At 63.0% G+C, this 57,671-nt stretch carries 49 protein-coding genes and 1 pseudogene (1 of these 50 running past the window's edge); 34 read left to right on the top strand and 16 right to left on the bottom strand.

The window, feature by feature from the left end:
• The 9 genes from ABS769_RS02970 to glnE form a co-directional block, all read left to right on the top strand.
• On the top strand, positions 1-2,040 hold the 3' portion of the coding sequence (locus ABS769_RS02970; protein ID WP_317060763.1) for a hypothetical protein. The gene continues 138 nt to the left of window position 1, outside the view; the window shows 2,040 of its 2,178 coding nt (coding positions 139-2,178); its start codon lies beyond the left edge, outside the window; it ends in the stop codon at positions 2,038-2,040.
• Positions 2,041-2,246: 206 nt separating this feature from the next.
• Complete coding sequence (locus ABS769_RS02965) at positions 2,247-4,652, top strand: hypothetical protein (protein WP_317060762.1); 2,406 nt, start codon at positions 2,247-2,249, stop codon at positions 4,650-4,652.
• 431 nt (positions 4,653-5,083) lie between these two features.
• Positions 5,084-5,593, top strand: coding sequence for a sigma-70 family RNA polymerase sigma factor (locus ABS769_RS02960; protein WP_043909174.1), 510 nt, complete (start codon positions 5,084-5,086; stop codon positions 5,591-5,593).
• Positions 5,594-5,602: 9 nt separating this feature from the next.
• Positions 5,603-6,652 carry a FecR domain-containing protein gene (locus ABS769_RS02955; RefSeq protein WP_317060761.1) on the top strand — a complete coding sequence of 350 codons (1,050 nt, stop codon included), beginning with the start codon at positions 5,603-5,605 and terminating at the stop codon, positions 6,650-6,652.
• Positions 6,653-6,769: 117 nt separating this feature from the next.
• Positions 6,770-9,298 (top strand): TonB-dependent siderophore receptor, encoded by a 2,529-nt coding sequence (locus ABS769_RS02950; RefSeq protein ID WP_317060760.1) that lies wholly within the window; start codon positions 6,770-6,772, stop codon positions 9,296-9,298.
• A 40-nt stretch (positions 9,299-9,338) separates the two neighbouring features.
• On the top strand, positions 9,339-10,961 hold the full coding sequence (locus tag ABS769_RS02945) for a PepSY-associated TM helix domain-containing protein (protein ID WP_317060759.1): 1,623 nt from the start codon (positions 9,339-9,341) through the stop codon (positions 10,959-10,961).
• The gene (locus ABS769_RS02940; protein ID WP_317060758.1) at positions 10,958-11,281 is read left to right on the top strand and encodes a hypothetical protein; all 324 of its coding nucleotides are present in this window, start codon (positions 10,958-10,960) and stop codon (positions 11,279-11,281) included. The genes ABS769_RS02945 and ABS769_RS02940 overlap by 4 nt, the downstream gene beginning before the upstream one ends.
• Positions 11,269-11,619, top strand: coding sequence for a DUF3325 domain-containing protein (locus ABS769_RS02935; protein ID WP_317060757.1), 351 nt, complete (start codon positions 11,269-11,271; stop codon positions 11,617-11,619). The genes ABS769_RS02940 and ABS769_RS02935 overlap by 13 nt, the downstream gene beginning before the upstream one ends.
• A gap of 594 nt (positions 11,620-12,213) precedes the next feature.
• Entirely contained in the window at positions 12,214-15,030 is a 2,817-nt protein-coding gene (gene glnE / locus ABS769_RS02930; protein WP_430544197.1) for a bifunctional [glutamate--ammonia ligase]-adenylyl-L-tyrosine phosphorylase/[glutamate--ammonia-ligase] adenylyltransferase, read from the top strand.
• Between the two features lie 83 nt (positions 15,031-15,113).
• On the opposite strand, the gene xopAG is transcribed toward glnE, so the two are convergent.
• The 5 genes from xopAG to ABS769_RS02905 all read right to left on the bottom strand — a co-directional run bounded on the left by xopAG (position 15,114) and on the right by ABS769_RS02905 (position 20,355).
• Positions 15,114-16,652 carry a XopAG/AvrGf1 family type III secretion system effector gene (gene xopAG / locus ABS769_RS02925; RefSeq protein WP_317063325.1) on the bottom strand — a complete coding sequence of 513 codons (1,539 nt, stop codon included), beginning with the start codon at positions 16,650-16,652 and terminating at the stop codon, positions 15,114-15,116.
• 563 nt (positions 16,653-17,215) lie between these two features.
• Positions 17,216-17,773 (bottom strand): VUT family protein, encoded by a 558-nt coding sequence (locus ABS769_RS02920; RefSeq protein WP_317062954.1) that lies wholly within the window; start codon positions 17,771-17,773, stop codon positions 17,216-17,218.
• 221 nt (positions 17,774-17,994) lie between these two features.
• Entirely contained in the window at positions 17,995-18,498 is a 504-nt protein-coding gene (locus ABS769_RS02915) for a hypothetical protein (RefSeq protein ID WP_317062953.1), read from the bottom strand.
• Positions 18,495-19,352, bottom strand: a complete 858-nt coding sequence (locus ABS769_RS02910) for a DUF2145 domain-containing protein (protein ID WP_430544188.1) — start codon at positions 19,350-19,352, stop codon at positions 18,495-18,497. The genes ABS769_RS02915 and ABS769_RS02910 overlap by 4 nt, the downstream gene beginning before the upstream one ends.
• A 55-nt stretch (positions 19,353-19,407) precedes the next feature.
• Positions 19,408-20,355: a mitochondrial fission ELM1 family protein gene (locus ABS769_RS02905; RefSeq protein ID WP_317062958.1), complete on the bottom strand. Its 948-nt coding sequence runs from the start codon at positions 20,353-20,355 to the stop codon at positions 19,408-19,410.
• 136 nt (positions 20,356-20,491) lie between these two features.
• Here ABS769_RS02905 and ABS769_RS02900 point away from each other — a divergent pair, with 136 nt between their 5' ends.
• Positions 20,492-21,082 carry a malonic semialdehyde reductase gene (locus ABS769_RS02900; RefSeq protein WP_350498070.1) on the top strand — a complete coding sequence of 197 codons (591 nt, stop codon included), beginning with the start codon at positions 20,492-20,494 and terminating at the stop codon, positions 21,080-21,082.
• Positions 21,083-21,174: 92 nt separating this feature from the next.
• Complete coding sequence (locus tag ABS769_RS02895) at positions 21,175-21,906, top strand: YceI family protein (protein ID WP_023902659.1); 732 nt, start codon at positions 21,175-21,177, stop codon at positions 21,904-21,906.
• Between the two features lie 577 nt (positions 21,907-22,483).
• On the opposite strand, the gene ABS769_RS02890 is transcribed toward ABS769_RS02895, so the two are convergent.
• Together ABS769_RS02890 and ABS769_RS02885 are read right to left on the bottom strand one after the other, a co-directional pair.
• Positions 22,484-23,272: a siderophore-interacting protein gene (locus ABS769_RS02890; protein ID WP_317062951.1), complete on the bottom strand. Its 789-nt coding sequence runs from the start codon at positions 23,270-23,272 to the stop codon at positions 22,484-22,486.
• 389 nt (positions 23,273-23,661) lie between these two features.
• Positions 23,662-24,207 (bottom strand): PadR family transcriptional regulator, encoded by a 546-nt coding sequence (locus tag ABS769_RS02885; protein WP_430544187.1) that lies wholly within the window; start codon positions 24,205-24,207, stop codon positions 23,662-23,664.
• Between the two features lie 366 nt (positions 24,208-24,573).
• On the opposite strand from ABS769_RS02885, the gene mdcA reads away from it, so the two are divergent.
• The 9 genes from mdcA (at position 24,574) to ABS769_RS02840 (ending at position 33,188) form a co-directional block, all read left to right on the top strand.
• A complete protein-coding gene (gene mdcA, locus ABS769_RS02880; protein WP_317062950.1) occupies positions 24,574-26,220 on the top strand; it encodes a malonate decarboxylase subunit alpha in 1,647 nt (548 codons plus the stop codon).
• Between the two features lie 9 nt (positions 26,221-26,229).
• Positions 26,230-26,547, top strand: coding sequence for a malonate decarboxylase acyl carrier protein (gene mdcC, locus ABS769_RS02875; protein ID WP_317062949.1), 318 nt, complete (start codon positions 26,230-26,232; stop codon positions 26,545-26,547).
• Positions 26,548-26,781: 234 nt separating this feature from the next.
• Positions 26,782-27,684, top strand: coding sequence for a biotin-independent malonate decarboxylase subunit beta (locus tag ABS769_RS02870; RefSeq protein WP_317062957.1), 903 nt, complete (start codon positions 26,782-26,784; stop codon positions 27,682-27,684).
• Positions 27,675-28,379, top strand: coding sequence for a biotin-independent malonate decarboxylase subunit gamma (mdcE, locus tag ABS769_RS02865; protein WP_317062948.1), 705 nt, complete (start codon positions 27,675-27,677; stop codon positions 28,377-28,379). The genes ABS769_RS02870 and mdcE overlap by 10 nt, the downstream gene beginning before the upstream one ends.
• Before the next feature lie 2 nt (positions 28,380-28,381).
• Entirely contained in the window at positions 28,382-29,026 is a 645-nt protein-coding gene (gene mdcG, locus ABS769_RS02860; RefSeq protein ID WP_317062947.1) for a malonate decarboxylase holo-[acyl-carrier-protein] synthase, read from the top strand.
• Positions 29,027-29,133: 107 nt separating this feature from the next.
• Positions 29,134-29,958, top strand: a complete 825-nt coding sequence (gene mdcB / locus ABS769_RS02855) for a triphosphoribosyl-dephospho-CoA synthase MdcB (RefSeq protein ID WP_317062956.1) — start codon at positions 29,134-29,136, stop codon at positions 29,956-29,958.
• A complete protein-coding gene (gene mdcH, locus ABS769_RS02850) occupies positions 29,955-30,875 on the top strand; it encodes a malonate decarboxylase subunit epsilon (protein ID WP_317062946.1) in 921 nt (306 codons plus the stop codon). The genes mdcB and mdcH overlap by 4 nt, the downstream gene beginning before the upstream one ends.
• Before the next feature lie 158 nt (positions 30,876-31,033).
• A complete protein-coding gene (locus ABS769_RS02845) occupies positions 31,034-32,389 on the top strand; it encodes an SLC13 family permease (protein WP_317062945.1) in 1,356 nt (451 codons plus the stop codon).
• A 79-nt stretch (positions 32,390-32,468) separates the two neighbouring features.
• Complete coding sequence (locus ABS769_RS02840; protein WP_317062944.1) at positions 32,469-33,188, top strand: GntR family transcriptional regulator; 720 nt, start codon at positions 32,469-32,471, stop codon at positions 33,186-33,188.
• A gap of 188 nt (positions 33,189-33,376) precedes the next feature.
• On the opposite strand, the gene ABS769_RS02835 is transcribed toward ABS769_RS02840, so the two are convergent.
• The 4 genes from ABS769_RS02835 to ABS769_RS02820 all read right to left on the bottom strand — a co-directional run bounded on the left by ABS769_RS02835 (position 33,377) and on the right by ABS769_RS02820 (position 36,890).
• Positions 33,377-34,000, bottom strand: a complete 624-nt coding sequence (locus tag ABS769_RS02835; protein WP_317062943.1) for an HAD-IA family hydrolase — start codon at positions 33,998-34,000, stop codon at positions 33,377-33,379.
• A gap of 93 nt (positions 34,001-34,093) precedes the next feature.
• Positions 34,094-34,513 (bottom strand): STAS domain-containing protein, encoded by a 420-nt coding sequence (locus tag ABS769_RS02830; RefSeq protein WP_317062942.1) that lies wholly within the window; start codon positions 34,511-34,513, stop codon positions 34,094-34,096.
• Positions 34,510-34,941, bottom strand: a complete 432-nt coding sequence (locus ABS769_RS02825; RefSeq protein ID WP_023905273.1) for an ATP-binding protein — start codon at positions 34,939-34,941, stop codon at positions 34,510-34,512. The genes ABS769_RS02830 and ABS769_RS02825 overlap by 4 nt, the downstream gene beginning before the upstream one ends.
• Positions 34,938-36,890, bottom strand: a complete 1,953-nt coding sequence (locus ABS769_RS02820) for a SpoIIE family protein phosphatase (RefSeq protein ID WP_317062955.1) — start codon at positions 36,888-36,890, stop codon at positions 34,938-34,940. Before ABS769_RS02820 ends, ABS769_RS02825 begins: the two co-directional genes overlap by 4 nt.
• 283 nt (positions 36,891-37,173) lie before the next feature.
• On the opposite strand from ABS769_RS02820, the gene ABS769_RS02815 reads away from it, so the two are divergent.
• Both ABS769_RS02815 and ABS769_RS02810 read left to right on the top strand, forming a co-directional pair.
• Positions 37,174-37,773 carry a hypothetical protein gene (locus ABS769_RS02815; RefSeq protein WP_317062941.1) on the top strand — a complete coding sequence of 200 codons (600 nt, stop codon included), beginning with the start codon at positions 37,174-37,176 and terminating at the stop codon, positions 37,771-37,773.
• A complete protein-coding gene (locus ABS769_RS02810) occupies positions 37,770-39,092 on the top strand; it encodes an XVIPCD domain-containing protein (protein WP_350498069.1) in 1,323 nt (440 codons plus the stop codon). The genes ABS769_RS02815 and ABS769_RS02810 overlap by 4 nt, the downstream gene beginning before the upstream one ends.
• Before the next feature lie 139 nt (positions 39,093-39,231).
• Here ABS769_RS02810 and ABS769_RS02805 read toward each other — a convergent pair whose 3' ends face one another.
• Complete coding sequence (locus tag ABS769_RS02805; RefSeq protein ID WP_350498068.1) at positions 39,232-39,363, bottom strand: hypothetical protein; 132 nt, start codon at positions 39,361-39,363, stop codon at positions 39,232-39,234.
• 350 nt (positions 39,364-39,713) lie between these two features.
• Between ABS769_RS02805 and ABS769_RS02800 the strand changes: the two genes are divergently transcribed.
• The 3 genes from ABS769_RS02800 (at position 39,714) to ABS769_RS02790 (ending at position 46,888) form a co-directional block, all read left to right on the top strand.
• A complete protein-coding gene (locus ABS769_RS02800) occupies positions 39,714-40,715 on the top strand; it encodes an arabinogalactan endo-1,4-beta-galactosidase (RefSeq protein ID WP_350498067.1) in 1,002 nt (333 codons plus the stop codon).
• Positions 40,716-41,079: 364 nt separating this feature from the next.
• The gene (gene aceE, locus ABS769_RS02795) at positions 41,080-43,767 is read left to right on the top strand and encodes a pyruvate dehydrogenase (acetyl-transferring), homodimeric type (protein WP_350498066.1); all 2,688 of its coding nucleotides are present in this window, start codon (positions 41,080-41,082) and stop codon (positions 43,765-43,767) included.
• A 637-nt stretch (positions 43,768-44,404) separates the two neighbouring features.
• Entirely contained in the window at positions 44,405-46,888 is a 2,484-nt protein-coding gene (locus ABS769_RS02790) for an N-6 DNA methylase (protein WP_350498065.1), read from the top strand.
• Positions 46,889-47,174: 286 nt separating this feature from the next.
• On the opposite strand, the gene ABS769_RS02785 is transcribed toward ABS769_RS02790, so the two are convergent.
• The 4 genes from ABS769_RS02785 to ABS769_RS02770 all read right to left on the bottom strand — a co-directional run bounded on the left by ABS769_RS02785 (position 47,175) and on the right by ABS769_RS02770 (position 51,248).
• Positions 47,175-47,528, bottom strand: coding sequence for a transposase (locus tag ABS769_RS02785; protein WP_350498064.1), 354 nt, complete (start codon positions 47,526-47,528; stop codon positions 47,175-47,177).
• A gap of 737 nt (positions 47,529-48,265) precedes the next feature.
• On the bottom strand, positions 48,266-48,571 hold the full coding sequence (locus tag ABS769_RS02780) for a hypothetical protein (protein WP_228423423.1): 306 nt from the start codon (positions 48,569-48,571) through the stop codon (positions 48,266-48,268).
• Between the two features lie 240 nt (positions 48,572-48,811).
• Positions 48,812-49,999, bottom strand: coding sequence for an XVIPCD domain-containing protein (locus tag ABS769_RS02775; RefSeq protein WP_350498063.1), 1,188 nt, complete (start codon positions 49,997-49,999; stop codon positions 48,812-48,814).
• A gap of 550 nt (positions 50,000-50,549) precedes the next feature.
• Positions 50,550-51,248: a hypothetical protein gene (locus ABS769_RS02770; RefSeq protein ID WP_350498062.1), complete on the bottom strand. Its 699-nt coding sequence runs from the start codon at positions 51,246-51,248 to the stop codon at positions 50,550-50,552.
• 458 nt (positions 51,249-51,706) lie between these two features.
• On the opposite strand from ABS769_RS02770, the gene ABS769_RS02765 reads away from it, so the two are divergent.
• The 9 genes and pseudogenes from ABS769_RS02765 to ABS769_RS02725 all read left to right on the top strand — a co-directional run.
• Positions 51,707-51,979: an XAC0095 family protein gene (locus tag ABS769_RS02765; RefSeq protein ID WP_115007129.1), complete on the top strand. Its 273-nt coding sequence runs from the start codon at positions 51,707-51,709 to the stop codon at positions 51,977-51,979.
• Complete coding sequence (locus tag ABS769_RS02760) at positions 51,976-52,392, top strand: SymE family type I addiction module toxin (protein ID WP_350498061.1); 417 nt, start codon at positions 51,976-51,978, stop codon at positions 52,390-52,392. The genes ABS769_RS02765 and ABS769_RS02760 overlap by 4 nt, the downstream gene beginning before the upstream one ends.
• Positions 52,393-52,478: 86 nt before the next feature.
• The gene (locus tag ABS769_RS02755; RefSeq protein ID WP_317063228.1) at positions 52,479-53,117 is read left to right on the top strand and encodes a hypothetical protein; all 639 of its coding nucleotides are present in this window, start codon (positions 52,479-52,481) and stop codon (positions 53,115-53,117) included.
• A gap of 14 nt (positions 53,118-53,131) precedes the next feature.
• Positions 53,132-54,607 (top strand): XVIPCD domain-containing protein, encoded by a 1,476-nt coding sequence (locus tag ABS769_RS02750; protein WP_317063225.1) that lies wholly within the window; start codon positions 53,132-53,134, stop codon positions 54,605-54,607.
• Between the two features lie 108 nt (positions 54,608-54,715).
• Positions 54,716-55,006, top strand: coding sequence for a SymE family type I addiction module toxin (locus ABS769_RS02745; protein WP_317063226.1), 291 nt, complete (start codon positions 54,716-54,718; stop codon positions 55,004-55,006).
• Positions 55,007-55,092: 86 nt separating this feature from the next.
• Positions 55,093-55,710, top strand: coding sequence for a hypothetical protein (locus tag ABS769_RS02740; RefSeq protein ID WP_317063227.1), 618 nt, complete (start codon positions 55,093-55,095; stop codon positions 55,708-55,710).
• 195 nt (positions 55,711-55,905) lie between these two features.
• Positions 55,906-56,454, top strand: coding sequence for a hypothetical protein (locus ABS769_RS02735; protein WP_317063229.1), 549 nt, complete (start codon positions 55,906-55,908; stop codon positions 56,452-56,454).
• A 543-nt stretch (positions 56,455-56,997) separates the two neighbouring features.
• Entirely contained in the window at positions 56,998-57,336 is a 339-nt protein-coding gene (locus tag ABS769_RS02730) for a hypothetical protein (RefSeq protein ID WP_317063465.1), read from the top strand.
• A gap of 176 nt (positions 57,337-57,512) precedes the next feature.
• Positions 57,513-57,671, top strand: a pseudogene (locus ABS769_RS02725) (IS5/IS1182 family transposase); the annotation flags it as partial.

Here is a 57,671-nt window from a genome sequence, read left to right as displayed (position 1 = left end):
AATCGGCAACCGCATAAATTCACCATGCAGACCGGCCCGGCACTCACCGTGTTTCCGGGCCAGGTGATGGCCTGGAACGTGCGCATGCACGGGCAGGCCAACCGCACCGTGTACGTGTTGCATGCCGATCGCGCCAACGCGCGCGTCGCCTTGCTGCCGCTGTTCCGGCGCGAGGTGCGCTTGCCTTGGTTGCACGCCACCGGCCTGAGCGCGGAAGTTGAAACCTCCGATACACCCATTCCGCCACCACCACGTGGCGATCAGGGTTGGACGCTGCGCTTCGATGCGATCACCAGCAACAGCATCCGCAGTGCGCGTTTGGGCAAGTTGCTGATTGCCGGGCAAGGCCACGCCACTGTCGGCTTTCTCAAGCAGCTCAAAGGCGGGCCGTCGGAGCTGTTTGCTTCCGAGGCGAGTTTTACCGATGCGGTGGTCAGCTATGACGGGGTGCAGGTGTTCAATGGCGCGCAGCTGGACACGCAATTCCAGTTTCCACGCCATTACCGCGATGAGGCACCGGGCCTGCGCAAGCTCGGCATCACCCACGCGCGCCTGCAGCTGAAGGCCAGCACGGTGGCGTTGAAGATCGACACCGGCGCGCCGCACGTGGACATCCGCAGCGGGCCGTCGGCGGCGCGGGTGGAGGCAGACATCACGCTGGATCACGGCGCATTGCAGCCGGGCAGCCATGCGGTCTGGCGGCTACCGTTGCTGGCGGGCGTTGGCGCGACCGACCGCGGCATGCTGGCATTGCAACTGGATGTGGCGCGCGATATCCGCGTGCAGGCGCGGCTGCCGCGCGATGAAAAGACCGGCAGCGAGCTGCATGCCGACCTGCGCCTTGCCGGCCGCGGCATTCCTTTCCAGGATCCGGCGCAGGTGTTGCCGCGTTTGTCCGGGCAGGTACGTGGGCGCTGGAAGTTCGAATCCCTGAACTGGATTGCCGAGTTGTTCGTGCGCAAGCCGTGGTTCCAGCTCGAAGGCGGTGGCCTGGTCGAGGCCGATCTGCGTCTTGCGCAAGGCCGGCTCGCCAGTGGCAGCAGCCTGGAGATTCCGCGGGTGGAAGCCGTGGCGCAGGTGTTCGATACACGCCTGGCCGGTGTCGCCACCGCACACGGACGCATCGATGATGCCGCCACGCCGCAGGCGCATCTGGAGGTCAGCATTCCCACGTTCAAGGCCGCGCCGTGTGATGCGCCCAAACAGATCCTGCTGGATGGTCGCGATCTGCAACTGGCCATGCATGGCGACGCCGAACTGGCGCGCCTGCGCGACACGCTCAAGGCGCAGCTGCGTTTCAGCGATGCGCGCGTGCCCGATCTCACCGTCTATAACCGCTATCTGCCGGGCAACAACGTGCGCCTGCTCGGCGGTAGTGGCAGCCTGACCGGCGATGTAGCGCTCAATGCCTCCGGCGAGGTCGGTAGCGGTCACGCGCATCTGCGCGGGCAGGGCGCACACCTTGCACTGGCCGGCGTGCAGATGCGCGGCGATGCCGAGTTGCAGGCGCAGCTGCAGCGCGCCGATTTCAAAAACAAGTTCTTCGACCTCAGCGGCACGCGCGTGCGCTTGCGCAATATGCGCGTAGGCGACGACAGCACGGAAGCCAACTGGTGGGGGGAAATGCAGGTCGGCGCCGGCACCATCCAGGCCAGTGCGCCGTTCCAGGTGGATGCCGAAGCGGCGATTCGCATGCGCGATGTTGCGCCGCTGCTGTCGGTATTTGCGCAACGCGCCGATTACCCGCGTTGGGTCTTGGGCTTGCTGGATTCGGGCGAACTCGATGCCACCGGCCGGGTGCGTTGGCGCAAGCAGCAGGTGCTGATCGACGACCTGCATGCGGAGAACGCGCGCCTGTCGCTGCGTGCGCGCTTGGCCTTGAACGAGGAGCAGCGGCGCGGCGATCTGTATCTGCGCTGGGGCGTGCTGGGCGCCGGGATCGAACTCGATGGCAAGCAACGCCAGTGGCATCTGGCCGGCGCACGCGAGTGGTACGACGCACAACCGGGGCTGTTGCCGGCGGTGTCGAAGGCGAAGTAAGCGGTGCGTTGTTTCAGGCCTCGCGTCATGCGGCCAGCTTCGCCGTCGTCGCATGAGGCAGTGCGCGCACTGCCGCGCGTGTAGCACATCGAATGCGCACCGGCAGCCTGCTGGTGCCAGCCGCGATCGGCCGCTGCGCGCCGCACTCACGGCCTGCTTGGCACACTGCGCCACGCCGCGTGCGCGGTCTTCAGGAGCCTGCCGTCATGACGATGCCTGTTCGCGCCCGCTGGCGTGGGTTGCCCCGCGCGGTGCGTTGGCCTGTGCTGGCGCTGGTTGCGCTGTATGCAAGCTATTTGCTGTTGGGCAATCTGTTGCTCAACACACCGCTTGGGTCGGCAGCGCTCAACCGCAAGCCGGACAAATTCAGCATGCACTGGGGCCCTGCAGTGACCTGGTGGCCGGGGCGTCTGGTGCTGTGGAATGTGGACCTGCAAGGCCGCTCGACACGTAATAGCTGGAACGTCAGCGCGCAGCGCATGAGCGGGCAGGTGCGGTTGTTGCCGTTGTTGCATCGGCAGTTGCTGGTGCCGGAGTTGCATGCATCCGGCGTGCGCGGTGGGATGCAGGCGGCTGCGCCGACGCCCGGTGCTGCAGCGACGCAAGCGCCGGCGACAGCGCCGAGCACGCAGGTTGCCGCTGCCCCGATGACTGGCGCAGTCGGCACGCCAACGCCAGCGCAAGACAAGACATCTACATCAACGACCAACGCAAAGGTCTCAGCCGGCACGCAGCCGCCCACGCAGATGACTGGCGCGCGCACCAGCACGTCGCAATCCGCCCAGGTCTCTGAACCCCCGGCCAGCACCCTGCCGACTGCTCCGGCCTGGACCCTGCAGTTCGACCGCATCGTCGCCGATCAAGTGCAGGCCTTGACGCTGCGCCAGCTGCACATCGAAGGCGATGGCCAACTGCAGCTGGGCGTGTTCAAACAATTGCGCGGCGGTCCGATGGAGCTGTTTCCCTCGCGTGCGACCTTCGACAATGCGCGGATGCGCTGGGATAACAGCGAAGTGCTGCGCAACGGACAGCTGCGCATCGAAGCCAGCATCGCGCGCCATGCGCCGGACCAGGCGCGCGGGTTGGCACTGCTGCAACTCACCAACGCGCTGGTGGCGGTACATGGCGACACTGCCGCACTGGATGTGACGCGCAATGCGCAGGGCCGCCACACGGTCGCCACGCGCGCCGGCAAAGGCCGCGCAGATGGCGAGTTGCGCTGGACGCGTGGCGCGCTGCAGCCCGGCAGCCAGCTGCAATGGCGCGCGCCGTTGCGCGACAGCGCGCGCGCGCCGGCTGCCTTGCTTGGCGAACTGACAGCGCAACTGCAGGTCGATCAGGACATGCGCTTGCAAGTGCGCATGCCCGAGCCGGCCGATGCCGGGCTGACGCTGGATGCGGATCTGCGCGTACAAGGCCGGCAGCTGCCGCTGCAATCCATGCGCAGCCTGTTGCCGCGTACCTCCGGGCATGCGCGGGTGCACTGGCAACTGGCATCGCTGAGCTGGATTCCGGCGCTGTTTCCGGATGTGGACTGGCTGACGCTGGAGGGCGACGGCCTGGTGGATGCCGATCTGCGGATCGATCGCGGCCAGCTTGGTGCCGGCAGTCGTCTGCAGGTACCGCACGTGCGTGCGCATGTCGGCGTGATGGGGCATGCGATCGATGGGCAGGCCAGTGCCGATCTGCGTGTGGACGCCGATGCCAACGGGCAGTTGCTGCCTGCCCTTGTATTGCAGATGCAGCAGTTTTCGATTGCGCACAGCGATGCGCCCACGCGCCCGTTCGTGCAGGGCCGCGATCTGCGTCTGGATCTGCAAACGCGTGCCGATGCACGCAATCTGGCGACGTTGCGCGATGCTACACGCGCGCATCTTGTGTTCGCCAACGCGCGCGTACCGGATCTGCGCGCTTACAACCGTTATTTGCCGCAGCAACAACTGCGTTTCGATGGCGGCAACGGTGTGCTCAGTGGCGATCTGCAGATCGAACCCGGTGGGCGTATCGGCAAGGGCGGGCTGCGCATCGGTGCGCGTGCGGCGCGGCTGCAGTTTGCCGGCCTCGCACTGCGTGGCGATGTGGATGCAGATCTGCGTCTGCAGCGCGGCGATCTGCGTGCAGAAAATTTCCGCCTCGATGCCAGCACCATCCAGTTGCGCAATATCGGATTCACCGGCCCGGATGGACAACGTCGCGATGGGTGGTGGGCGCGCATCGTGCTCGAAGACACGCGCATGCAATGGCGCAAGCCGATCGGTGTGGATGGGCGCGTGCGCATCCAGGTGCGCGATCTGGCATTCCTGATGTCGCTGTACGCGCGCGATCGCTCGATTCCGAATTGGATGCTCCGGTTGGTGGATGCGGGGCAGGCGCAAGTGACCGGTCGCGTGCATTGGCAGGACGACACCGTCATCGTCGATCGGTTGCAGGCACGCAACGAACGCTTTCAGGTGGATGCACGGCTGCGTTTGCAGGGCACCCAACGCAGCGGCAGCTTGCTTGCCCGCTGGGGGATGTTGAGCGCGGCGGTTGGCTTGCGCGGCGACACGCCGGAATGGCATCTGCTGCGCGCACCGCAGTGGTATCAGGCCCAGCCCGATCTGCTGCGCTGAGGGCGCTGCGCGGCAAGACGGTGTGAAGGAAAAGCGCCAGTTCTGTACTGCCAAGTATTGTTTTGCAGTGCAGCGTGCAAGTGGCGTTCGGGGCGCGCACTATGATCCTGCATCCCGACGTGGGGGAGGGAGCAAAGCCCGCTGGCAGTTCGCTGCAAGCGGGCTTTTTTATTGCCTGAGGTTTGCCGAGTCAAGTCACCGCGATCTGCGCTCAGCGGGAAAAACGCCTGAAGTCAGCCGGCTGGCCCAGGCCAGCCCTGCCTCGTAACGTGCCTCGCAATGGGCAGCATCGGCCGGCAACCGGAAGCCAGTGAGATAGGCCGGCCCGGAGCGCGCGCCTGCACGCGCCGCCGGCATCCGATAGAATGAGATCAATTCTCATTTATCGCCGGACGCCTCGCGGTCCGGGCTCAGCCGTTCAGGAGGTCATCGTGTCGGTCACGCAAGGCGCGCTTCATCAACAGGTGGAGCGCCTGTACACCGACCATCACGGCTGGTTGCAGGGCTGGCTGCGGCGCAAGCTGGGCGATGCGTTCGTGGCCGCCGACCTGGCGCAGGACACCTTCATCAGCGTGATCAATGCCGGTGCGGCCGCCGAGATCCGCGAGCCACGGCCGTTCCTGGCCACCATCGCGCGCCGGTTGATGGCGCACCGGCAGCGCCGCAAGCTGCTGGAAACCAGTTACCTGGAAATGCTGGCGGCGCTGCCGGAAGAAGTGGCGCCGTCGCCGGAGCTGCAACTGCTGGCGCTGGAAGCGGTGCAGCAGCTGGACCAGGCGCTGGACGGCTTGCCGCCCAAGGTGAAAGAGGCCTTTTTGCTGGCCCATCTGCAGGAGCTGAGCTACGCGCAGATCGCGCAGCGGCTGGGAGTGTCCAGCAGCTCGGTCAAGCAGTACCTCACGCGTGCCAACCGGCATTGCCTGTTCGCGCTGTCGGCGTGAGTCGCACAGATGGGTGATGCCGCGTCCCGCAGCGCGCAGTCCCTTGGCGCCCAGCGGCTACTGCTGGCCGGCGGGCAACCGATCAGTGCGCAGGTCGCCGATGCGGCAGCCGAGTGGCTGACGCTGCTGATGTCCGGCAGCGCCAGCCACGCGCAGCTGCAGCAATGGCAGCAGTGGCGCGATGCGCATCCGGATCATGCGCGGGCGTGGGCGCATATCGAATCGGTGACCGGGCGGCTGAAGACGCTGACGCCGCAGGCGGCGTATCGCAGTCTGTCGCCGTATGCCGGTAACAACGGCCAGGCATCGCCGGGGCGGCGCAAGGCATTGAACCTGTTGCTGTGGGGCGGGGTGGCCGGGGCCACCGGCCTGCTGGTCTCGCGCACCGAACCCTGGCAGCGCGTCACCGCCGATTACGCCACCGCAACGGGGCAGCGCCGCGACCTGCAGCTGCAGGACGGCAGCCGCATCACGCTCAATACGCGCAGCGCGATCGATGTGCGTTTCGATGCGCACCAACGGCTGCTGCAGTTGCGTGCTGGCGAAATCATGGTGACCACCGCGCATGCGCTGGGCGCCGGTCACGATGCGCGACCCTTCGTGGTGCGCACCGCCCAAGGCGATATCCGTGCGCTGGGCACGCGCTTTTGCGTGCGCCAGGACGAGGGCGATACGCAGGTGAGCGTGCTGGAAAGCGCGGTGGAGGTGCGCCCGCTTGCGGTCGCGCAGGCCGGCGGGCGCGTACATGCGGGAGAGCAGTGTCGTTTTACCGCCGAGGCGCTCGGCGCCATCGCCCCAGTCGATGCGCAGGTGGCGGCCTGGGTGCGCGGCCAGTTGATCGCCGACGAATTGCGGCTGGATGCCTTCATCGCCGAACTAAGCCGGTATCGCCCCGGGCTGCTGCGTTGCGATCCGGCGGTCGGCGCGCTGCGCGTTTCCGGCGTCTTTCCGCTGGACGACACCGAGCGCATCCTGGCGATGCTGCCCAGCGTGCTGCCGGTGCGGGTGAGCCGGCGCAGCCGGTATTGGGTGACGGTGCAGGCGGCTGGGCAGGGCTGAGGCGCTGCCAAGCCGCGCCTCGACAAAAAAGTTTGCTGCCGGCCTGCCCGATCGCCGCAGTTGCGGCACCTCCACAATGACGGTGTCAGTGCGACACCAACATCTTGTGGAAACAGCATGTCGATCACTGCCCGCCGCGGCCAACGTTTTTCTTCTTCGTTTCAGCGCATCGCCTCGGTGCAGGCAATACAGCGGCCCATCAGCACGGCGATCGCGCTTGCGCTGTGCAGTCTGGCGCTGTGTGCGGGCATGCCCGATGCAATGGCCCAGAACGCAACGGCCACGCAGGATGCGCGGCAGAGTTATCGCATTCCCGCCGGCCCGCTGGCACCGGCGCTGCGCAACCTGGCCGGTTCGGCCAACCTGTTGCTGAGCTTCACCGCCGCGCAGACCGACGGCAAGACCACCGCCGGGCTGGATGGCAGCTACACCGCACCGGCGGCGTTGGCGGCGTTATTGGCCGGTAGCGGCTTGCAGGCGGTGCCGTTGGAGACCGGCGGCTATGTGTTGCGCGCCGCGCCGCGGGTGAGCGCGACCAGGAGCGAGGTGGATGCGTGGTTGCTGCCGACCGTCAAGGTGACCGCGCAGGCCAACCGCAGTGCGGCCACCAGCGGCACCGGCAGCTATACCGCGCGTGCGGTGAGCATCGGCCGCGGCGAGCAATCGCTCAAGGACATCCCGCAGTCGATCAGCGTGGTCACCCGCCAGTTGATGGACGAACAGAACATCACCTCGGTCTACGACGCGCTGGCCAGCACCACCGGCATCACCATCGTGCAGAGCCCGCAGGGCGGCAAGTACATCTATTCGCGCGGGTTCGACATCACCACGGTGCAGTACGACGGCGTGCCGCTCAATCGCGGCATGTACGGCCGGGCCAGCAATTACAGCGCCAACATGGGCATCTACGATCGCGCCGAAGTGCTGCGCGGTGCGGCCGGCCTGCTGCAGGGCGCGGGCAATCCCGGCGGTGCGGTGAACCTGGTGCGCAAGCGCCCGCTGGATGTGCCGGGCGTGAGCGTGATGGTGCAGGGTGGCACGTGGGATCGCTACGGCGCGCTGATCGATGGCAGCGTCAACCTCACCGCCGATGGCGCGTTACGCGCGCGCGGGGTGATCGACTATCAGGATCAGGGCTCGTTCGTGGATGGCGTCACGCGCCGCACGCCCACCTACTACGGCACGCTCGATTACGCGTTCTCGCCGCAGACCCAGCTCAGCCTGGGTGTGAGCTACGAACAGGTCGAAGGCCGGCCGTTCTTCGGCGGCCTGCCCAGCTTCACCGATGGTCGCGATATCGGCCTGCCACGCGAGACCAATCTGGGCGCGCAGTGGAACCGGCAGTCCTCGTCCAACCGCGGGCTGTATCTGGACCTCGACCATCGCTTCAATGCCGACTGGGTGTTCAAGCTCAGTGCGGTGCAGGTGCGCGAGCTGCACAATCTGAAATACGCCAGCTCCAGCCGTGCGATCAATCCGGCCAATGGCACCGGCGCCCTGTTGGCGGCACGCACCATCTCCGATACGGATGCGTTCGGCTTCGATGCCAATGTGATCGGGCATTTCAACGCACTGGGCCGCCGGCATGAGCTGGTACTGGGTAGTAACTTCGCCGAGAACACGGTCGACACCGTCTACGGCACCAAGAACAACTTCCAGACCTTCAACGTGTTCGATCTGCAACGCAATGTGCGGGCGATCAGCGATGACGAAATTTTTGCCAATGCGCGCGAGGCCCGGCACGGCACCTCGCGCGAGTTCGGCCTGTACGGCGCGTTGCGCTGGCAGCTGAGCGACCCGTTGAGAGCCATCGTCGGCACCCGCGTGAGCTGGCACGACACCCAGTGGAACACCACCACCACCGGGCTGTCGCCGTCGCAATCGATCGAACACACCCGCGAGACCGGGCAGGTCACGCCATATGCCGGCCTGTTGTACGCGCTGAGCCCGAACTGGTCGGCCTATGCCAGCTATGCGGACATCTTTCAGCCGCAGAACGCGCAGACCGAAGCCGGCGACATGCTCAAGCCGATGACCGGGGCCAACTACGAGCTGGGCATCAAGGGCGAGTGGCTGGATGGGCGCATCAACACCGCCTTTGCGCTGTTTCAGATCGAGCAGAAGAACCGCGCGCAGGCCGACTTGACCACCAGCCCCACCTGCCGCAACAACGACTTCTGTTACATCGACAGCGGCAAAGTGCGCAGCCGCGGCTTCGATGCCGAAGTGAGCGGTGAAGTGCTGCGCGACTGGAATGTGTTTGCCGGTTACACCTTCAACCGTACGACCTATCTGCAGGATGTCACCAGCCAGGGACAGGCCTTCAACAGCTATACGCCCAAGCATTTGCTACGTGTGTGGACGACGTATCGGTTGCCGGGTGTGTTGCAGGATGTGACCGTTGGCGGCGGTGTCAGTGCGCAGAGTGCGGCGTATCGGCAGATCGGCACCGCCATCGCGCCGATCGAAGGACGTGCGGTGTGGAATGCCTTGGCGCGCTATCAGGTCAACCGGCAGTGGTCGCTGGCGGTCAACCTCAACAACGTGTTCGACAAGCAGTACTACAACACGCTATCCAGCTTCGTTAACGGCCGCTATTACGGCGAACCACGCAATGTGATGGTGACCCTGCGCGGCGCGCTGTAATGCAGGCATCGGCAATGAGATGGTGCGTGGCGATGGCCGCATGAAGGAGGGGTTCCGCCAAAGCATGGCGTGGCTGCATACCTGGTGCGGCCTCACCTGCGGCTGGTTGCTGTGCGCGATTTTCTTGACCGGCACGCTCAGCGTGTTTCGCGACCCGATCACCCGCTGGATGCAGGCCACGCCTGCCTTGCCGAGTGCGAGCACGCACGCGGCGTTGCCGGAACAAGCGCTGGTACCGCGTGCATTGGCACAGCTGCGTCAGCTAGCGCCGCAGGCACGCCTGTGGCGGATCACCTTGCCTGCGCATCCAGGTGAGGCGCTGACGCTGTTCTGGCGTACGCCGGATGGCCAGGGCCAGGCTTCACTGGATCCCGGTAGCGGCGAAGTCTTGCCGTCGCTGTGGGGCCGGCAGACCGAAGGCGGCCGACATTTCATGAGCTTCCACTACACCTTGCACGGCGGCATTCCCGGCTATTGGCTGGTGGGCTGGGTATCGATGTGCGGGCTGATCGCGCTGGTGTCCGGGGTGATCGTGCACAAGCGGATCTTCCTGGATTTTTTCACCTTTCGCCCCGGCAAGGGCCAGCGCTCGTGGCTGGACGCGCACAACGCCACGGCGGTACTGACGCTGCCGTTTCTGCTGATGATCGTCTACACCGGGCTGGCGTATTTCTACACCAGCTACATGCCCGCGCCCTTGCAGGCGGTATATGGCAGCGATGAGGACGCGTACACGCGGTATGCCGATGATCTGTCGCTGGCGTCGCCTGGTGCAGGTGCCGACGACACTGCGCTGAACAGCGTGCCTGCCTATCTGCCGGAATTGGTGCAGCGCGCTGCGGTACTCAACGGGGCGCCTGCGCAAACGCTGGTGATCGAGCGCCCGGATCAAACCGGCAGCAAGCTGCGCGTGATTGCGCCCGTGGCCGACACCGGCAGCTCGCGGCGTCTGCTCAATCCAGCCAATAGCGTGGTGTTCGATGCGAATAGCGGCGCGGTGCTGGAGCAGCATGCAGACGCCTCACGTACCGACGTGCACGCGCAGGATGTGGAAGAGGTCATCAAGACCTTGCATGTGGCCGGTTTTGGTGGCTGGACCAGCAAGTGGCTGTATTTCATCTGCGGCCTGGCCGGCACCTTGATGATGGCGACCGGCACGCTGCTGTTTTCGATCAAGCGGCGTCGGCGCAGCGAGCAGGAGTTCGGTGCGGCTACTGTCGGCATCTATCGGGTGGTGGAAGCGCTCAATGTCGCCGCGCTTGCCGGAACCGCATTGGCGAGCATTGCGTATTTCTATGCAAATCGCTTGGTGCCGGCTGCGAATGCCGAGCGCGTGCAGATCGAAATCCATGCATTCCTATGGGTGTGGATGGCCACGCTGCTGCATGCGCTGCTGCGCCCGCCAGCACGTGCATGGGTGGAGCAATTAGTGGTCACCGCGCTTCTGTGTCTTGGTTTGCCGCTGCTCAATGCGCTGACGACTGGGCAACACGTTGGCGTGTATCTGGCTGCCGGCGATCTGCAGCGCGCCGGGGTCGAGCTGGTCTCGCTTGCGTTTGCTGTGGCGTTTGCGTACGCGTCGTATCGCGCGCATCGCAGTGCCATGCGGCCTGCGCCGGTGCGTGCCAAACGGGACGCCACTGCCGCCATGGATGCGTTGTGAATCGTGCTTCCAGCCCTGCATCGGTAACGCGTGATCGCTGGTCGGTCGCCGGTCGCATGCTGGCCGCCAGTGTCGGTGGCTATGCATTGACCTCCCTCGGCTGCAGCGTGCTGGCGCAGCTGCTGACCCGGTTCGCCGGCGTCTTGCCTGCGTTGGCGGTACTGAGCACGACGTTACTCAGCTTCGTCATCTACACCGTCGTGGTGTTATGGATGTTCCGCGCGCGCAGTGCGTTGCGCATGTGGTTGTGGCTTGGCATCTGCCTGGGAGTGCTGGCTGGCGCGAGCTGGCTACTGCGGAGCACGCCATGGGTGGGCTGATGACTGCGCTGCTGGGCACGGCGCTGTGCCATGCCGGGATGCTGGCGTTGGCCTTGGCGATGCATCGCCATTACGAGCAGCTGACCGGTCGCCGCACTGCACCAGTCACGCAGCGATGGCTGTTGCGCTCGATCGGTACCTGCCTGTTGTTTGCTGCGCTTGTGCTGTGCGTACTCGGTTGGGGCGGCACGGTGGGAACGATGTTGTGGTTGGGGTTTCTCAGCGTGGGCGCGCTGTGGGCGGCGCTGGGCCTGGCGTACGCGCCGCGCTGGAGCGGGCGGCTGGCGTTGCTGCTTGGCTGCGTGGCATGTGTGGTGATTGGCTGGCGCGCGCAGTAGGTGGTGCGGCGTTGGTTGACCAGTGAAGTGAGGTCGGCAATGGCAGTGACGTTGCTCGGATCGAAACGCGCCGAGCCGACCGCACCTCATCGCATGGGAGTTTAGATGCAGTCAAAAGCCTGGTCGGTCGAGGGCGCGATGCCCTCACCGCTCGCGGGACACGCCGTGAATCCGTCCCTGGAGGCTCAGTGGCGGCATCCATGCCGCCACATGGTCCCGCAAGCGGCGAGGACACCGCACCAGAGAGTGAGTCGGTTGCTTTGTTGAAAGCCTGCCCATTGCTTCGCCTGCATTGAGATGCTGTTCGGACGCGCCGTTATCTAAACAGCGCACGTCATGCACTGCTTGCAACCATGCCCTCCGACGCTCTCCACTGGTCCTTGCCCGCCCACCGTCGCGGGACCTTACGCGGCATGGATGCCGCGTAAGAGCCTACATGGACGTACTTGCGGCGTGTCCCGCGATGGTGGGCGGGCAAGGGCCCTGCACAGAAGCCACAGACCACATGTGTTGTAGTTGTGTTGGCCGCTCTAAACACAGCCGGATCAACCGCAGACACGTGCCGCCATCGCGCCGGGATGCCAGAATCCATGCATGTCGCCGCCCATCGTCTCCGTGTCTCCTGCGCTCACCGCTCTGATCGAGCGGGCCGTAGCGCGCGTCCGTCATGCTCTGCCTGCCGACCAGTCCTGGCCGGGCGATGACGTCGACCAGCGGCTCGAAAAAGTCGCGCTCGCCAGCGAGTTTGCACTCGATACCCTGGCGCGCCAGCCGGCGTTGCTGCAGCACCTGGCGCAGCCCGATCCGCCGCCGTTGCCACTGCCGCTGCTCGATCCCGCACAGCCCCAGGCCTGGCCGGCGCAGTTGCGGCGCTACCGCAGCGCGGAATCCACACGGCTGGTGTGGCGCGATGTGCTTGAGCTGGACAGCGTGGACGACACCCTGGCCGGCGCAACCCGCCTGGCCGAAACCTGCTTGCAATGCGGGCTGCAGGCACTGGAGCAGCAATTCCGCGACCGCCACGGCCAGGTGCTTGCCGAAGACGGCAGCGTGCAGCGGCTGGTGGTGTTCGGGTTGGGCAAGCTCGGTGGTGGTGAACTGAATTTTTCCTCGGATGTGGACCTGGTTTACGCATATCCGCAGAGCGGCCAATCAGATGGCGCGCGCCCGCTGGCGGCCGAAGAATATTTTGCACGTCTGGGCCAGCAGCTGGCCAAGCTGCTCGACGAAACCACTGCCGATGGTTTCAGCCATCGCGTGGATCTACGTCTGCGCCCGTTCGGCACGGCCGGGCGGGTGGCCTTGTCGTTCACCGGCATGGACCACTACTTTCAGCGCGAAGGCCGCGATTGGGAGCGTTATGCCTGGCTCAAGGCGCGTGCGGTGGCCGGCGATATCGATGCTGGCGAAGCCTGGCTGGAAACGCTGCGGCCCTTCGTCTACCGGCGCTATCTGGATTTCACCGCACTGGATGGCTTGCGTGACATGAAGGCGGCGATCACCGCCGAAGTGGCGCGGCACGATCGCCTGGACGACATCAAGCGCGGGCCGGGCGGCATCCGCGAGATCGAGTTCCTGGCGCAGTCGCTTCAGCTGATTCGCGGCGGGCGCGAACCGACCCTGCGCGAGCACCGCCTGCTGCCTGCATTGCGGGCGCTGGTCGCCGCAGGTCAGATGGATGCCGACAACGGCGATGCCTTGATCGAGGCGTATCGCTTTCTACGCCGGCTCGAAAATCGTCTGCAGATGTTGCGCGATGCACAGACGCACGCCTTGCCGCAGGCAGCGCTGGATCGCGAACGCATTGCGTTGGGCCTGGGCTATGCGGATTGGTCGGCATTGCTGCAGGCACTGGCCCCGCAACGTGCGTGCGTGGCCGCCGAATTTGCCGAGCTACTGGCACCGCGCGTCCATGCCACCGCGCCCGATGCGCTGGCCGATTATTGGCGTGCGTTACCGCAAGGCGATGCCGCGCCGTTGGCAGGCATCGGCTTGCACGATCCAGCCGGCGCGCATCAGGTGCTGGCCGATTTTGCGCAGTCCTCCGGCGTGCGTGCGCTCTCCGATACTGCAGGCGCACGGCTCGACCGCGTGATGCCGGCGCTGCTGCATGCGGCCACCCGCGCCAGCCAGCCCGATGCCGCCGTGCGGCGCATGCTCGGCCTGTTGCAGGCCACCTTGCGCCGCACCAGCTATCTGGCGCTGCTGGACGAACAACCCAGCGCGCTCGCCCGCCTGGTCGATGTGCTCTCGCGCAGTGCCTTGCTGGCCGAGCGCCTGGCGGCGCATCCGTTGTTGCTGGACGAACTGCTCGACACCCGCATCAGCGGTCCGTTGCCCGACCGCGCCGCATTGCGCGCTGCATGCGTCGACACCTTGCAGATCGACGATACCGAAGCGGCCTTGCGCGAACTCAACGAGCGCCGGCTTGCGTTGAGCTTCCGCATTGCACTGGCCACGCTCGATGGTCGCCAGCAACCCGTGGACAGTACCCAGCAACTGGCCTGGCTTGCCGAGTCGGTGGTACAGACGGTGTTGCAACTGGCGCGCCGCGAATTGGTCGCCGCGCATGGGCAGGTGCCGGGCGGCGCGTTCGCCATCATCGGCTATGGCAGTCTGGGCGGTCTGGAGCTGGGCTTCGGCTCGGATCTGGATCTGGTGTTTCTCTACGATCACCCACGCGAGGTGGAAGCCTCCGATGGCAAGCGGCCGCTGGAAGCCGGACGCTGGTTTGCGCGGCTTGCGCAGAAGGTGATGACACTGCTGGGCGCCGAAACCGGCGCCGGCCGTCTCTACGACATCGATGTGCGGCTGCGCCCGGACGGCGGCAAGGGCGCGTTGGTGTCCTCGCTCGCCAGCTATCGCGACTATCAGCGCGATCGTGCCTGGACCTGGGAGCATCAGGCGCTGGTGCGCGCGCGTGCGGTGGCCGGCGATGCTGCGCTTTGCGAAGCGTTCGCGCAGGTGCGTCGCGAGACGCTGACACGCGTGCGCGACCCCGCACTGCTGCACGAGGACGTACGCAAGATGCGTGCGCGCATGCGCAGCGAACTGGATCGCAGCGATGCCGGGCGACTGGATCTCAAGCAAGGCGCAGGCGGCCTGGTCGATCTGGAATTCCTGCTGCAGGCCGGCGTGCTCGGCCAGGCCGCCCAGCATCCGGCGTTGCTGTTGGCCTGCGCCACGCCCGCATTGATCGACGCGCTGGTGCAGGTGCAGTGGCTACCGGCCGAGAGTGCAGCGCCGCTGCATCACGCCCACGCCACGTTGGTGGAGGCGGGCCTGAGTTGCACGTTGGACCGTCGGCCACGTTTGGTGGTCTCCACGCCTCCGATTTGGGATGCTTGCCAAATTGTTGCAGCGATTGCAGATGCGCAGCAGTTGCGATTTCCGCCAGGAAAAGGCGCCTAAAGACGTCGGCGGAGCCAGCCGTTTCTCTGCAGCGCGGCACGCCCGGCAGTCCTTGTGCGCTACGCATCAGCACTCGCTCGGGTCTAGGCATTTCTGGTCATGGACCTTCCTGCATAGAACGCCTGTGCTGCATCCTTACAGACATTCTCGTAAAACACGTCGGCATCCTCGGTAGTGTAGCCTGCTCCGACGAAGCATCCGCGCGCGATTTCATGCAACGTATGCCTGATGCTGCTCGCATCGTCGTATACAGCATTGAGGCATGCTACCACTACCCCTACATCCTGTTTGGAAAGACGGGGCTCACCACTCATCAAGCGTGCGTGGTTGATGCATGCAACGGCATTTGCGCTGGTGAACGAATCGCCCAACCCGGAACAGTCTTCGAAGCCATTGCCTTGCGCGTTGAGCTTGAAGTGCACGATCGGCAGGCCTTCCATATTCTTCTGCTTCGCCATCTCCATAAAGTCTACAAGAGCTTCGGGTCGATCCTGCAGACGCCTGGACTGGAACTTCGTTTCCAACTGTTGCAATAACGGCCCGGCGAGACTGGTGTTTCTTTTCAATACGCTGATAGACGGATCTTCGAACATCAGGGTCGCATCGATCCTATCTGTTTGCTCCTGCGATAGCAGCCCGTTGGCGATCAGCGTTTTCATGATGACCTTTTCCGGGTGGCCCCAATGCTCCTCGGCGGCATACACCTGACGGAAATTTAGGATCGCTTGGCCGGCAGCGTGTTGTGCCTGCTTGCCAAGTTTGTCGTCGCCCTCCAGTGCACGTTCAAGCAATTCCATGCACTGTTTAAGCGACAACGCTCTGTCGCTCTGGGAATCCTGCTTGAAATGCTGCATGCCGCGATTGATGAAGGGCTGGGTGATTGATCGTGAGGTATATCCGCTTGCACCGGTCTGAGCATTGGGTACGCCGGTCAGAGAGTACTTGTTCTTGGTTTCGTAGAGCGGGCTTCTACTCAGGTCCGGATTGGCCGGGACATGCGTAGCGTACTGGGCAATGCACTCGTCCCTGACGCGCTCGCCCTTGAGGCAGGCAAGGTTGGTGAGCAGCGATTGCCGTGCGTGCTGACTGTCGAAGAGGTGTCCAATATGAACCTTGGTCGCCGCACGGTAGTCGCTCATGGTGGCGAACTGGTTGGACCCGCACGTTTTGATCGGTACGAAGGGACGGCTGTGCGATGCGCGTTCTTCTTCGGTAGCGCTGTGATACCGCGCGTGATAGCTCTCCGCTTTCACGCATGCTTGGTCAAGCCGATCATTGCTGCTAAATCCGGCCTTGCCGTCGCGGAGCGAGGTCGTTGAAAGAAAGAAGTTGTCTGCCACATAGCCTGCGCCAGCGATGCCAAGAGCGTACTTGGCAGCTCGTGTTGCCCACTGTCCACCATGGTCTCTGCCATTCTTTGGTGTGCCGTCCTGCGTATTGGGTGGACGTTGGCTTTGCTGTTTTTGCTTGTTCTTTCGAGTTGGCAACGCTCCCAGTAAGCCTGCTGTCGTTTCTGCACAGGGAGTGGCTGACGCCGACGCGGGCGTGGATAACCCGGAGGAGGTGCCAGGGGTCAGTAGCCGCTGAACTGTGGCCAACGGCAGTGAGGTTTTTGTTCGCATGAGGGGTCTCCTAGAGTGCAGGACGGAAATCAGCGATGCCGGTTGAGTCGATGCTGGGCGGGCCTATGACCGAACGTAATGAACAGAGCGTGCGGGGTAGAGAATTGAGGGGCTTAGCACACGTTTGCGGGTGCCGTCTGGTGGTTTCATCCATCATCGGTCCAGCTCTGTGATTGAAGATGCGGACCGCCCAAACAATTCGGTGTACGCAATCTCTCGTTCCGCCACGTGATAATGAATACGCCCTGCCGCGGTGGAGTCACCTGGATTTGCCTGTACGTAGGATGTCGCTGACCAAACGCGATATGCCGGTGTTCTCGATGGTGCGTGCAACAGTGTGGGCGCATCAACCGTAGTCGACACGTAAACCAAGCGTTTTTGCTCCCAGTTGACTCACGAGACGACTGTGCCGCAGATCTGCGCACGTTTTCATTTCGACTGCGAAGATGTGATGTGATAAGCGAGCAGCCACGTTGTGGCTCGTATTAGGAGCGTGTGCGATCGATGCACTGGCGTTGGATGCAGGCGTACCCGTATCATGTCGATCCAGGTTTGTGCTGCAGTCACCCGCTCGCGCGCGGAGCACTCCGCCACAGCAGTGCGCGGAACGGGCCGAGCAGAAACACGCCCATGCCCAGCTTCACCGCCAGATCGCCGGCCGCCCAGCTGATCCACGGCAGGCCGGCGCCGGCAAAGGCGATGCTCCAGAAGATCGCCGTATCCAGCGTAGCGCTGCAGGTGGTGGCCACGATCGGCGCGCGCCACCAATTGCCATTGCGCAGACGATCGAACACGCTGATATCCAGCAACTGCGCAGCGATAAACGCGCTGCACGACGCGATTGCGATCCGTGGCGTCGCCAGCCAGGTCGACAACACCACTGCGAGCGCAAAGCCGCACCAGGCCACCTTGCGCGCTGCGCGTGGGCCGAAGCGGCGATTGATCAGGTTGCTCACCAGAAACGCCAGCGGATACGAAAACGCGCCCCAGGTCAGCCAATCGTTGATGGGGTACTGCACCAGAATATTGGACAGCAGCACCACCGCGCCCATGGCCAGCATCGCCCACGTCAAGGCACGTGCGGTGAGCGGAGCGAACAGCGTGGGGGATGTGGTGGACATGGCGGGCGGCAGTGAGCGATCAGCGCGAATTATCCGCGCGTTGGCGCATGCGGGCCAGTGCGCGCGGGGCCGCCAGTGTCTGCACCAGTACCACGGCGTGGCTGTTCGGCAGACAGTGGCCGACACGCGCGCGCGCACCGCGCGTAACACCGTGTCCGGAGACGTGAGACGTCAGCGACGCCCCATCGCAGCCGAGAGCTGTTGTACGCAGCGTTCCAGCATCACCAGATCTTGCTGCTGTTCTGTGCGGCCGCTTCTGCGGTCGGCACGAATGCCAACGCGTGGCCCTGTGGCGACTGCACGGTCCAGCCTGCGCCGGCCGGGCTCGGTTGGAAGGTCACCGTCTCGCCAACGTGGAAGCCGGCAGTCGGGTCGTCCTGACGCGCCGGCCAGCGCAGCAGGGCGGTGTTGTCGGCTTGCGCTGGATCCTGCAACTGCACTTCGCAGCCGCCATCGGTGGTTTTCTCCACCGACTTCACCCGCATCGGCGGCAATGGCCCGGCGGAGGCTTTGTTCGATGCATCGCCGAGCGCTTCCGAGCCCCTGCCCACACTGTGGCCGACAGCGATCGACACGAACACAGGTGCAGACACCACCAGGATCGCCGACATCATCGAGGCATCGCCGCGCGTGATCGTGGTCAAGCCTGCGTGGGCCCGCATCGGTTGACCAAACGCGATGGCCAGCAACAGGCCAAGGCCGGCAGATCGAAGAGGGATGTTCATGGAGACGCTCCGTGCGTGGTGACGCTGTGTGGAATGGAATGATCCTGCTGCAGCATGTGGTTTTGCTGCAGGAAATCGAACACCGACTCGACCGTGATCACCGAATAATTGCCGGAGATACGCTCGCTGGCAGGATGGTCGGTGACCGCGGCATTGGCGACGAAGAAACGTGCGCCGATGCGCTTGCTCAGATCGAGATGCAGGCGCGTGGGCTGGTAGCCGTTACGCTTGAGCCAGGCTTGCGCGCTGCGCCGATCCTGCACCGGCGCCGGTGTCGCAGAAGGTGCATCGGTCGCCGCCAGCGCCGCTGCCAGCACTTCGAGCACCCATTGATTGGAGTTCTGATACTCGGTGGAAAACGGATAGGCAATCATGCTGTAACGCGCTTCGTGCAGCGTGTGCGCCAGCGGGGCCGGATCCTGCAACAGCGTGTGTAGCTGCTGCTGCAATGCAGGCGCCAGCACGCCGACGCGCAGATCCGCGTTGAGTGCGCTTTCGCCGATGAAGTTGCTCAGACCTTCGCGATACAGCTCGGAGCTGTCCGATTTGCAGTGATTGAGCAGGTGCTTCACCCGCCAGGTGCCGTCGTCCTCGCGCAACGCGAAGGCCAGATGGCTGTGTTTCAAGCCGTAGCGGCTCAGATCCTGGCCGCCGCGTGCCAGCAGCACCACTTGCGCACCATCCACTGCATCCAGCGCCTGTTGGGTGGACTTGGCCATGTCGAACATCGCCGCCAGCGTGGCCGGTGTCGGGTAATGCGGTGCGCACACCGGCGCGGCAACGGCGGGTAGAGCGACACTCAAGCACATCAGCAACAGCGTTGTTGCAGGCCAGGTGCGTTGTTTGTCTTCCATTTGCATGCGGGTACATCGTCCTTGTGTCTGCCCCGTGTCACTCACGGCCGCGCCATCATACGTGCAGGCGCTCACGTACCAGGATGGCAATGCGTTGGGTTTCGCGCAATGGTTCAAGGTGCGGCTGCGCTGCGAACACAGCGCTTGCCTCGCATAGACGTCCGTGCGCTTGCAGTGCCCGAACATATGTCTCAACCCGCCCTTGTGCCTGATCGGCAAATGCTGCGGCCACCGGTACGCGCGTGGCGCAGGCTTCGGAGAGCAGGTTGACCGAGTCGGCGCTGGCCACGATCGCATCGGCCCAGCCCAGCAGGCCGGCGTATGGATTTGGCCCATCGCGCGTGTCGCACCACAGCAGGCCTGGCAGATCTGCGCACAGCTTGCGCAGCGTCGCCATTGCCTGCGGCGGAGTGCGTCGCGACGTGGTCACCAACAGGCTGCCGCCGACCGCGTGCAGCTGCTCGCGTAACTGCGCGCACAGCGCCGCCAAGGCCGTGGTCGTCCACGGCACGTGTGCGGTGGGGCCGCCGATCAACAGCGCCACGCGCGGGCCGGGCAGGGTGCCGAGCGTGGGGAACGCGGCGCGCCCGGCGGCCAGCCAGGCGTCGTCCACCGGGTGCAGGCTGCCGAGCAGGGTGATCACGTTCGCGCCACGCAGCGCGTCGTGCTCGGGCACGATCAGCAGATCCCAATGGCGCCGGTCCAGGCGCGGGTCCAGGACTTGCACCACCCGGCTACCGCGCGCGCGCAACAGCCGGGTGGCCAGCGCGGCCTGGCGTCCGCAGCCGATCGCCAGCGCCGGTGGCTGCTGCAATTGCCGGGCGAATCCGGGTCCGAACGCGGCCTGGGCGCCTGGTAAAAGGCGCGGCGCAACCCAGCGCCAGGGCGCGCGGGCCTGCAGATGCAGCGCGGTGACCCGCTCTGGCTGCAGCGCACGCGCCAGCGCCTCGGCCTGGCGTGCATTGCCGGCGCGGCCATCGCTGACCGCCCAGGTCAGCGCCATCGTTTCGAATCCGACATAGATTTGTTTCAGATTGAGCGTGTGTTGCAGCAATCGCGTCACTCTACACTGCGGGTCTTCACACCTGGGCCGGTGCCGCACTCTACTGTCGCCCATTCCTTTGCCTTCCGGAGTCTCCATGTCCGACCTGCTCGACGCTGCCGTGCTGGATCAGCTGTTCCGTACAGCCCGCACGCAAAACGCCTTTCTCGACACGCCCGTCAGCGAAGACCAGCTGCGCCAGCTCTACGACTTGGTGAAGTGGGGCCCGACTGCCGCCAACGGCTCGCCGGCACGTTTCGTGTTCGTGACCAGCCCGGAAGGCAAGCAGAAGCTCAAGCCGGCACTGTCCGAGGCCAACGCCGCCAAGACGCTGGGCGCGCCGGTCACGGTGATCGTCGGTTATGACGAGCAATTCCACGAAAAGCTGCCCTACCTGTTCCCGCATGCCGATGCCAAGAGCTGGTTTGAGGGCTCGCGCGATATGCGCGTGTCCGGTGCGTTCCGTAACAGCTCGCTGCAGGGCGCCTATCTGATCCTGGCCGCACGTGCGCTGGGCCTGGATGCCGGCCCGATGTCCGGCTTCGACAATGCCAAGGTAGATGCGGCGTTCTTTGCCGGCACGCCGATCAAATCCAATTTCCTGATCAATCTCGGCTACGGTGACCTGGCCGCGTTGTACCCGCGGCTGCCGCGCCTGAGTTTTGACGAAGCCGCACGCATCGAATAAGCGTGCGTCCCCCTTTCCTGCAGTCCTCGTCCGTCTGCGTTCTGTTCCATCCGCGTTGATCCAATGCGGTCCCTCATCTCAAAGGAGTTTCAATGAAGACCACCCACAAACTGCTGCTGCCGCTCGCCCTGACCCTGGCCATCGCCGCCTGCTCCAAGCCGGCCGACAACGCCGCCGCACCGGCCGCCGAAACCCCGGCTGCCACCGCACCGGCCGATGCCGCTGCTGCCCCGGCACCTGCTGCCGCCGAGTCGACCGCCTCGACCGCGCCGGCCGTGACAGTGGCCTCGGGCACCTACACGCTGGACCCGAGCCACACCGACGTGCTCGCGCAGTGGAGCCACTTCGGCTTCTCCAACCCCACCGCGCATTTCGGCAATGTCGACGGCACCCTGGTGTACGACGCGGCCGACGTGACCAAGTCCACCGTGCAGGTCACCCTGCCGCTGTCCGGCTTGAACAGCTTCACCGCCAAGTTCGACGAACACCTCAAGAGCGGTGACTTCTTCGACGCGGCCAAGTTCCCGACCGCCACCTTCAAGAGCACCAAGGTCGAAGCGGCCGGCCCCAACAAGCTGACCGTCACCGGCGATCTGACCATCAAGGATCAGACCAAGCCGGTCGTGCTGGACGTCACCCTCAACGGTGCCGGCGAGCACCCGATGAAGAAGGTGCCGGCCGCTGGTTTCGACGCCACCACCACCATCAAGCGCACCGACTTCGGCGTGGGCCAGTACGCCCCGAACGTCAGCGACGAAGTGAAGATCCGCATCACCACCGAAGCCCTGCAGGCCAAGGCCGGTGACGCTGCTGCTGCGAAGTAATTCGCTACAAAGGTAATGCATCGGTGTGCGTGATCGCACCGATGTGTGGAACGCAGAAGCCGGCCGATTGGCGTCATGCGGTTCACTAAAGAAAAAACGGCGCCTCTCCATCTTGGTGGGAAGCGCCGTTTTTTTTGGGCGTTGCGGTCGAGGGTGCGGTGCCCTCACCGCTCGCGGGACACGCCGCAAGTACGTCCATGTAGGCTCGGTGGCGGCATCCATGCCGCCACACGGTCCCGCAAGCGGTGAGGACACCGCACCAGAGAGTTGGTCGGTTGTTTGATGAAAGCCTACCTGTTGACCGCGTTGCGTTTTGCGTTGCGAAGCTGATCGGCCGCAGCGTTGTCCAAGTAACACACCATGCCTTGCTTGCAACCATGCACACCGACCATCTGGACTGGTCATTGCCTGCCCACCGTCGCGGGACCTTACGCGGCATGGATGCCGCGTAAGAGCCTACACGGACCTACTTGCGGCGTGTCCCGCGATGGTGGGCGGGCAAGGGCCCTGAGGCAAATCCACAGATCAACAGCCGTCTGCCCGGCAAACGCTGCACCCAGAGCCGCCATGCTGTCCGTTAGTGCGGAGCTGATTCAGCCTTCCAATATCCCTTCGCGCGCACCGACTCCTTGTCCACTCCGTGGTGCTCTTCGAGAAACTTGCGCATGGCGCGGGCACGCATGGATTCGGTGCCGATCCAGTAGAAGGTATCGCCGTCGTGCGGCTCGTAATCGCGCAGGCTGTCTTCCAACAAGGTGCTGTTGGCCGCATCGAAGCCGTTGCGTTCCAGCCAGTACACGTCCACGTCGGCGGCGCTGAGCAGCTCCTGGCGTTCTGCGGCATCGGCGATTTCGATAAAGACTTCTGCATGCATGTCGGCAGGCATGGATTCCAGCCAGCGGCCGATCGCGGGCAGTGCGGTTTCGTCGCCGATCAGCACGTAGTGGTCGTAGTCGTCGGCGACCAGAAACGAGCCGCGCGGGCCGCCGATTTTCAGCGTGTCGCCGGGTTGTGCGTGCGCTGCCCAGCTGGTGGCCACGCCGTCGCCGTGCAGCACGAAGTCGATGCTCAGCTCGCCGCTCTGCGGGTCGAACAGACGCGGCGTGTAATCACGGCCGGGCGAGGGCAGGGCGCCTTCGTCATAGCGCGGGCCTTCCGGCGTCATCGTCGGCAGCACGAAGTTGCCATCGGCATTGGGGAAGAACAGTTTGACGTGATCATCCGGTGCATCGCTTTGAAAGCCGGCCAGTTCGTTGCCGCCAAACACGATGCGGCGCATCTGCGGGGTGATCGATTCGCAGCGCAGCACCTGCACGGAGCGCAGGCGCGAGTCGCGGCGGATTTGGGTGTTGGTGTGGGTTGCCATGGGGGAATTGTTCCTGGATTGCCGGGCGTATGCGCGATAGGAATAAGTGGGGAGTAACTGGCAAAACTGATGGCGCAATAAACGATCAAATAAACCAGCTAGGCAAATAAACCAGCTAGGAGAAGCTGCTATTAGCAATCCCTTCTCCCATCGGGAGAAGGTGCCCCGCAGGGGCGGATGAGGGTACGGGCGAAACCTCATGCAGTTGGAGAGATGCACTAGGTAGATGCTTTGGAATTTGCAGAGTTATGAACTCACAGAGCAACGCATGTGCCGCGGTTCATGCACGTCACTGACGCGCGCAACGCGAACACTGCGATGACGTGTCACTGCTGCAAAGCGCAATCAAGCTCGCATCGGCCGGCTTCGGATCACAGTGATAGGGGCACTTAGCCGTCGTCGCGCTCCATGCCGTCAGCGGCGGCGTTGAGTAGCGCAGCGATGCGTGCGGTTTCTGCTTCCGTCCACTGCCCGTGCCGCGCAAACAGGCCGTGTTTGATGCGGTGGATCGCCTCGCGGATCGGTGCCGGTGTCTGTGCCTTGATCAACTCGCGTGCGCGGCGATGCGTGCGTGCCAGCGCCGCGTCGAGTGCGTCGCGCTGCTGTGCCACGTGCGTGCGGCCGGCCTCGGTGACCTGATAGCGCTTGCGGCCGTCATCCAGAGCGGTCTGCACCCAGCCGTCGGTTTCAAGCTGAGCCAGCGCCGGGTAGATCGCGCCGGCACTCGGGGTGTACAGCCCTTTGAACAACGCGGCGATCTGCCGCATCAGCTCGTACCCATGCCGCGGCTGTTGCTCGATCAGCGCTAGCAACAACAAACGCAGATCGCCATGCCCCAACGGCCGCGAGCGTCCGCTTGTGCCGCGCTCGGGCGCTGGATCGGAAGCGAGATCAGCGTCTGCGGAGACGTCGTCAGGTAGAGGACGCGTGTTCATTCGATATATCGAAGCATGGCGAAACGATATATCGAATTCGCGCTGCTCGCAAGCGCTGACGCACGCGAGATCGCCTGGGCGTGCGCCTTCTCTTCCCGATGGGCCTCGCCCGGCCGGTCCAGCACCACGCCGTCGACCACCGTGCCCACGCTAAGCAGAGCAAGGACCAGTCGGCCCGGTGCCGAACGACACCAAAGTCGACTTGCACCAAAGCCGGCCAACACCGACGCCGAACGACCTCAAAGCCGATCCACACTAAGGCCGACTAACCCCGAACCATGCTGAGCCGCGACTAGACAACGTAATTCTTCATAATTACGATGTAATTACTCCGACATTACGGGCCTAGCCCGATGAGGCAGCCGCATGAGTCGACAGTGGGACACCCAGGCCGAGAGCCGGCGCCAGCGCTTGCAGCGCGCCGCCCCGCTTGCGCCGCAGGGGCGTGTGGTGGCGGCCAGCGATGTCGTGGCGCTGCTGGAAGCGGTGATCGAGCCCGGCGACCGCGTCTGCCTGGAAGGCAACAATCAGAAGCAGGCCGACTTCCTGGCGCGCTGCCTCACCGAAGTGGACCCGGCGCGCGTGCACGACCTGCACATGGTGCAATCGGTGTTGTCACTGCCCGCGCATCTGGACGTGTTCGAGCGTGGCATCGCCAAGCGGCTGGATTTCTCATTCTCGGGCCCGCAGGCCGCGCGCCTGGCCGGGCTGGTTGGCGAGGGCCGCATCGAGATCGGCGCCATCCACACCTATCTGGAATTGTTTGGCCGCTACTTCATCGACCTGACCCCGCGCATCGCGCTGGTCACCGCGCAGGCCGCCGACCGCCACGGCAATCTCTACACCGGCCCGAATACCGAAGACACGCCGGTGATCGTGGAGGCCACTGCATTCAAGAGCGGCATCGTGATTGCGCAGGTCAACGAGATCGTCGACACGCTGCCGCGCGTGGATATTCCCGCCGATTGGGTGGACTTCGTCACGCAGGCGCCCAAGCCCAACCATATCGAACCGCTGTTCACCCGCGACCCGGCACAGATCTCCGAGATCCAGGTGCTGATGGCGATGATGGCGATCAAGGGCATCTACGCCGAATACGGTGTCAACCGGCTCAATCACGGCATCGGCTTCGATACCGCCGCGATCGAATTGCTGTTGCCCACCTACGCCGAATCGCTCGGGCTGAAGGGCAAAATCTGCCGGCATTGGGCGCTCAATCCGCATCCGGCGCTGATTCCGGCAATCGAATCGGGCTTCGTCGAATCGGTGCATTCGTTCGGCTCGGAACTGGGCATGGAGCAGTACATCGCCGCGCGCCCGGACATCTTTTTTACCGGTGCCGACGGCAGCATGCGTTCCAACCGCGCGCTGTCGCAGACCGCGGGGTTGTACGCCTGCGACATGTTCATCGGCTCCACTTTGCAGATCGATCTGCAGGGCAATAGCTCCACCGCCACGCGCGACCGCATCGCCGGCTTCGGCGGCGCGCCCAACATGGGCTCGGATGCGCGCGGTCGCCGGCATGCCAGCGACGCCTGGCTCAAGGCCGGGCGCGAAGCCGCACGTCCAGGCGAGATGCCGCGTGGACGCAAGCTGGTGGTGCAGATGGTGGAAACCTTCCGCGAGCACATGGCGCCGGCCTTCGTCGACAAGCTCGATGCCTGGGAACTGGCCGAGCGCGCCAACATGCCCTTGCCGCCGGTGATGATTTACGGCGACGACGTCAGTCACGTGTTGACCGAAGAAGGTATCGCCAACCTGCTGTTGTGCCGTACGCCGGAAGAGCGCGAGCAGGCGATTCGCGGCGTGTCCGGTTACACCGCCGTCGGTCTTGGGCGCGACAAGCGCGCGGTCGAAAACCTGCGCGATCGCGGTGTCATCCAGCGGCCGGAAGACCTGGGCATTCGGCCACGCGATGCCACGCGCGACCTGCTCGCTGCGCGCACGGTCAAGGATCTGGTGCGCTGGTCCGGTGGGTTGTACGACCCGCCGAAACGTTTTCGCAATTGGTAGGGGCACAGCATGGAAACCCTGCGGTATCGCTTCGATGGCCAGCATGGCGCGCGCGCCGGGCTGGAACATGCGCTGGTCGGTGTGGTGGCCTCCGGCAATCTGGAAGTGCTGGTCGAGCGCGTGCCGCTCGATGGCGCGATGGAAATCGAGATCCTCACCGCCGCGCGCGGGTTCGGCACGATCTGGCAAGCGGTGCTGGACGATTTTGCCGCACGCCATCCACTGCGCGATGTGCGCATCAGCATCAACGATGTCGGCGCCACGCCGGCGGTAGTGAGTTTGCGCCTGGAGCAGGCGATGGATGTCTTGCAGGGAGCCGACGCATGAGCCGCCCCTTTCACCCCGTAGGAGCGCACCCGGGCGCGACCGGCGCTCCCGGTGACGCTTCGGTCGCGCCCAGGTGCGCTCCTACGCGAGCCATCGTGAGCCGCACATGAGCACCACCACTCATCTCGTAGGAGCGCGCCTGAGCGCGACAAGCTTTCTCGGTAACGCCCCGGTCGCGCACAAGTGCGCTCCTACGCATGTCGTCGGGAGATACGTATGAGCACCACCATCCCCATGGCCGAGCGCAGCTATTACGAAGCCGATGCGCGCGAGCGTGTCGACGGCTTGCTGGACGCCGGTAGCTTCCGCGAATTCGTCGGTCCACGCCGCCGCCTGATCAGCCCGCATCTGGCCCAGCTCGACACGCCGGGCGCGTTCGATGACGGCATCGTGGTGGGCGAAGGCACGCTGCGTGGGCGCAACGTGTTGATCGCCGCGCAGCAAGGCGCCTTCATGGGCGGTGGCGTCGGCGAAGTGCATGGCGCCAAGCTCACCGGCCTGCTCGAACGCGCCGCAAAAACGCAGCCGGATGCGGTACTGCTGCTGCTCGACACCGGCGGCGTACGCCTGCACGAAGCCAATGCCGGGCTGATCGCCATTTCCGAAATCATGCGCGCCACGCTGAGCGCACGCGCTGCCGGCGTGCCGGTGCTGGCCTTGATCGGCAGCGGCAACGGCGCCTTCGGCGGCATGGGCATCGTGGCGCGCTGCTGCAGCGCGGTGATCATGTCAGAAGAAGGCCGCCTGTCGTTGTCCGGCCCGGACGTGATCGAGACCGTGCGCGGCGTGGAAGAGTTCGACGCGCGCGATCGCGCACTGGTGTGGCGCGTCACCGGCGGCAAGCACCGTTATCTGCTCGGCGAAGCGCAGACCTTGGTCGCCGACCGTATCGCGGCATTCGCCAACGCGGCTGCCCATGCGCTGGACACACTCGCCGAGCCGGAAGGCGAGGCCGCATTGCAGGCACTGGACCTTGCGCAGCAGCAGTTGTCCAAACGCATCGAGGCCTACGGCGATTGCCGCGATGGCCTGGAGATCTGGCAGCGCCAGGGCATCGTCGATGCGCAGCGCCTGCCGTTGCTGGACACCGAGGCCTTCCTCGCTGCCACTGCCGACCGGAGCATTCCATGGAACTGAGCCAACTGCTGGATCAGCTGTTTCCGCTCGGTCACGCCATCGCGCGCAACGACGATGTGCTCACCGGCAGCGCGATGACCGCTACGGGCGAGGTCACCGTGATCGGCACCGCCAACAAACTGGAAGTCGGTGTGGACCACGCACTGGCATTGGCCGCCACCGTGTTGGCGAGCACCCGTGCACATCCGCAACGGCCGATCGTGATGCTGGCCGACACCGCCGGGCAACGGCTCGCGCGCCGCGACGAACTGCTCGGCATCAACGGCTATTTCGCGCATCTGGCACGCGCGCTGGATCTCGCGCGCAAGCGCGGCGCGCGCCTGGTCACGTTGGTGTATGGCGAATCGGTCAGCGGCGGCTTCCTCTCGTTCGGCCTGATGGCCGACCATATCCACGCCTTGCCCGATGCACAGATCCGCGTAATGGATCTGCGTGCGATGGCACGTGTGACCAAGCAATCGGTAGACACCTTGCAGGTGCTGAGCAAGAGCTCGCCGGTATTCGCGCCGGGTGTGGAAAATTACGTGCGCATGGGCGCGGTGGAGTCGTTGTGGGAGGGCGATCTGGCGCAGGCGTTGCTCGATGCATTGGTCACGTCCAGCGACGGCGACCAACGTCGTACGCTTGGCGCACAACGTGGCGGCCGCACGTTGGCGCGCGATGTCGCCGCCGCCGTGGCAGCCGGAGAGGCCTGAGCATGTCCGGCCGCCACGCACTGGTGTGGTTGCATCCCGACGCGCGCTGGCAGGCGTTGACGCCGGGTGCGCAACCGCGCCTGCAGCAGTGGTTCGCTGCCGGCCTGCCAGCGGTGGTGGCGCGTGGTGACGGCAGCGAAGTGCCCGGCACACTGCGGCTCGGCGTGCCGTTGCCGCCGAGCGAAGGCAAGCAGCGTCTGGCGCTGACAGCCCATGTGGCCGACATCGCACGCAGCACCGCACCGCTGCTGTTGGACGCAGTGATCGCACACGCGCCCACCGACATGCAGCCGGCATTGCAGGCCCTGCTAAAGCAGACCCATGCCAACGCATTACAGCCACGCGTGTTCGGCAGCTTTGCATGGCAGGCACTCACCGGGCTTGCGTATGTGCACGCACAATCGGATCTGGACTTGTTGTGGTACGTCGACACGCCTGAGCAGGCGCAGTCGGTGGTGACACTGCTGCAACGCTGGGAACAACGCCATGGCCTGCGCGCCGATGGCGAATTATTGCTGGCCGACGACGACACCGCAGTGAACTGGCGCGAATATGCCGGCAGCGCGCAGCAGGTGTTGGTGAAATCCAATCAGGGCTGCCGGATGGCGTCGCGCACCGCGTTGTTTCCTGTGTGGAGCGCGGCATGAGTGCGCTGGCGAAAGATGTTGCCGATGCCAAGGCCGAGGCCGCATGTATGCATGGCGATATTCAACATCGTGCATCGCTGCAGGGCACATCGCGTCTCACCAGCGGCATGGCAAGTCCACTGGCGCACCGACTCGGCCGCCTTGCAGTGCTTGCCTTGCACGCAGAACTGGCCTGCGCACCAAAGCCTGGCCTGGTCACCCCATTCGATACCGGTAGCCACACCGATATGGACGCGGCCACCTTCCTGCGCAGCCTGTTCGCGTTGCGCGGCTACTTTGTCGCGATTGCACAAGCCGGCATCGACAACGCCCCGTTCGCACACTTGCGTCAGCTCGGCATCGATGCCGAAGCGGCGATGCTGCGCGCCACCGGCGGCATCAACACCCATCGCGGTGCGATATTCAGCCTCGGCCTGCTCACTGCGCAGGCGGCGCGCTTGCGTGTTGCGCACGGGCGCTGCCCCACTGGTGAAGCGGTCTGCAACGCGGTACAGGTGTGGGGCGATGCATTGCAATCTGCGCCGCTGAATCCGCACAGCAATGGTCAGCGTATGCGTGCGCAGTATCAGGTCAGCGGTGTGCGCGAGCAGGCCGCAGCCGGCTACCCGCTGTTACGCCAAGTCGCGCTGCCGTGCCTGCGCGCTGCGTTACATAGCGGCGCCACGCGCGAGGCTGCATTGGCGCAGACGCTGATGCAGTTGGTCAGCGAAGTGGACGATCTGAATCTGCTGCATCGTGGTGGGCAGGAAGGGCTGGCCTACGCACAAGCGCAAGCATGTGCCTTCCTCACCGACGGCGGCATCGCGCAACCGCAGTGGCGCGATTGTTTGAACTCCATCGGCGAGCAATTCGTCGCACGCCGTCTGAGCCCGGGCGGCAGCGCCGATCTGCTAGCCTGCGCCTGGTTTCTGCACTTGCAGGAACGCGCATGACGCTCGCCGTGCTCTGTCCGGGCCAAGGTGGTCAACACGCCGAGATGTTTGCGCGTGTCGCCGATGCACCCGCTGCGGCCAGCGTGCTCGCTGCCGCGACCAAGCTGCTCGGTGCATCAGCGCAAACGCTGGCCGCGGACCCAAACCGTTACGCCAATGCCATTGCACAGCCACTGGTGTGCGCTGGCACGCTGGCGCAATGGCAGGTGCTGCAGACGCAACTACCCACGCCGTTGCTGGTACTTGGCTACAGCGTCGGCGAGCTCGCCGCGCATGCGGTAGCCGGCAGCATGGACATCGATACCTGCCTGCAGCTGGCCGCCACCCGCGCACGCCTGATGGACGCGGCCAGCCCGGACAATGCCGGGTTGATGGCGGTGGTCGGCTTGCCACTGCGCGCACTCGAAATGCTATGCCAGACCCATGGCGCGGCACTGGCCATCATCAACGGCGACGACCACGCCGTGCTCGGTGGCCCGCACGCTGCGCTGCAGGCACTTGGCGATGCCGCACAGGCGCAAGGCGCGCGCATCACGCTGCTGCCGGTGAGCGTGCCGGCGCATACGCCGTGGTTGCGCGCGGCCGCAGACGCATTCGCCATCGCTTTGAAAAACGCAGAAATCACTGCGCCCAAGCTGCGCGTGCTGGCCGGTATCGATGCACGTGCAGTCACCACGCAGGCATTGGTGATCGACACGCTGGCCGCACAGATTGCGCAGACCGTGCGCTGGTACGACGTGCTGGTGCAGGCCGCAGAGCGCGGCGCACGCGTGTTTCTCGAACTGGGGCCAGGCAGCGCATTGGCGCGCATGGCGCGGGAGGTATTGCCGGACTGCGAGGCGCGGTCGGTAGACGAATTCAACAGCACCCAAGGTGTTGTCGAGTGGGTCAACGCCGCGTGCGAGCGCGCGGCATGAGGTAACGCTAGGAGAGGCCAGCAATGCATAGCGAGCAGGCAACCGCCTGGCAGCTGCGCATCGGTGTTGTTGGCCGCTCCTGGTGTCTGACAGGGCGTGACCCTTGGGTGGCGGGTGGCCATCCGTGCTGTACGCGTATCAGGTGTCTGGGAGGGCGCATGACCCCGCAAATTGCAACGATTCTTGGCTTGGTGATCATGTTCATCGTCGCCACCGCATTGCCCATCAACATGGGTGCGGTGGCTTTCGCGCTGGCCTTCATCATCGGCGGCGTGTGGGTGGGGCTGGATGGCAAGGAGGTGCTGGCCGGCTTTCCGGGCGACCTGTTCCTGACCCTGGTCGGCATCACCTATCTGTTCGCCATCGCGCAGAAGAACGGCACCATCGATCTGTTGGTGCACTGGGCGGTGCGCGCGGTACGCGGGCGCATCGTGGCGATCCCGTGGGTGATGTTCGTCATTACCGGGTTGCTGACTGCATTCGGCGCGCTCGGGCCGGCGGCAGTGGCGATCATCGGGCCGGTGGCGCTGCGCTTCGCCAAGCAGTACCGCATCAACCCGTTGATGATGGGCCTGCTGGTGATCCATGGCGCGCAGGGCGGCGGGTTTTCGCCGATCAGCGTGTATGGCGGCATCACCAACAAGGTGGTGGAAAAAGCCGGGCTGGACGTCACCGAGATGGCGGTGTTTCTCACCAGTCTTGGTTTCAACCTGATGATGGCGATCATCTGCTTCTGTGCGTTCGGCGGGCTCAAGCTGATGCGTCGGCAAGAGGTGTCGCTGGCGGATGCGCAATACGTGCCAGTGGCCGATGACCAGGCCTCCAAACGCCCATTTGCGATCGAAGGGCATGGCTCCTTGGTCGCCGCTGGCGGCGGTACATTGTCGACCAATCCGCTGGCGCTGGAGGCTGTCGCCATCACCCGCGATCGCTTGATCACGCTGGTGGGTTTGCTGGGGTTGGGCATCGCCGCATTGGTCTACAACCTCAATGTCGGTCTGGTCTCGATCACCGTTGCGGTGGCACTGGCTTTGATCTCGCCCAGCGCGCAGAAAGGCGCAGTGGATGGCATCAGCTGGTCCACGGTGCTGTTGATCAGTGGTGTGGTGACCTATGTTGCGGTGCTGGAAAAGGCCGGCGCGGTGGATTACATCGGCACCGGTGTCTCGCATATCGGCATGCCGTTGCTGGGTGCGCTGCTGGTCTGTTATGTCGGCGGCATCGTGTCCGCGTTCGCATCGTCCGCAGCCGTGCTCGGCGCCACCATTCCGCTGGCGGTGCCGTTCCTGATGCAGGGCCAGTTGGGTGCGGCCGGGGTGATCTGCGCGCTCGCCGTGTCCTCCACCATTGTCGATGTCAGCCCGTTCTCCACCAACGGCGCGCTGGTGGTGGCTTCGGCTGCGAAAGAGGAGCGCGACGCGCTGTTCCGCCGCTTCCTGGTCTACAGCGGGCTGGTCGTGTTGTTGGGGCCACTGACGGCGTGGCTGCTGTTCGTGGTGCCGGGCTGGCTGTGAGCCGGCACGCGCACAGCGGCGGAGTGGGGCGCCCCCGTAGAATGGGCGCCCCCGCTCCACTGCCGACGACCTGCCCGCCATGACCCTCGCCCCTGATTCGCGCACCGCCAAAAAGCGCGTACCGCTGTACGAGGAAGTGGCCGAGCGCCTGCGCCAGAAGATCTACGACTACGCGTTGCCGCCGGGCGAGTGGATCGATGAGCCGGCGCTGGCCGAAGAACTCGGCATCAGCCGTACTCCGCTACGCGAGAGCCTCAAGCTGCTCGCCGCCGAAGGCCTGGTGCAGCTGGACGCCGGCCGCGGCAGCCGGGTCACGCGGTTGACGCTGGAAGACCTCAACCAGCTGTTCCCGGTGATGGCGATGCTCGAAGGTCGCTGCGCCCACGATGCGGTCAAGCGCATCGACGCGGCCGGCGTGCAACGCCTGGAAGACCTGCACGCGGCGATGGAAACCGCCGCCGCCGCCGGCGACCTGGCCGAGTACTACCGCAATAATTATCTGATTCATGAAACCGTGCAGCAGTACGCCGGCAATCCGTGGTTGATCCGTGTCACCCACGATCTGCATCGCATCCTCAAGATGCATCGCGGTCGTCAGCTGTTGACGCCGGGACGCATGGCGCAATCGTTGGCCGAGCATCGTGCATTGATGGAGTGCGTACGGCGCGGCGATGCCGAGGGCGCAGAACGCACGATGCACGGGCATCTGCTGAGCCAGGGCCAGGCCTTGGCGGCGTATGTGGCAGCGGGCGGCATGTTGAATGTGCCGGCACCCTTGCCGCGGGTCGGCGGGGTGTAGAGCCGCCGTGGCGAACCGCTTAAAGCAGCTGGCTTGATCCCAATAGCGCCTGACGCTCCCACCCTTCTCCCTCCGGGAGAAGGTGCCCGAAGGGCGGATGAGGGTACGTCCGCACGTAGCAGTGGGAAGCTCTTGCTCTTGCGAATCCCAAATCCCAAATCCCAAATCCCAACCATTGAAAAACCGGGCTACTGCACACCCAACCCAAGCAACCCGTCCACACGTTCAATCAACTGCGTCCCAGCCAACCCGGCAAACACCTCCGGGTGCGCATAGCCCCACGCCACCGCAGCAAACGGTAAGCCCACCACTTGCGCCGCTTCCCAGTCGGCGACCTGGTCGCCCACATACACCGCCTGCGCTGCGGTATGTCCAGTGGCGCGCAACACGCGACGCAAGGCGCGCTGCTTGCCCAGTAGATGCGCACCACCATCGATCACGGCGAACTTCGCGCTCAAGTCCTTACCCAAGGCGCGTTGCACATTCTCCACCGAGTTGGACGACACCACGGCCAGACGCGTGCCTTGCGCATGCAGCGTCTCCACTACGTCGCCAATGCCGTCAAACAACGCCATCGGCGGGGCGGCGCGCATCAGGCGGATAAAGTCGGCGGCCACCAGCGGCACGCGCCAGGCACGCAACCTGGAGGCTTTCAACAGCTCCCGCGTACTCAGCCGGCGAGCATCCTCCACCTCGTGCGCTTGTGCCGCACGGAAACCGTGCCGCTCGGCCAGCACGCGCTGCGTGCTCAAAAAGAAACCGAACGAGTCGGCCAGCGTGCCGTCGAAATCGAAGATGATCAGTGCGGGCATTGCAGCGCAGGTATCAGGGCGTCATAGCCTACCCAATGCCGCTGACGCGCCATACGCACACATGTCACTACATGTGCGCGCAGGCGATGCCGCTTACACTTCGGCGAAGTGCGGCAAGATCGGGTTGTCGCCGTCGGCGTGCTGTTCGATGACCTTGCGCTGCATCGCGGCCAGGTAGGCATCCAGCTCTTCGGTGGAGGCGAACACATCGCTCAGCGGCACTGCCTTGACCATGTCGAAGACCTTGCGGATCTGCGGCTGCGGGTTGGTCACCAGCACCTTGCCCTGGCGCGTTGCCAGGGTCTTGCGCGCCTTGAAGATGACGCGGATGCCGGCGCTGGAAATGTATTCCAGTGCGGTCAGGTCCAGCACCAGGGTAACGATGGTGGTGCCCAGCAGTGGCGACAGCGCCGCCTCCAGGTCCAGATAGGTATGCGTGTCCAGGCGCCCGGTCAAGATGACGCGTTGACGGGTGTCTTGCGCCGGATCGATGTGGATGGCGAGCGTGGTCATGGCAGTGCCTCGGGGACAGGGGCGTACGGATGCAGCAAGGTGATACGCACGACGTTATATGCACCATCGCGACGGTAGTCGATGTGATCGGCGAACTGATGCACCAAAAACAACCCCAATCCGCCGATCGGCCGATCGTCGAGCGCGGCGTCCAGCTCCAGTTCCGGCAGCGCACGCGGGTCGAAGGCGCTGCCCGGGTCGCTCAGCTCCAGCACCAGCGCCTGCGCGTCCAGCTGCAGCTGCAGGCGTAAGGGCTGTTCGGCGCATTGGCCGTGGGTGAGCGCGTTGCAGCCGAGTTCTTCCACGATCAGCCGCACCTGGCCGATGCGCGCTTCGTGCAGGCCTTCGCGCATCAGCGAGTCTTCCAGCGCGTCGTTGGCGCCGGCCAGTTGGGCCAGCGACGGCGCGATGGCCAGTTCGAGCTTCATCCGGTCGTTGCCTTTCCGGGACCGTCCCGGCCAGCGTCTGCCACCGGCTCAGCATGCTCCTGGCGCAGCCGGATCGCCAGCAGCGTGATGTCGTCGTACGCATCGGCCTGGCCGGTGAACCCGGCGATGTCGTCGATGACCGCCTTGCACTGTGCCGCCGCGCTACGGCGCGGATGCAGCGCGGCCAGCAGCCGCTCCAGCCCGTAGCTGGCGCCGTGTTCGTCCATCGCCTCGGTCACGCCATCGGTATAACCCAGCAGGGTCTGCCCGGCGCGCATGCGGCCCTGCAGCACCGGGTAGGCCAGCTGCGGCTCGATGCCCAGCGGCGCACCGGTTTCCAACGGCAACGGCTGCACCGTGCCATCCAGGTCGATCAACAGCGGCGGCTCGTGCCCGGCGCTGGCCAGCCAGTATTCGCCGCTCACCACGTTGATCACCCCGCACAGCACGGTGGCAAACATGCACGGCTCGTTGTTCTCGGCCAACCGCGTGGAGGCGGCGATCAAGATGGCGTCCGGGCGCGTGTGCCGGCGCGCGGCGATTTCCAGCACGCTCACCGCGCGCGCCATGAACAAGGCCGCCGGCACGCCCTTGTCGGAGACATCGCCCACCACAAACCACAACAGCCCCGGCTCGGTCTCGATGAAGTGGTAAAAATCGCCGCCCACCGCCTTGGCCGGTTCCAGCCAGGCGCAGGTTTCCAGATGCGAGTTGGCGCGGTCGAAGGTGCGTCCGGATGGCAGCATCGCCTGCTGGATCTCGCGCGCAATCTGCAGCTCGCTGTACATGCGTTCGCGCGCAGAGGTCATCTCGCCGATCTGCGCGATATGGTCGCGGATTGCACCGCGTGCACTATCGAACGCACGCGCCATCACGCCCACTTCGTCATCGCGTTCGATATGCCGCAGCGGGTACTCGAATTCGCCACGGCGAAAATGCTCGGCGGTGTCGGTCAATTCCTCGATCGGCCGCGTCAAGGTGCGCGTGATCCGCCCCATCAACCACCACCACACCGCCGCGCCCAGCAACGCCGCCAACGCCACCCATGCGGCCAGCCAGTTCAGGCCGGCCAGCACGTAGTTTTCCGATGCGGACAGCACGAAGGTCCAGCCGCTGCGTCCCACCGCCGCGCTATGAGTCAGGAAACGCTCGCCATCGGGAGCGGTGTGCGAGAACGAGATCGGCTGACCCGCCGCCACTGCGCGCTGCAGCGGAGCCAGATCCGGGCGCGAACGCGCCACGTAGGTAGCGAGCGTGTCATGCAGATTGAGCGCGGGGTCAGGGCTGAACATCACCATCCCCTCCGGCGACAACAGCATCGGCCGGATGCTGATGTCGTGCGGCAGCTGGTCGATGATGGCGCGCAGATGTTGCAGCGGCAGATCCACGCTCACCATGCCCACCGGCGCCGCATCCACCGCATCGCCCGGCCGGTGCAGCGGCAGGTTGTAACTGGTGTACAACTCGCTGCCGCCATTGGTGTTGATATACGGCTCGGACCACCATGCACGCCCTTCGCGCTGGGTGCGCAGATACCACGGCATTGCGCGGTAGTCGTCGCCCAGCTCCTGCACCGATTTTTCCAGCACGCGCGTGCCATCGCGATGCACGTACCAGACAAACCCGATATCGCCGGCTTTTTGCGTGCGCGGTTCGATGATCAAACGCGCCGCGCCGATATCCGGGTCGCCACTGAGCGTGGCCAGCAGCAACGCACGCAGATTGAACGGCTGCAGTCCCACCGCACCGCTGCTGGCCGCCAGCGTGCGGCCGCTCACCTGCACCGAATCCAGCATCGCTGCCAGGCTGCGCGCGGTCTGCTCGGTCAAGCCATCCACTTCAGTGCGCGCCGCCTCCACCAATTCGGCACGGGCGCCCAGATAAAACACCGTGCCCAGGACCGCCAGCAGCAGCACCAGCACTGCGGTGGCGGCCAGCAACACGCGCATGCGCAGGCTGCGCCGCCAGTGCACGCGCGGGGTGACGGCCACGTTGTCGGCTGGCAATGTGAACCCCGTGGCGATAACGCGCTCCCCCTAGCGGACAGGTCGAATCATGGCAGCTTTCCGGCGGGCAACAACTGCCTCACGTCAGCTGCCGTAAATTGACCCCACCGGCTCAAGCGGACTAGATTGAGCCCCCTTATCGCCATGGAGGCCGGCCTTGCGCCTGATTCTCACACCGAGCCTGCTGGCCCTTTTGCTTACGGCCTGTAACGCCCCGGAGACCAGCATGACCCAGACCACATCCCCCGCAACCGAGGCCACTGCAGAAGCCGACGTGGAGGCGGGCGGTCGCGGCCTTGCCAAATTGAATCCCAGCCCACGCAAGGCCTTCGAGGTCACGCTCACCTTGGACAAGGCGCCCGGTACCTTCGGCCTGGTGCAGGGTGCGGCGCAATACGACGTCAGCAATGAAGCCGAATGCGGCAAGATCCAGCCCGACACCGGTACCGCCGGGCGCATCACCAGCCAGGAAGATTTCGCGCTCAAGAAGATCTCCGACACCGAATATCGCGGCACCGTCTATCTGGACCTGATGCAGGACGAGGACTACTACGGTCGCGGCGTCTGCCATTGGGAATTCAGCGGTGCCAGCGTGCTGCTCAAGGCTACCGGTGCCGAAGAAGAGACGCGCTTTTTGTCGTTTATCGAAGGCAAGACGGTGACTGCGCAGCAGCCGCAGACAAAGTATTACTGGAAGGAAGGCTATCCGCGCTCGGAGTCCAAGAGTTTCCCGGACACCGGTGAGCTGAGCCCGGAGAAGTTCAAGCCTGATATCCGCGACAATCTATTCACCATCACACTGGCTGCCAAGGAAGTTGCGCCATGAGCATTCCATCTCCGCAATATGCGGGCTTGTCTGAAGATGCCTACAAGGATCGCGCCGTCGGCCGGCGCGCACCGGGTCAGGAAGAGATTGTCGACATCGAGGGACAGCGTTACGCCGTTCTCGACCACGTCAACAACAAGTCCACTGGCTACCAGGGCACGATTTATCGCAACGAAGGCAGTGGCGAAATCGTGGTTGCGCATCGGGGCACCGAGGGCGCTGCCAAGGACATTCTTACCGACGCGACCATGGTCACCTCGCGGACCAATCCGCAGGCAGCCGATGCGCTGGCGTTGACTCAGAACGCGATGACCATTGCCAAGGATGTTGGCAAGCGAACCGGTCACGCACCCGAGGTCACCGTCACCGGCCACTCCCTCGGCGGCGCGCTCGCACAGGTCTCCGCGCACCACTACGACCTCAAGGGCGAAACCTTCAACTCGTACGGCGCAGCCAGCCTGAGCTACCGCATTCCGGAAGGCGGCAACAGCGTGATCAACCACGTCATGGCGTCCGATCCGGTCAGTGCCGCCTCGCCGCATTTCGGGCAGGTGCGCATCTACGCCAAGCCGGATGAAATCACCACGTTGAATGGCGCCGGCTACAGCAACAGCAAGGCCAACTTCCTGATCCCGGACTACCCGCTGGTGGCGGCCGGCAACTCGCTGGGCGCGCACAAGCTGGGCAACTTCCTGGGCGAGCACTCGGCGCTCACCGATCCCAACGCGCGCCCGCTGGCTGAAAAGAACGCGCGGATGATCGACGAATACCGCAACGATGTGGATGGGCTGCGCACCGGCACCACCATCCTGACGCGTAGCGCGCGCGGGCTCGGCCAGGACGCGGTGGACGCCATCCGCGGCCCGCTCGCACCGGGCGAACCCGCAAAGCGCGACGCACGCGAGCACGGCAACGACCACACCTCGCTGCGCATCGATCAGCCCGGGCATGTGGGCAATAGCCTGTTTCAGGATGCGCAGCGTGGCGTCCACGCGCAGGACGCCCGTGCCGGGCGCACGCCCGACCAGCACAGTGCCCAGTTGTCCGGCTCGCTCGCATCGGAAATGCATGCCGTCGGCGGTAAGCGCATCGACGAGGTGGTGATGAGTCCGGACGCGGCGCGCACCTTCGCCGTGCAAGGCCGCGCCGACGATCCGGCGCAGCTGCGCGTCAGCGTGGAGACGATGACCGCCATCAATACCCCGCTGGAACAGAGCAGCCAGCGCGTTGCAGAAAATGCCGCGCGGCAGTCGGTGGCATTGGAACAACAGCAGTCGCAGACCCAGCAACAGCAGCAGGGTGCCCGCGCGATGAGTTGAGTGCGGTCATGCGGTCGCGGCCGGTGGTGTTCATTCGTTCAACCAGCCTCCGTGACGCAGTGCCACTTGAGTCTGCCAACTGCTTCCATCGCACGTTGCACCAAAAACGCCGGCTTGCCCGGCGTTTTTTGTTTGATCGCTACCGATCCTCCGGCGAGAGCTTGTTGAGTACGCCGAGCACGCAGGGCATCAGGAGTTGCGCTTCCAGCAGCGTGCCCAATTGCCGGCAGGCCTGTAGCGCGTTGCCGTATCTGATCAGGCCCAGGTCCATTGCGGTCGCAGACAGTCGGCCATGCGTGCCGTTGCGGCGACAGAGCGCCCGGATCAGATGCCTCGCGCAGTACCGCGCCGTTTTTCTGTTGCACCCGCACAACATTGTGCTGGCGAAAATAGTGCCAGTTCGCTGGCGCAAGGTTTTTCCGCCGCGAACTATGCCGCAATCGCCCAACACCTATAGCGAGCGCAACCGCGTTGCAGTGCCGTGTTTGAATCGCCACCGTTTCGTAGCGTGCGTGGCTGTCGCGGCGTTGCCCGCTTCGCCGCACAGCACGCATCGAGATTCAGGGGGATCAGGCAAGGCGCCAGGTGGCGCGACATCCATCGATCAAGGGAGAGGGTTTCATGAGCATGTTTCGTAAGGGCTATAGCCGCTTGCTGTTGGTGCTGCTGCTGGGTTTCGTCAGCGCCGGTGCGGGCGCGCAAGGCATCGCCAAGGGCGCCGATGTCAGCTGGCTCAACCAGCAGGCCGCGGCCAACCCGCCGCAGGTGTTTCGCGATGCCTCGGGCAACACCGCCGACTTCATCAAGCTGTTCAAGGACGTCGGCGGCAATGCTATTCGCCTGCGCGTGTGGGTCAACCCGTCCGGCGGCTGGAACGATGGCCGCGACACCCTGGACAAGGCCAAGCGCGCCGCCGCGCAGGGCATGCGCATCATGATCGACTTCCACTACAGCGACAGCTGGGCCGACCCCGGCAAGCAGACCAAGCCGGCCGCCTGGGCGGGCCACTCCGTCGCCCAGCTCAATACCGATGTCTACAGCCACACCCAGGGCATCCTCAAGTACCTCAAGGACAACGGCATCACCGTCAGCTGGGTGCAAGTGGGCAACGAGATCAACAGCGGCATGCTGTGGAACGAGGGCAAGACGCCCAACTTCGCCAACCTGGGCCAGTTCATCAACAGCGGCTACAACGCCACCAAGGCCGTGTACCCCAACGCCAAGGTCATCGTGCACCTGGCTAACGGCTACGACAACGCCAACTTCCGCTGGTTCTTCGACAACCTGCGCTCGGCCGGCGGCAAATGGGACGTCATCGGCATGTCGCATTACCCACCGGTGGGCAGCTGGCAGGACTACAACAACCGCCTGGACAGCAACATGCGTGACATGATCTCCCGCTACGGCAGCGACGTGATCGTGGCCGAGGTCGGCATGGACTGGCAGCAGGCCGCCACCACCCGCGCCATGCTCACCAACCTGCTCAGCCGCAGCAACGCCATCGGCTCGCGCGTGCTCGGCGTGTTTTATTGGGAGCCCAACGCCTACCCCGGCTGGCAGGGCTACACCATGGGCGCGGTCAACAACAACGGCCAGCTGACCGAGGCGCTGCAGGCGTTCTGACCGGCCGCGCCACGCAACCGGGCAATATCAACCGCTCCCGTAGGAGCGCACCCGGGCGCGACGAGCTTTACCGATAACGCCACTCGCGCCCAGGTGCGCTCCTACGGTGCATGCATATCGGCCCATTCCGCGCCGAGCCGGGCGCTGGCGCTCGGCAATCGCCCGCCAGCGGCCCTTATCCTTTGGTCGTACACCGGCAGCGGCCGCATGCGTGGCACCTGCCACCAACACACCCACGCACAACACCATCCCATTCCATACGCACCCGTAGCGAGGAATGGCAACAGGTGCGTGCGGTACACTTGGGGGTTCACGAATTCACGATGTCGACACACCCGCGGGGTGTGTCCCCCCGGGAGCGCTAATGAACTGGTTGAACGAAGTGCTGCACAACGATCCGAACCCGCTTGAGACGCAGGAGTGGCTCGAATCGATCAAGGCCGTCATCGATGTAGAAGGTCCTGAGCGCGCCCATCAGCTGCTGGAAGGCATGGTCGAACAGACCCGCCGCGCCGGCGCTTACCTGCCGTTCTCGCCCACCACCGAGTACGTCAACACCATCGCACCGGCCAACGAGGCCAAGAACCCCGGCGACTCCGCGCTGGAGTGGAAGATCCGCTCGATCATCCGCTGGAACGCCATGGCCACCGTCGTGCGGGCCAACCGCAAGCCGGGCGACCTGGGCGGCCACATCGCCTCGTTCGCCTCCAGCGCCACGCTCTACGACGTGGGCTTCAACCACTTCTGGCGCGCGCCCTCGGACAACCACCCGGGCGACCTGCTATTCATCCAGGGCCATAGCGCCCCGGGCATCTACGCCCGCGCCTTCCTCGAAGGCCGCATCAGCGAAGCCCAGCTGGACAACTTCCGCATGGAAGTGGACGGCCAGGGCATCTCGTCCTACCCGCACCCGTGGCTGATGCCCGAGTTCTGGCAGACCCCCACCGTGTCGATGGGCCTGGGCCCGCTGGCGGCCATCTACCAGGCGCAGTTCATGCGCTACCTGGAAAACCGCGGCCTGATCGAGAAGTCCGACCGCAAGGTGTGGTGCTTCATCGGCGACGGCGAGAGCGACGAGCCGGAAACCCTCGGCGCCATCGCGCTGGCCGGCCGTGAAGGCCTGGACAACCTCATCTTCGTGGTCAACTGCAACCTGCAGCGCCTGGACGGCCCGGTGCGCGGCAACGGCAAGATCATCCAGGAACTGGAAGGCGTGTTCCGTGGCGGCGGCTGGAACGTCATCAAGCTGCTCTGGGGCGGCTACTGGGACGCCCTGCTGGCCAAGGACACCGACGGCGTGCTGCGCAAGCTGATGATGGAAACCGTCGACGGCGAATACCAGAACTGCAAGGCCTTCGGCGGCGCTTACACGCGCGCCAACTTCTTCGGCAAGTACCCGGAGACCGCGGCCATGGTGGCCGGCCTGTCCGACGACGACATCTGGCGCCTCAACCGTGGCGGCCACGACCCGCACAAGGTGTACGCCGCCTACCACCAGGCCGTGAACACCAAGGGCATGCCCACCGTGATCCTGGCCAAGACGGTCAAGGGCTACGGCATGGGCTCGGCCGGTGAGGCGCTCAACCCCACCCACCAGACCAAGAAGCTGGACGACGCGGCGGTCAAGCACTTCCGCGACCGCTTCAACATTCCGGTCACCGACGCCCAGCTGGAAGACGGCCAGGTGCCGTTCTACCACCCCGGCGAAGATTCCCCGGAAGTGCAGTACCTCAAGGAGCGCCGCAACGTGCTGGGCGGCTTCCTGCCCTCGCGCCGTCCCAAGGCCAGCAAGTCGTTCGTCGCGCCCACGCTCGACAAGTTCGAGCGCCTGCTCAAGGACAGCGGCGAGCGCAGCTATTCCACCACCATGTCGTTCGTGCAGAGCCTCAACATCGCCCTGCGCGACAAGGAGCTGGGCCCGCGCATCGTGCCGATCGTGGCCGATGAAGCGCGCACCTTCGGTATGGAAGGCATGTTCCGCCAGATCGGCATCTATGCCCCGTTCGGCCAGAAGTACAAGCCGGTCGATGCCGACCAGCTGATGTACTACCGCGAAGACCAGACCGGCCAGGTGCTGCAGCAGGGCATCAGCGAGCCGGGCGCCATCGCCTCGTGGATGGCCGCCGGCACCAGCTACTCGGTCTCCGACGTGCCGATGCTGCCGTTCTACATCTACTACTCCATGTTCGGCTTCCAGCGCGTGGGCGACATCGCCTGGCAGGCAGCGGACATGCGCACGCGTGGCTTCCTGCTCGGCGGCACCGCCGGCCGCACCACGCTCAATGGCGAAGGCCTGCAGCACGAAGACGGCTTCAGCCAGGTCATCGCCGGCTCCATCCCGAACGTGCGTAGCTACGACCCGACCTTCGGGTTCGAAGTCACCGTCATCATGCAGCACGGCATGAAGGCGATGATGGAAGACCAGATCGACGAGTACTACTACATCACCCTGATGAACGAGAACTACGCCCACCCCGGCATGCCGGAAGGCGCAGCCGAGGGCATCATCAAGGGCATGTACCTGCTCAAGGACGCCGGCAAGCCCAAGAAGGGCGAGCTGCGCGTGCAGCTGCTGGGCAGCGGCACCATCCTGCGCGAGGCCATTGCCGCGGCCGAGCTGCTGGACAAGGACTTCGGCGTCACCGCCGACATCTGGTCCTGCCCCAGCCTCAACGAAGTGCGCCGCGACGGCTACGCCGTGGAACGCTGGAACCGCCTGCACCCGGAAGCCGAACAGCGCAAGCCCTACGTCACCCAGCTGCTGGAAGGCCGCCAGGGCCCGGCCATCGCCGCAACCGACTACGTGCGCGCCTTCGCCGACCAGATCCGCGCCTTCGTCCCGATGACCTACACCGTGCTCGGCACGGATGGGTTCGGTCGCTCGGATACGCGTGCCAACCTGCGCCGGTTCTTCGAGGTCGACCGCTACTACATCGCACATGCGGCGATTGCCGCGCTGGCGAAGGATGGCAAGATGACGGGCAAGGATGTGGCCCGGGCGATCAAGCAGTACAAGATCGATCCTGAGAAGGCGAATCCTGTTGGGGTTTGACGTAAGCGTCGTGACTCTTGCCTCATATGGCAGGGGTCACGAATTCAACTTGCAGTGGTTGCTAATTAAATCAACGGCTTAGGCCCTTCTCGATCGCCTTCATAAATGTAGTGTGGAGGGTGTATGGAAAACGCCTCTTAAGGGGCGTTTTTTCGTTTGTGGTAGCGACGCATGAGAGCTAAGCGCGAGCCATTTTTCGTTTGTCGTAGTTCATCTAGATCCCAAGGAGGATGGGTGCAGTCCTTGGTGCTCACGTGGCTGCCCCTGAAAATGCCGTCCTCGATTCAGGTCGCAGCCGCAAATGATGCGGGTCGGGCTTCTTGGGCTAGTTCACGCCATAGGCGGTGCACTCCCACGGAGCTTAGGCGGGCGCTGGTCCGTGGCGACGCTAGGGCATAGCGTCGCGCAACAGAGAGGCGCCCTTGGCTCGGCCACCACTCGACTCTCTTGTCCTCTAGGTAGTCGCCAGTACACTGGCACGCAATTGCGAGGCGTCGGGGGCGAGCAATCGTCTCGGGTGCCATGCCGCCGCCTGGCAGCGTCCGTCGCAGGCTGCGCGACCCGATTTGTTCATTCTAGGTCTGGGCTTCGAAACATTGGTGATGTCGATCAGCATCACACTTGCAAAGGAAACAAAATGTCGTCGGTAAAGACTGAAACTGAGACCGTAATCAAGCGAATTCTTCCTTACCTCCAGCGTAGGGGATACAACCCCACCGAAGATTTCGACTACGAGACAGCTACCAAATCCACCACTCGATACGCCGCTGGCTATGTTGATATCGTCGTTCTCAACAAGAGTGGAGCTCCGGCGTTCTTGGTGGAAGCGAAGCGCAGTTCGAGGAGGCTTGCAGCCAAGGATGTCACTCAGGCCCTCGACTACGGTAAGTCGCTCAAGGTTCCGTTCGTCGTTGTAACGAACGGAACAGAGTTTCAGTGCTTCAATGCAAATTCGGGAGAGGCCATTCGCTGGGATGGCAAGTTAGAAGGCAAAGTTCCTACTAAGGCCCAACTGCCCGCCGTCCTGCGCGCTTTCCGTTCGAACAAGGTAATCACAGACGTTGGGCTTTCCGCTGACTCTAGTGTCCCGTTCCGTCCCGGTTTGCCTTTGAAGCAGCTTAACGCGTTGTTCGCGCGTTGCCATAACACGATTCGGAAGATTGAGAAGAACGAAGAGCATGCTTTTGCAGATTTCTCAAAGCTTTTGTTTCTCAAGCTGCTTGAGGAGAAGGCAGACCTAGATGGTTCGACGCTGATGCTGCCCTATTCATACCTATTTCACGAGCTCGCCGCGAAACCTGATCGCGAAGCCGATCAGGTAAGGGACGCTATTGAAAGGATGATCTCGGATATTAAGAAGACGACGTCATATGGCGATGTCCTCGCTGATCCTATTCATCTCAAGCAGGCCAAAACCTTCCATTATATCGTTCGGCAACTTGCTGCTGTGTCATTTGAAGACAGCGGGCTTGATTATAAAGGGGCTGCATTTGAGTACTTTGTTCGGGCAACACTAAAGGGTAAGAAGCTCGGACAGTATTTCACCCCGCGACCATTGGTAGAGCTGATGGCGTTGCTGGTTGGTCGCGAAGCAATAGTGAATGCAGCCATTGCTAATGAGCCCACCAAGGTGCTGGACCCCGCATGCGGAACGGGTGGCTTTTTGGTGTTTATGCTCAAGAGTGCATTGCGCCAACTCAAGGAGCGACTGGATTCCAAGAGCATCTCTCAGTCCCTGTACGAGAAAGCGGCGCTGCGCCTCAAGGCCGAGATCTTCTTTGGGTCCGACGCCAATGACGGTGTGGCGGCCGCCGCAAAAATGAACATGATCATTGCGGGAGACGGGCATACCAACATCCGGCCGGAAGACTCTCTTCGGGTGGGATCGAAGAGTTGGAATGTCGCGCTACCAGACTGCGACTACATCCTGACAAATCCTCCCTTCGGCACATCGGAATCCGAATCGCTTCCGTCTGTCGAGCTCGCTCAGTATCCAGTCCGTACGACTAAGGGGCAGAACCTGTTTCTTCAGAAGATGATTCAGTGCACGAAGCCGGGCGGCTACATCTGTACTGTCATAGACGATGGCGTTTTAAACACCGAAAGTGCGGCGAGTCTTCGCCGATATCTTCTTGAAGAGTGCAAGTTGCTCCTCGTCGTGCAGCTTCCAAGCGAAACTTTTAAGCCGAACAAGATAAATGTCCGATCTAGCGTCTTGTTGCTTCAGCGGAGAGTCAAACCTGATCGGCCAGTTTCTGATAAGTCCCCCGTGGCCTTCTGTAGCCTTGATTCTCTCGGTTATGACGGTTCGGGCGAGAAGATTCGTGGCTTCGACATGTCGGCCTTACTCCAAGACTTTGATCATAAGGTCATGGCACCGAAGAAACCCGGTCCGCGTAGTGGAGTTCATTGGAGCGCGTTTGATGTTCCGATGATCGATATCGCGGCTGACTCGACCGCAAGAATGGATTTGAAGTACTGGGAACCGTCTGTAATAGACCGGATCGGTTTGCTGCGCTCTGATCATGGACAGGCAGTTCGGTCGCTGAATTTGGTGAGCACTAGGCGTGGGAAAAGCCCTCCGGCGGATGTCTACGTTGACGAAAATGACGGATTCGCACTGGTTGTGAAGGCAGGTAGCAATATCAACTCCCACGGGCTGCTTCAGACTGATGCAAGCTCTGACTATGTAGAGAAGTCTGTGTACGAAGATCTGCCGGAGCACTGCAAGATTCAACAGGGAGACGTGCTTCTGTCGTCTACAGGTGATGGCACATTAGGAAAGGCCTGCGTGTACGACCGTGAAGATCCGGCGATTGCTGATGGCCACGTAACAATTATTAGAGTCGACCCGTCAATTACGGACCCCTATTTTCTCGCGGACTACTTGAGGTGCGGATTCGGCGCAGATCAGATTTCGAGGCTTTACACTGGTTCGACGGGCCTCATTGAGCTGACGCCGGAGCACGTGAACGAGATTGTTGTTCCTAATCTTAAGCGCGCTGCTCAGGTCAAAGCGTCTAAGTTGGTTCGGAAGGCCGAAAGTGATTTCCGCGGAGGGGTAACTCAGGCGAATGCGGCGCTTCTTGCGGCTCGTGCTAATTTTGTTGCCGTGATCTAGGTGTTCAGTCCCGGCATTAGATGGATCAGGTCGATCCTGAACTTCTCGGGCTCGCAGGATTAACGGGGGCGGAGTAACGGGGTAAACCTCAGGGTCAGGTTCACTTATCAATCGATGGCACTCTGCTTGCGTGGCCGATGAGCGGGCCTGACGCCGGCAAAGCGGCGGGTCTTGGCTTCGACCGTCGCGTGGAAGGCGTCGTGGCCCAGAGCTCGCTGCTGTTGTAGATGGAAGCGGATGCTAGCGAGAGCAGGTCGTCGGAGAGGGCTTCATCAAGCAGGGCATGCTAGGCGTTGCATCGCTCAATCGGGTTGCTGCCAAGCGCAAGCCAACAGGGGGGTGGCGGCAGTGCCGAGTGTCCGCGTTGCCCCAGATTGGCTGGGCAGCTGGACCAGCGATATGCCGCCGAGTCGTTGGTCAGGCGAGCACGTACCGGGTTGAGTTCAATGTAGCGATAGCTGCGAAGGACGTAGTCAGCACTGTCCACAATGCAGGCGTTGTAGCGCCCTTCCCATAGCGTGCCGATGAGCCCGTGGCGGCCGTTGAGCAGCGCCACGTAGTTGCGCCCAAGCCGCTGCATCAGCTGCCCGATCCGACCGTTTGCAGGTGGCGTGGCAAGCAGGTGCACATGGTTGTCCATCAATACATAGGCATGCAGCTGACAGCCTATCCTGTCAGTCGCTTATCGGGTGGGAGCAGGGGGCTGCGGTAGGAACAGGCAAGGGTTGGGTGTGCTATGGAGTAGCCTTGTAGCGGCAAGGCCGGCAGAGATTCCAAGAGCAATCATGATCACTGCGGCGTACTGTCGACGCGATCCAGTGTTTGTTGATGCGGATGCCTCTTTGCATTGTGTCCTCCTAGTAAGCATGTCGAGCTGTCGGGCTGCACTGTCCCAATCATTGCAATGAACCAAAACTTGATGCACTTCATCAGCGTCATTTATCTGCACGATGTACAGGCGCTTGCTAGTCTCGTGCTCGATTCGAGATTCAGTGAGCATCAAAGTAAGCGAATCGCAAAGCATCTTGTCCGTTCCCGAGTAAAGGATTTCCATGGTGTGAACGCTCGCATTGGGCCGCGCGGAGAAACGGTGGCGGCTTGAGTGAATAGTGAAGTAGGCGGCCGCACGGCCGATTGAATGTTGCGGTAATGCATCTTCTTGCGATGACTAACGGGGTCAGGTTAACTTACTAATCGAAGGCGATCGGCCTAACTCCTGCAAAGCAGCAAGTGTTGGCTTCGGCCGTCGCGGCGAGCACCTGCAAGTACAGATGCACGGAATCCGGCAGTTGTCCCCAACGAAAAACACGCCGCCTTGGCGCTCAATGACCCGGCGCACTTTTGATCGGTGCTCATTGCATCGCTCCTTGATTGGAATTAAGGGGACAACGTTTCTTCGCTGTCTGCGTAGACCAGTACGACCTTTCCCCCTGCATACGGTACGGTGACTTTCGGTGTCCACGGCTCAGCTGGTGGCATGGCAGCTTTTGCCATGGCATCACACTTCTCGTTGATGCCGCATCTGCGGATGGCGATACGCAACACACCAGGGTCATTGGCGAAATCAACGCCGGGAGAATAAAAGAGACTTTCTGTAGGCATGTGGTAGGTGATTTGGAGTGAATCGCCTAATTTTTCGATCTTGACCGGCTGAACATCATTTTTCTTGTAATCAGAGCGCATGTTTCCTCCTGCACAAGCAGCCAAGGTTGATAGCGCGAGTAATCCTGTAGTGAAAAACAGCCTAATTTTAACGCCCACGTTTCTGCCTAATTATGGGACTTGTACAGACACGTTAGCACCTGCCAGCTCGGCAAGCCAAAAGCCAATCTCAAGCGTCGGAAGCAAGCTATTCGCAGGGTATCTGGACGCTAACGTGTCGCCGTTCGTAGGCGGGTCGAAAGTCTGCTGAGGACAGGGTGATCAGACTTGCAACCCTGGTGCATCCGGCTTTTTACTCTGCGCCTGAGCTTCAACGCTCATCGCGAGTGCACGCGTCTGTTCGGCAGATTGCACGCGGACCTGGCTCTGTTCAACTGAACTCTCCACCGCATCTGCCGTGCGCATTTGTTCACGGTGGTACACGGAGGTGGTGGGATCTCCCTGGACCAGGAAGACATATTCGCCAGCTGCTGTGCTGGTGCCTGCTCGGCCAAGCACTACGTTGTCCACACGTTCCATGCCCTGCTCTTTGGCGAGTGCATACAGGCTCCAGGTCATGCGATCACTTGCGGCATCCGGAGCACGATTCAGAGAATGATCGATCCGATGTACGCCATCCTGGATTTGAGCAAACATGGGGTCGGTAGGCGATGGAGCCTGTGCGCTGAGCTTGAAACCCTCCGAGGATCCACGCGAAGGCGCGGCCGGGTCCTGAGGGACCAACGGCTGCCCACTCGTAGGAGGCGCGATCCTGCGATCGTCCGCATCGAACCACTGCTTGCCGTCAAACCTGTAGCCGCTGCGTACCGATGCCGCGCCGACGTCTTGGTAAAGGTCCTCCCCGAAGTCCGGGGCGTTGACTGTCTCACCTTGTGCGTTCTTTGGTAGAACGGGTTGAACACCGCTGGCTTTGAGCAAGTTGCTGACAACACCGTTGCTGTTGTTGTACAGCGGAGAATATTCCAGTTGCGCGTGATTGATCTGCTCGGCAGCCTTGACGGCGGACTCGAGCTTTGCGGCTAATTCCTGGTCAGAGCCACTCCAGGCAACGATACGCTCGTGACGCTCGCCTGGTGCGGGCCAGTCTGGAGCGGTGATCGTCTCTTTCACGACGTCGCCTCTTACGTCCCGTGCAATGCCAGGGTCGGAAGGATCCAGCTGATTCAAGGGAACTCGCTCGTAGTTCCCGTCCTGCTTTAGTCGGTACCCAACCTCATAAGGTGCAACGTAAGGCGCCGCTTGGACAATGATGTGCCCAAACTTCTCCGAGCCAAGAACCGTGCTCTCGGCAAAATTTGCCAGGTCATTTCCCTCGGCTCTGGTGTCGGGTCCTCCACGTACTACAGTCTGGCTACCATCGGATTTCTGAAAGAGCAGGTAAAGATGGCGGCGGTCACCAGCAACCTCGCTTGCCCCCACCCAAATTGTTGCCTTCTTCTGCTCATCCATAACTTATTCTCCAATATCCTGCGGAGCCCGGTTCACCACCAGCGTGCTCAAGTGGATTCCGTCAGCAGAATGAAAGCCGACCATCCAGGTAACCGGCACAGCTGGCGCTGTCACCGATGGCTGCGCCTCTTCCACGATAGGGGAAAGCGTGCACATCACCGACGCTTTGTAACCTGCGCCGGGAGAGCTCAACGCTTGGCAACGAAATCCAAGATCCTCAAGGTTCTTCTGCGCAGTCGTAAGTGGTGACCCGACAGGATTAGCCGCTTGAAGCTCTTGCCTTGCCTTGGAGGCAGACTGCTGAGTATTAAAGCCGGGCCGTGAGTCTTGCTGCATGGCAGAGCACCCTGGTATGAAGAAGAGACTAGCAGCTGCTAGCAATGCTAAAGAACTAAGGTTGGCGTGAGGATTCGTTTGCATGATTTGACAGCTCCACCGCAATCACACGGATGGTTATCCATGTGTAGACCGGTTGCAAGTATGCCCCCTGCGGGGTAGCGGAGCTATGAAGTTACGGAGGCGGGCTAACCTGACCATGCCTGACCCCAATCTATGCATCAGCTGCTGTTACGTCTTTCTCTTTGCCCTTTAACGCCATATCGAGCAAATATTCATAGGTCTGAAGCTTACCCCTAGCCGATGTGGCAACCCAGCAGATCATCCAGAAGAACAGCAGGAAAATCCCCACCATTGCTGTCAATGGGGACATTGCTAAAGGATTGCCGCCAGCGCGAAGAACCAAAAAGAGCGACGCCGCAACCGGAAGAAGGCCTAGCTTGTCGATGCTTCCAGCCAATAGCGCAATGCGGCCCGCACGGCGTGTATGGCTGTAGCGAGCGTGATCCAGCATGATTTGCAGGGTTGCTGCCGAATACCCTTGCAGCCAAGTCACCTCCTGCATAAATTGCTCTAGCTGATGATCAGTGCGCATTGCTTGATCTAATGTCCATCGACGTAGATCACTCACAATCCCATAGATGCCAAGCAGCATCAGGATACCCAATGCCACTAATGCAACCCGGAGGCCGGCGGTTGCTACCTTTACTAGCAACTGAGGCGGAACACTCGTGAAGCTGAGGAATGATGCAATCAGCGTCGAAGCGATTGCCAACACCATAACGATGGCGGCGCCGCGCAGGAGGCGGCTTGGGCTGGCGCTATCTGCTGGAAACTCCGGTAGCGCGCTGAGGCGCTCTTCTAATGCCTTGAAAGTCAAGGGCACGACCGGTGCTACGCCGCTACTTTCCATGACGCCTGCCATCGTTGAGTGATACGGCAAGATTAGAGGTGTCTGGTCTACACAGCCAGGTGGAAATGATGGGACGGCACGAAATTTCTTTCGTAGTGCGTCCGGTGCATAGCGGGCCTGTGATCTCAGATATTTGATCACACAGGTCGTGTGTCGCTGCCTTTCGGATCTGCCTTCTAAGAACAGATGGCCACGGTTGACATCGCGATCAGTGCGCTGCAATCTCCAAATCAAGGAGCGTCGAAACTCCGTACATAGCGGTACCCACCTCCGTCAAACCGGTGGGTTTTTTGTGCCTGCATCCTGCAGGTACAAGCCGATGCGATGCCTGCGTCGGGAGGGCGGCTAATACAACACCCGCAAGGGGAATATGCCCGCCGACTATGTACGGTTTCGAACCTCCCGACATCCCGTCGCCGTTGGCGGCGGTTCTTGGGTTGTTCCAGGAGGGCGTTGCCATGTCTACCGCACCATCCACGCCGGCATCGGTGCCGGGTTATCTGTTGCCAGCCTCCGCACACGGCTTGCTGTGGGACGTAGGCGAGGTGCTGCGCCGGCTGGCCGCACGCGCGGCTATTGAGCAGGCCAGCGACGATCCCGCGCAGCAGTTGCTCAGCCAACCCGGTGTGTTGTCGCAGGCCTTGCGCAGCCTGTCCGCACGCATCGACGTGGCGCTGCAGCAGTGCGTTGCTGCACCCATCACCAATACTCGCCACCCGGAGGCGCCATGACACGCCGCCGCCCACCCAACGCGTCCGCCACCGCACGGCCCACCCGTCAACGTGCGCGCCCCGCGCCACCCAAGCGGGTGCAGTGGGTCATCGTCGAACCCGACCGCACCCAGCTGCCACCGATGCTGCCGCCCGAGCCGGACACAACGCCGCAAGGCCCCGGCCGTTTGCATGCACCCCGCCGCGCCCGCCGCCCGCGCCAATGCACCGTCAGCTACACCCTCTACCCCGGCGCCCACGACCACGCCGGCGACCAGCACGTGCCCCACGTTCGCCTCAGCGGCCTATGGCTGGAACAACTGGGCTTTGCCATCGGCAGCAAGCTGCGGATTACTGCAAGCGAAGGGCAGTTAGTGATGGAGGTGGTGGCGCCGGTGGAGGTGCCGGCCAAGGCGCGCAGCGTGCGGCGGTGACGCTACGGCCGCCAGGAACCTTGCGATTGACCTCGGTGCCGGATGCCACTAGCGTCGCAGCCACACCAGCGCACAACGGACGCTTCATGATCGCGCGGCCCCTCTACACCTTGCTCGCCACCCTCGCTCTGGGCGCATGCGCCCACACGGTGGCCACCCCAGCCCCGGCAACCGTCACGGAGACATCTGCCATGCGTTCCTCACCCGATTCCGCAGTCATTCCCGCTGGCAGTGAATCTAGCGGGCCGATACGAACGGCAGAGGATGCGCTTACCCGCATGCTTGCATTGATTGAAGCGATTCACGGACTTGACGATCTGACACCTGACTACCTGCAGTCCAAAATGGGGGTTCCGGTGACGCATGCGGCAACAGATCCCAAGCGTTACGGCGCCAGTGCTCCGCTTACCAGTGAATGGGGTTACAGCTTTGGCATGGACCAGACACCTACTGCGGGGCGTTGGTTCGAGTTCACCTTTGTTCCAGCGCAAGCGGGTGCTTCCCCGCCCATGACGGAGATCTGCAAAGTCGATTTCGATACGTTTACCAAGAAGCTAGAGAGCATCGGGTTTGTGCGTCAACGCAACATGGTGGAAGACGGGCGATGGATGAGTGACTTCTTCAGTCGCCCAGGCATGCGCGTGGAGGTGTTTCCACGAGGCGAGGCCGATGCGCCGCAGGAGCGGGTGGAGCACCACTGCGTTGAATGGATCTACATTCGTTAATCCAAGGAACGGTCATGCCATTGAGTCCACAGGCGCAAGCGATTGTTGATGACTTCGGCCGCCAGCCAGGCGTCAGCCCCGAACATGTCGTCAATTTGCAGGGTGTGCTCGCCGCATCGCCCGTTTTGCTTGATCAATTCAATGAGGCGGTTGCCAAGCAGCGCGTGCTCAGCCTAAAACCCCTAACCGACCCGAATGCAGGCGGAACGTTCACGCCGGATGATCATTCCATCCGGCTACCTCTGGCCAGGTTGTCGAATGGACCTGGTGGGAAGTCGCTCGACTCCGGTGAGATGACGTTTGTACTAGGCCATGAATTGCAACATGGCCTATACAGCCCAGCGGCAGCCGCCTCTCGTAAAGATTTTGAAACCGCTGCGGTGCAGATAGCCAAGACCACGCACGACTATTCTGACGCAGCCGAGAAAGTGCTCTCAAGCAACCGTATGGATGAAGCGAGTGCAGAAATCGCAGGCTGGAATGCAACCGTTAGCAGGGTAAGGCAATCAAATCCGCAGGCTTCCTTGGAAGATATTTATCGGGAAGCGCCAGGCCGTATGCATGACTTCATTGATCGGACTGGCGGAATGCCGCAATTTAATTACGCGCTCAAGTCCAACCTCACCTTGAACGCAGATATGACGATGCCCGCCAACGCTGCCAACGTCGAGGCAATGGGCGTCAACTTCTTCGACAAGGCTGCCAAGAGCACTCGCATTGGTCACGCGGGGCAGTCTGACTACGCCAACCACTACGGCCCGTGGGTGGTTGGAACAGCTGCCATCTACGAGCGTCACTACAACAAGCCCAGGCCCGGCGATCCAGAACAACCAATGATCCTGGACATGCAGCGTCTGGGATTAAAAGAAGAAGTACTGGAACGCAACGGCATCGACCTGGGCAGCGATACGCGCCCCATGCCTTACCTCGACAGCAGCACGCAGCCACCGACGCCCGGCCTGTTCCAGCACAGCAAGAATACCCACTTGCACGTGTCGCCAATCTCCGTGCAGGAGTTGGAGCACGAGTTGCGTGAGCGCGACCCGCAATCACAATCATCACCGGCGCTGTCGCCCTCGCAGCCTGGCCACGCGGATCATGCGCTGTACCAACAGATCAAAGGTGGCGTAGAAAAGCTCGATGCGCAACATGGCCGGGAGTGGGATGCATCGAGTGAGCGCATGACGGCAAGCCTGCTTGTGCTCGCAAAGGAAGAAGGCTTATCGCGGGTAGACCATGTGCTGCTCAACAACCCGACAGACAAGCTCGCGGCCGGAGAAAAGGTGTTTCTGGTGCAGGGCACCCAGAGCGATCCAGCGCACCACCGTGCCGACATGGCCACTGTGCAGGCAGTGCAAACGCCTGAAAACCAGTCGTTCGAGCGCGTGCAATCGATTAATCAAGCCCAATCGCAGGCACGGGAGCAGCAGCAAGCGCTTGAGCAATCGCAACAGGAAGTCCCTCCGCCTGGACCAACGATGACGCGTTGAGATCGTTTGCGGACATGCTTGCAAAGGATTGATCAATTCGCGAGATAGAAGGTTTTTCTCAATTTCCTTTGCGCAAGTCCGCTCTCCACAGCACCCAAACCGCCACCGATGCTCGCGCCCGAGCCGGACACAACGCCGCAAGGCCCCGGCCGTTTGCATGCACCCTGCCGCGCCCGCCGCCCGCGCCAATGCACCGTCAGCTACACGCTCTACCCCGGCGCCCACGACCACGCCGGCGACCAGCACGTGCCCCACGTCCGCCTCAGCGGGCTATGGCTGGAACAACTGGGCTTTGCCATCGGCACCAAGCTGCGGATTACTGCAAGCGAAGGGCAGTTAGTGATGGAGGTGTTGGCGCCGGCGGAGGTGCCGGCCAAGGCGCGCAGTGTGCGGCGTTGATGGTGCGGGGAAACAGAGACCTGCGATTGACCTAAGTGCCGCATGCCACTAGCGTCGCAGCCACACCAGCGCACACCGGACACTTGATGATTGCGCGCTCCCTCTGCGCCTTGCTCGCCACCCTCGCTCTGGGCGCATGTGCCCACACGGGGGCCACTCCAGGCACGGCAACCGTCACGAAGACATCTGCCATGAGTTCATCCAGCCCTGCCCCTGTGCCGCCTGGTAAGCCCACTGCGGAGGATCTGCTTGGCCTGCTGCTTGCTTTGGTCAAGGGCAGCCACACCATCTCTGACTTCACTCGCGAGCGTTTGAGTTCGGCAATGGGTCAGGTGGTTCAGCTCGTGAAGAACGACAAACGCCGATACCGTGCGTTCGGCCCGCTCAGCAAAGAGTGGAGTTACGGCTTCGGTGTTGATGAAACCAAACTCGATGGGCGATGGTTCGAATTCCGTTTTGATCGCAATGTGGCGCTTGCATCGCCTACGATGACCGAGATCTGTCGTCTCGACTTCGACCACTTTACCCAACAGCTCGAGCGAATGGGATTCACACGCGAGCGCAATATCGTCGAGGACGGCCGCTGGATGAGTGATTTCTTCACTCGCCCAGGGATGCGTATAGAGGTTTTTCCACGAGGCGAGGCTGTGGAGCCGCAAGAGTTGGTGGCGCACAAATGCGTCGAATGGGTCTATATCCGATAAGCCGAGGGAGCGGACATGTCACTCAGCCCTGAGTTGTCAGGCCTCATAAAGCAATGCGTGCATAATTCCCACTGCAGCACCAACACTCATTGGAGAAAGGCCGTGCCCCTTGCAAACGATCGAATGCGCTTTGCACTCATGGCATTGATTGCCTGCCTGATCGCTGGCTGCAGCATGCAACCGCCGCCTGCAAACGTGCCTATCGCAAAGGAGCAGATAGAGATGAGAACGGTCGTCCCGTTGGTACGGAGTTTGACCCCACATGATCGTGGGCCTACAGAGCTGGAATTCGATGTGCCAGCACTGCCCGACGATGCCACTCCGCCCGTTTTCATCGGTGTGCGGCTAACCGGCGTCGACCCAACCGCAGTCTCGGAAAGTGCTGACAAGCTGATTAGCGCTGGTGTTTCGGCCGAACTCCACTTGGAGCGTATTGAACCATCCGGCCCGGTCTCCGTGGAATTGCAGCGTAGTCAGCGTGTGGGAGTAGGTCAGCAGGCGTCCATTCCCTTGTCAGCTGATGGTATGGCGCCTGGTCTGTTCGCTTTTGATGCAGACGGTACGACGCTGCAGGACGCTGGTTTGTCTACTGAGCAGACCGCATCCAGGAAGTTGGCGTTCGGCTATAGCAATGCTGTCCAGCCAGGCCGTTATCGGCTCAAACTGCGCTTTGATCAGAACGCCGAGGCGCTGGTTGCGGCTAATGCGCAACTTCTTATCGCTTACACCCACAAGGGAAAGTGAGTGGAATGAGCTTGGATGATCATGACAGGCGCTATGCAGCCACTGTCTAAGTTGCTGCAGCAGGTGCGCCGTTGATGGCCGGAGGCACCTCGCTCGATGGCCACATGTACTGCTCGATTGACGACGGAACGGCTGTCAACGGTTAAGGGTTTTCGCCTATCAAGCATAGCGAGGCCAGCGGCCCAGGAAAAGTCTCGTTCAATGACGTCGATATCTATCAAAAACCGTATTGCTAACGCACTGACCAATCTCGATGAAAACATGCACATTGGTGCCAAATCAGTCTGGAACTTTTGCTAACCCACCACTCAAATCTCATGTAATTGGCTGATCAAAGCGTCAACAGTTTCGCAGCATCTTGGATTCGTATGCCCTTAGTACGGGCTGGGCTGACATGGTGGGAGAGGGAATCGCCATCCGCGTAATTCTGGTAGAACATCGCTTCACCGCAAGAAGGAGCCGCGCCGTATGCCATTCGCTATCTTTCGTCCTTACGTTTCGGCATCGGTTGCAGTGGTCGTTGCCGCCTTGGCAGGATGTGCCATGACCGAGCCACCGATCTCAAAGAAACAGTTTTCCGAACATGTTGTGACGCTGCTGGCCGGCAAGGACTCGGCTGTGGTCGAAGCCGGCAAGTTGACCGATTTCCCTTGGAAGACGCTGTGCTTCGAGCGCGATGATAGCCTGCTGCTGAAGTTCGATCGCGGCGGGGAAACGTCCGTGTTGCCACTTCCTTACGAGGAGTTCTTCGTGGACGAGGCGCATGTGGCCAATTCCCTGGAAGATAGCTGTGTCACGCCATCCGATCACATCCTGATCAAGAAGAAGTATCCGGGCTATCAAGGGCCTATCGAGTTTCAGAAGGCAGCGCAGGGAGGCTAAGCCATGGTCGACTTTGCGAATCTGCGCAAGCCAGGCATGAGGTTGTGCAGGTGTATGCTGGTATCGCGACGAGCTGAGCCTCACGCCACGTGTGACCGGTTGAAAATGCTCTAGGGAGCCTCTGAACAAAGCACAGCAGATGCGCGACACTATTGCCACAGAGTGAGGAATCATCCATGCAACTGACGTTCGGTGACGCTGAGGGCCTGGGTAAACGCAAGCAGACCCGGCGCGAGATCTTTCTGGCCGAGATGGAGCAGGTGGTTCCGTGGCAGCAACTGCTCGGGCTGATCGCACCGCACTATCCGGTGTCGGGGCGGCCAGGTCGGCAGCCG

The organism is Xanthomonas hortorum (assembly GCF_040279205.1).
GTDB lineage: Bacteria > Pseudomonadota > Gammaproteobacteria > Xanthomonadales > Xanthomonadaceae > Xanthomonas > Xanthomonas hortorum_F.
Note: the sequence above shows the minus strand (reverse complement) of the source record. Positions and strands in the feature narration are given on the sequence as shown.

Bases quoted from the DNA above. Each gene is read 5' to 3' on its own strand.
- ABS769_RS02740 (WP_317063227.1), top strand. From the start codon at position 55,093: ATGATTGCGCGCTCCCTCTGCGCCTTGCTCGCCACCCTCGCTCTGGGC.
- glnE (WP_430544197.1), top strand. From the start codon at position 12,214: ATGTCGCCGCCCATCGTCTCCGTGTCTCCTGCGCTCACCGCTCTGATC.
- ABS769_RS02905 (WP_317062958.1), bottom strand. From the start codon at position 20,355: ATGGCGCTGACCTGGGCGGTCAGCGATGGCCGCGCCGGCAATGCACGC.
- ABS769_RS02730 (WP_317063465.1), top strand. From the start codon at position 56,998: ATGACCGAGCCACCGATCTCAAAGAAACAGTTTTCCGAACATGTTGTG.
- ABS769_RS02965 (WP_317060762.1), top strand. From the start codon at position 2,247: ATGACGATGCCTGTTCGCGCCCGCTGGCGTGGGTTGCCCCGCGCGGTG.
- mdcC (WP_317062949.1), top strand. From the start codon at position 26,230: ATGGAAACCCTGCGGTATCGCTTCGATGGCCAGCATGGCGCGCGCGCC.
- ABS769_RS02800 (WP_350498067.1), top strand. From the start codon at position 39,714: ATGAGCATGTTTCGTAAGGGCTATAGCCGCTTGCTGTTGGTGCTGCTG.
- ABS769_RS02910 (WP_430544188.1), bottom strand. From the start codon at position 19,352: ATGGAAGACAAACAACGCACCTGGCCTGCAACAACGCTGTTGCTGATG.
- ABS769_RS02915 (WP_317062953.1), bottom strand. From the start codon at position 18,498: ATGAACATCCCTCTTCGATCTGCCGGCCTTGGCCTGTTGCTGGCCATC.
- ABS769_RS02805 (WP_350498068.1), bottom strand. From the start codon at position 39,363: ATGGACCTGGGCCTGATCAGATACGGCAACGCGCTACAGGCCTGCCGG.
- ABS769_RS02825 (WP_023905273.1), bottom strand. From the start codon at position 34,941: ATGAAGCTCGAACTGGCCATCGCGCCGTCGCTGGCCCAACTGGCCGGC.
- ABS769_RS02745 (WP_317063226.1), top strand. From the start codon at position 54,716: ATGCTCGCGCCCGAGCCGGACACAACGCCGCAAGGCCCCGGCCGTTTG.
- ABS769_RS02830 (WP_317062942.1), bottom strand. From the start codon at position 34,513: ATGACCACGCTCGCCATCCACATCGATCCGGCGCAAGACACCCGTCAA.
- mdcB (WP_317062956.1), top strand. From the start codon at position 29,134: ATGGCAAGTCCACTGGCGCACCGACTCGGCCGCCTTGCAGTGCTTGCC.
- xopAG (WP_317063325.1), bottom strand. From the start codon at position 16,652: ATGCGAACAAAAACCTCACTGCCGTTGGCCACAGTTCAGCGGCTACTG.
- ABS769_RS02920 (WP_317062954.1), bottom strand. From the start codon at position 17,773: ATGTCCACCACATCCCCCACGCTGTTCGCTCCGCTCACCGCACGTGCC.
- ABS769_RS02945 (WP_317060759.1), top strand. From the start codon at position 9,339: ATGAAGGAGGGGTTCCGCCAAAGCATGGCGTGGCTGCATACCTGGTGC.
- ABS769_RS02750 (WP_317063225.1), top strand. From the start codon at position 53,132: ATGCCATTGAGTCCACAGGCGCAAGCGATTGTTGATGACTTCGGCCGC.
- ABS769_RS02845 (WP_317062945.1), top strand. From the start codon at position 31,034: ATGACCCCGCAAATTGCAACGATTCTTGGCTTGGTGATCATGTTCATC.
- aceE (WP_350498066.1), top strand. From the start codon at position 41,080: ATGAACTGGTTGAACGAAGTGCTGCACAACGATCCGAACCCGCTTGAG.
- ABS769_RS02870 (WP_317062957.1), top strand. From the start codon at position 26,782: ATGGCCGAGCGCAGCTATTACGAAGCCGATGCGCGCGAGCGTGTCGAC.
- mdcE (WP_317062948.1), top strand. From the start codon at position 27,675: ATGGAACTGAGCCAACTGCTGGATCAGCTGTTTCCGCTCGGTCACGCC.
- mdcG (WP_317062947.1), top strand. From the start codon at position 28,382: ATGTCCGGCCGCCACGCACTGGTGTGGTTGCATCCCGACGCGCGCTGG.
- ABS769_RS02780 (WP_228423423.1), bottom strand. From the start codon at position 48,571: ATGCGCTCTGATTACAAGAAAAATGATGTTCAGCCGGTCAAGATCGAA.
- ABS769_RS02815 (WP_317062941.1), top strand. From the start codon at position 37,174: ATGACCCAGACCACATCCCCCGCAACCGAGGCCACTGCAGAAGCCGAC.
- ABS769_RS02820 (WP_317062955.1), bottom strand. From the start codon at position 36,890: ATGCGCGTGTTGCTGGCCGCCACCGCAGTGCTGGTGCTGCTGCTGGCG.
- ABS769_RS02765 (WP_115007129.1), top strand. From the start codon at position 51,707: ATGTCTACCGCACCATCCACGCCGGCATCGGTGCCGGGTTATCTGTTG.
- ABS769_RS02955 (WP_317060761.1), top strand. From the start codon at position 5,603: ATGGGTGATGCCGCGTCCCGCAGCGCGCAGTCCCTTGGCGCCCAGCGG.
- ABS769_RS02785 (WP_350498064.1), bottom strand. From the start codon at position 47,528: ATGGACAACCATGTGCACCTGCTTGCCACGCCACCTGCAAACGGTCGG.
- ABS769_RS02950 (WP_317060760.1), top strand. From the start codon at position 6,770: ATGTCGATCACTGCCCGCCGCGGCCAACGTTTTTCTTCTTCGTTTCAG.
- ABS769_RS02895 (WP_023902659.1), top strand. From the start codon at position 21,175: ATGAAGACCACCCACAAACTGCTGCTGCCGCTCGCCCTGACCCTGGCC.
- ABS769_RS02790 (WP_350498065.1), top strand. From the start codon at position 44,405: ATGTCGTCGGTAAAGACTGAAACTGAGACCGTAATCAAGCGAATTCTT.
- mdcH (WP_317062946.1), top strand. From the start codon at position 29,955: ATGACGCTCGCCGTGCTCTGTCCGGGCCAAGGTGGTCAACACGCCGAG.
- ABS769_RS02835 (WP_317062943.1), bottom strand. From the start codon at position 34,000: ATGCCCGCACTGATCATCTTCGATTTCGACGGCACGCTGGCCGACTCG.
- ABS769_RS02900 (WP_350498070.1), top strand. From the start codon at position 20,492: ATGTCCGACCTGCTCGACGCTGCCGTGCTGGATCAGCTGTTCCGTACA.
- mdcA (WP_317062950.1), top strand. From the start codon at position 24,574: ATGAGTCGACAGTGGGACACCCAGGCCGAGAGCCGGCGCCAGCGCTTG.
- ABS769_RS02770 (WP_350498062.1), bottom strand. From the start codon at position 51,248: ATGGAAAGTAGCGGCGTAGCACCGGTCGTGCCCTTGACTTTCAAGGCA.
- ABS769_RS02885 (WP_430544187.1), bottom strand. From the start codon at position 24,207: ATGAACACGCGTCCTCTACCTGACGACGTCTCCGCAGACGCTGATCTC.
- ABS769_RS02890 (WP_317062951.1), bottom strand. From the start codon at position 23,272: ATGGCAACCCACACCAACACCCAAATCCGCCGCGACTCGCGCCTGCGC.
- ABS769_RS02810 (WP_350498069.1), top strand. From the start codon at position 37,770: ATGAGCATTCCATCTCCGCAATATGCGGGCTTGTCTGAAGATGCCTAC.
- ABS769_RS02755 (WP_317063228.1), top strand. From the start codon at position 52,479: ATGATCGCGCGGCCCCTCTACACCTTGCTCGCCACCCTCGCTCTGGGC.
- ABS769_RS02840 (WP_317062944.1), top strand. From the start codon at position 32,469: ATGACCCTCGCCCCTGATTCGCGCACCGCCAAAAAGCGCGTACCGCTG.
- ABS769_RS02775 (WP_350498063.1), bottom strand. From the start codon at position 49,999: ATGGATGAGCAGAAGAAGGCAACAATTTGGGTGGGGGCAAGCGAGGTT.
- ABS769_RS02935 (WP_317060757.1), top strand. From the start codon at position 11,269: ATGGGTGGGCTGATGACTGCGCTGCTGGGCACGGCGCTGTGCCATGCC.
- ABS769_RS02760 (WP_350498061.1), top strand. From the start codon at position 51,976: ATGACACGCCGCCGCCCACCCAACGCGTCCGCCACCGCACGGCCCACC.